General features: G+C 62.5%; 57 protein-coding genes, 1 tRNA gene and 1 pseudogene (2 of these 59 only partly in view). 24 read left to right on the plus strand and 35 right to left on the minus strand.

Translation table 11 applies throughout. The features are described from left to right. The 4 genes in view from CW360_RS02540 to CW360_RS02555 are tightly spaced (at most 56 nt apart) and all read right to left on the minus strand, a layout consistent with a single transcriptional unit that may run on beyond the window. A protein-coding gene (locus CW360_RS02540; protein ID WP_101192638.1) for a DsbA family protein crosses the window boundary here: on the minus strand, positions 1–127 show its start. The gene continues 512 nt to the left of window position 1, outside the view; the window shows 127 of its 639 coding nt (coding positions 1–127); it begins with the start codon at positions 125–127; its stop codon lies off the left edge, out of view. A 47-nt stretch (positions 128–174) separates the two neighbouring features. After that, positions 175–483 carry a BolA family protein gene (locus CW360_RS02545; RefSeq protein WP_093986929.1) on the minus strand — a complete coding sequence of 103 codons (309 nt, stop codon included), beginning with the start codon at positions 481–483 and terminating at the stop codon, positions 175–177. A 2-nt stretch (positions 484–485) separates the two neighbouring features. Further along, positions 486–989 (minus strand): DUF2059 domain-containing protein, encoded by a 504-nt coding sequence (locus tag CW360_RS02550; RefSeq protein ID WP_101192787.1) that lies wholly within the window; start codon positions 987–989, stop codon positions 486–488. A gap of 56 nt (positions 990–1,045) precedes the next feature. After that, entirely contained in the window at positions 1,046–2,014 is a 969-nt protein-coding gene (locus CW360_RS02555) for a DMT family transporter (protein ID WP_101192639.1), read from the minus strand. Between the two features lie 211 nt (positions 2,015–2,225). Between CW360_RS02555 and CW360_RS02560 the strand changes: the two genes are divergently transcribed. After that, positions 2,226–2,435, plus strand: coding sequence for a DUF6316 family protein (locus CW360_RS02560; RefSeq protein WP_093986796.1), 210 nt, complete (start codon positions 2,226–2,228; stop codon positions 2,433–2,435). A 36-nt stretch (positions 2,436–2,471) separates the two neighbouring features. Here the strand turns inward: CW360_RS02560 and rluB are convergent, their stop codons facing one another. From rluB to CW360_RS02585, 5 genes are all read right to left on the minus strand, one after another. Next, positions 2,472–3,557, minus strand: coding sequence for a 23S rRNA pseudouridine(2605) synthase RluB (gene rluB / locus CW360_RS02565; protein WP_101192640.1), 1,086 nt, complete (start codon positions 3,555–3,557; stop codon positions 2,472–2,474). A 116-nt stretch (positions 3,558–3,673) separates the two neighbouring features. Beyond that, on the minus strand, positions 3,674–4,429 hold the full coding sequence (gene scpB, locus CW360_RS02570) for an SMC-Scp complex subunit ScpB (protein WP_101192641.1): 756 nt from the start codon (positions 4,427–4,429) through the stop codon (positions 3,674–3,676). A gap of 24 nt (positions 4,430–4,453) precedes the next feature. Further along, on the minus strand, positions 4,454–5,152 hold the full coding sequence (locus CW360_RS02575; protein ID WP_165765329.1) for a segregation and condensation protein A: 699 nt from the start codon (positions 5,150–5,152) through the stop codon (positions 4,454–4,456). An 80-nt stretch (positions 5,153–5,232) separates the two neighbouring features. After that, positions 5,233–5,862 (minus strand): L-threonylcarbamoyladenylate synthase, encoded by a 630-nt coding sequence (locus CW360_RS02580; protein ID WP_101192642.1) that lies wholly within the window; start codon positions 5,860–5,862, stop codon positions 5,233–5,235. A 96-nt stretch (positions 5,863–5,958) separates the two neighbouring features. After that, positions 5,959–6,816, minus strand: a complete 858-nt coding sequence (locus CW360_RS02585) for a PHP domain-containing protein (RefSeq protein WP_101192788.1) — start codon at positions 6,814–6,816, stop codon at positions 5,959–5,961. A gap of 144 nt (positions 6,817–6,960) precedes the next feature. Between CW360_RS02585 and CW360_RS02590 the strand changes: the two genes are divergently transcribed. The 6 genes from CW360_RS02590 (at position 6,961) to CW360_RS02615 (ending at position 11,280) form a co-directional block, all read left to right on the plus strand. Then, a complete protein-coding gene (locus CW360_RS02590; RefSeq protein ID WP_093986792.1) occupies positions 6,961–7,269 on the plus strand; it encodes a YciI family protein in 309 nt (102 codons plus the stop codon). A 38-nt stretch (positions 7,270–7,307) separates the two neighbouring features. Then, positions 7,308–7,727, plus strand: a complete 420-nt coding sequence (locus tag CW360_RS02595; protein WP_101192643.1) for a translation initiation factor 2 — start codon at positions 7,308–7,310, stop codon at positions 7,725–7,727. 5 nt (positions 7,728–7,732) lie between these two features. After that, entirely contained in the window at positions 7,733–8,410 is a 678-nt protein-coding gene (locus tag CW360_RS02600; RefSeq protein ID WP_093986790.1) for a response regulator transcription factor, read from the plus strand. 113 nt (positions 8,411–8,523) lie between these two features. Further along, positions 8,524–8,967 carry a Spy/CpxP family protein refolding chaperone gene (locus CW360_RS02605; protein WP_101192644.1) on the plus strand — a complete coding sequence of 148 codons (444 nt, stop codon included), beginning with the start codon at positions 8,524–8,526 and terminating at the stop codon, positions 8,965–8,967. Positions 8,968–9,021: 54 nt separating this feature from the next. Then, on the plus strand, positions 9,022–10,329 hold the full coding sequence (locus CW360_RS02610) for a sensor histidine kinase (protein ID WP_093986788.1): 1,308 nt from the start codon (positions 9,022–9,024) through the stop codon (positions 10,327–10,329). A 204-nt stretch (positions 10,330–10,533) separates the two neighbouring features. Continuing rightward, a complete protein-coding gene (locus CW360_RS02615; protein ID WP_101192645.1) occupies positions 10,534–11,280 on the plus strand; it encodes a 4'-phosphopantetheinyl transferase family protein in 747 nt (248 codons plus the stop codon). On the opposite strand, the gene CW360_RS02620 is transcribed toward CW360_RS02615, so the two are convergent. Both CW360_RS02620 and CW360_RS02625 read right to left on the minus strand, forming a co-directional pair. Next, positions 11,231–12,850: an ATP-binding protein gene (locus CW360_RS02620; RefSeq protein WP_101192646.1), complete on the minus strand. Its 1,620-nt coding sequence runs from the start codon at positions 12,848–12,850 to the stop codon at positions 11,231–11,233. The genes CW360_RS02615 and CW360_RS02620 overlap by 50 nt on opposite strands. Next, positions 12,847–13,572, minus strand: a complete 726-nt coding sequence (locus CW360_RS02625) for a winged helix-turn-helix domain-containing protein (RefSeq protein WP_101192647.1) — start codon at positions 13,570–13,572, stop codon at positions 12,847–12,849. The genes CW360_RS02620 and CW360_RS02625 overlap by 4 nt, the downstream gene beginning before the upstream one ends. 475 nt (positions 13,573–14,047) lie before the next feature. On the opposite strand from CW360_RS02625, the gene CW360_RS02630 reads away from it, so the two are divergent. Together CW360_RS02630 and CW360_RS02635 are read left to right on the plus strand one after the other, a co-directional pair. Then, positions 14,048–16,921: a ribonucleoside-diphosphate reductase subunit alpha gene (locus CW360_RS02630; RefSeq protein ID WP_101192648.1), complete on the plus strand. Its 2,874-nt coding sequence runs from the start codon at positions 14,048–14,050 to the stop codon at positions 16,919–16,921. A 124-nt stretch (positions 16,922–17,045) separates the two neighbouring features. Beyond that, positions 17,046–18,275 carry a ribonucleotide-diphosphate reductase subunit beta gene (locus tag CW360_RS02635; protein WP_093986783.1) on the plus strand — a complete coding sequence of 410 codons (1,230 nt, stop codon included), beginning with the start codon at positions 17,046–17,048 and terminating at the stop codon, positions 18,273–18,275. A 50-nt stretch (positions 18,276–18,325) separates the two neighbouring features. On the opposite strand, the gene CW360_RS02640 is transcribed toward CW360_RS02635, so the two are convergent. Further along, positions 18,326–18,574, minus strand: coding sequence for an FmdB family zinc ribbon protein (locus tag CW360_RS02640; RefSeq protein WP_101192649.1), 249 nt, complete (start codon positions 18,572–18,574; stop codon positions 18,326–18,328). A gap of 126 nt (positions 18,575–18,700) precedes the next feature. Between CW360_RS02640 and CW360_RS02645 the strand changes: the two genes are divergently transcribed. Together CW360_RS02645 and eco are read left to right on the plus strand one after the other, a co-directional pair. Next, positions 18,701–19,396, plus strand: a complete 696-nt coding sequence (locus CW360_RS02645) for a GNAT family N-acetyltransferase (RefSeq protein ID WP_101192650.1) — start codon at positions 18,701–18,703, stop codon at positions 19,394–19,396. A 93-nt stretch (positions 19,397–19,489) separates the two neighbouring features. Continuing rightward, the gene (eco, locus tag CW360_RS02650) at positions 19,490–19,963 is read left to right on the plus strand and encodes a serine protease inhibitor ecotin (RefSeq protein ID WP_101192651.1); all 474 of its coding nucleotides are present in this window, start codon (positions 19,490–19,492) and stop codon (positions 19,961–19,963) included. A gap of 19 nt (positions 19,964–19,982) precedes the next feature. On the opposite strand, the gene CW360_RS02655 is transcribed toward eco, so the two are convergent. Beyond that, entirely contained in the window at positions 19,983–20,819 is an 837-nt protein-coding gene (locus CW360_RS02655) for a CAP domain-containing protein (protein ID WP_101192652.1), read from the minus strand. A gap of 146 nt (positions 20,820–20,965) precedes the next feature. Between CW360_RS02655 and CW360_RS02660 the strand changes: the two genes are divergently transcribed. From CW360_RS02660 to CW360_RS02680, 5 genes and pseudogenes are all read left to right on the plus strand, one after another. Beyond that, a protein-coding gene (locus tag CW360_RS02660) for an IS3 family transposase (protein ID WP_101192653.1) occupies positions 20,966–22,116 on the plus strand; the annotation gives its coding sequence in 2 pieces (ribosomal slippage) (positions 20,966–21,203 and positions 21,203–22,116; 1,152 coding nt in all). Between the two features lie 20 nt (positions 22,117–22,136). Beyond that, positions 22,137–22,409: pseudogene (locus CW360_RS02665) on the plus strand (type II toxin-antitoxin system RelE/ParE family toxin); the annotation flags it as partial. A gap of 17 nt (positions 22,410–22,426) precedes the next feature. After that, on the plus strand, positions 22,427–22,714 hold the full coding sequence (locus CW360_RS02670) for a HigA family addiction module antitoxin (RefSeq protein ID WP_003108490.1): 288 nt from the start codon (positions 22,427–22,429) through the stop codon (positions 22,712–22,714). Between the two features lie 128 nt (positions 22,715–22,842). Beyond that, positions 22,843–22,941: a DUF2274 domain-containing protein gene (locus tag CW360_RS17180; RefSeq protein ID WP_281255598.1), complete on the plus strand. Its 99-nt coding sequence runs from the start codon at positions 22,843–22,845 to the stop codon at positions 22,939–22,941. A gap of 201 nt (positions 22,942–23,142) precedes the next feature. Next, positions 23,143–24,642, plus strand: coding sequence for a Fic family protein (locus tag CW360_RS02680; protein ID WP_101192655.1), 1,500 nt, complete (start codon positions 23,143–23,145; stop codon positions 24,640–24,642). Positions 24,643–24,775: 133 nt separating this feature from the next. On the opposite strand, the gene CW360_RS17005 is transcribed toward CW360_RS02680, so the two are convergent. Continuing rightward, positions 24,776–25,981: a hypothetical protein gene (locus tag CW360_RS17005; protein WP_245874651.1), complete on the minus strand. Its 1,206-nt coding sequence runs from the start codon at positions 25,979–25,981 to the stop codon at positions 24,776–24,778. A gap of 291 nt (positions 25,982–26,272) precedes the next feature. Then, complete coding sequence (locus CW360_RS02695) at positions 26,273–26,509, minus strand: hypothetical protein (protein WP_101192657.1); 237 nt, start codon at positions 26,507–26,509, stop codon at positions 26,273–26,275. Positions 26,510–26,544: 35 nt separating this feature from the next. Between CW360_RS02695 and CW360_RS02700 the strand changes: the two genes are divergently transcribed. Next, positions 26,545–27,744 carry a tyrosine-type recombinase/integrase gene (locus tag CW360_RS02700; RefSeq protein ID WP_101192658.1) on the plus strand — a complete coding sequence of 400 codons (1,200 nt, stop codon included), beginning with the start codon at positions 26,545–26,547 and terminating at the stop codon, positions 27,742–27,744. A 74-nt stretch (positions 27,745–27,818) separates the two neighbouring features. On the opposite strand, the gene CW360_RS02705 is transcribed toward CW360_RS02700, so the two are convergent. From CW360_RS02705 to CW360_RS02750, 10 genes are all read right to left on the minus strand, one after another. Further along, positions 27,819–27,895, minus strand: a tRNA-Pro gene (locus CW360_RS02705). 67 nt (positions 27,896–27,962) lie between these two features. After that, positions 27,963–28,322: a MerR family transcriptional regulator gene (locus CW360_RS02710; protein WP_093985236.1), complete on the minus strand. Its 360-nt coding sequence runs from the start codon at positions 28,320–28,322 to the stop codon at positions 27,963–27,965. Continuing rightward, positions 28,303–28,605: an integration host factor subunit alpha gene (gene ihfA / locus CW360_RS02715; RefSeq protein WP_003282572.1), complete on the minus strand. Its 303-nt coding sequence runs from the start codon at positions 28,603–28,605 to the stop codon at positions 28,303–28,305. The genes CW360_RS02710 and ihfA overlap by 20 nt, the downstream gene beginning before the upstream one ends. Before the next feature lie 3 nt (positions 28,606–28,608). Continuing rightward, a complete protein-coding gene (gene pheT / locus CW360_RS02720; protein ID WP_101192659.1) occupies positions 28,609–30,987 on the minus strand; it encodes a phenylalanine--tRNA ligase subunit beta in 2,379 nt (792 codons plus the stop codon). Positions 30,988–31,029: 42 nt separating this feature from the next. Further along, positions 31,030–32,046, minus strand: coding sequence for a phenylalanine--tRNA ligase subunit alpha (gene pheS, locus CW360_RS02725; protein ID WP_101192660.1), 1,017 nt, complete (start codon positions 32,044–32,046; stop codon positions 31,030–31,032). Between the two features lie 96 nt (positions 32,047–32,142). Continuing rightward, positions 32,143–32,499: a 50S ribosomal protein L20 gene (gene rplT, locus CW360_RS02730; protein WP_093985239.1), complete on the minus strand. Its 357-nt coding sequence runs from the start codon at positions 32,497–32,499 to the stop codon at positions 32,143–32,145. Positions 32,500–32,527: 28 nt separating this feature from the next. Further along, positions 32,528–32,722: a 50S ribosomal protein L35 gene (rpmI, locus tag CW360_RS02735; protein WP_021701550.1), complete on the minus strand. Its 195-nt coding sequence runs from the start codon at positions 32,720–32,722 to the stop codon at positions 32,528–32,530. A gap of 60 nt (positions 32,723–32,782) precedes the next feature. Next, entirely contained in the window at positions 32,783–33,334 is a 552-nt protein-coding gene (infC, locus tag CW360_RS02740) for a translation initiation factor IF-3 (protein ID WP_170307351.1), read from the minus strand. Continuing rightward, positions 33,334–35,256, minus strand: coding sequence for a threonine--tRNA ligase (thrS, locus tag CW360_RS02745; RefSeq protein WP_101192661.1), 1,923 nt, complete (start codon positions 35,254–35,256; stop codon positions 33,334–33,336). The genes infC and thrS overlap by 1 nt, the downstream gene beginning before the upstream one ends. Before the next feature lie 210 nt (positions 35,257–35,466). Then, positions 35,467–36,486: a zinc-dependent alcohol dehydrogenase family protein gene (locus CW360_RS02750; RefSeq protein ID WP_101192662.1), complete on the minus strand. Its 1,020-nt coding sequence runs from the start codon at positions 36,484–36,486 to the stop codon at positions 35,467–35,469. Between the two features lie 172 nt (positions 36,487–36,658). On the opposite strand from CW360_RS02750, the gene CW360_RS02755 reads away from it, so the two are divergent. The 7 genes from CW360_RS02755 (at position 36,659) to CW360_RS02790 (ending at position 44,421) form a co-directional block, all read left to right on the plus strand. Continuing rightward, the gene (locus CW360_RS02755; RefSeq protein ID WP_101192663.1) at positions 36,659–37,576 is read left to right on the plus strand and encodes a LysR family transcriptional regulator; all 918 of its coding nucleotides are present in this window, start codon (positions 36,659–36,661) and stop codon (positions 37,574–37,576) included. Positions 37,577–37,702: 126 nt separating this feature from the next. After that, positions 37,703–38,944: a multidrug efflux RND transporter periplasmic adaptor subunit MexE gene (gene mexE, locus CW360_RS02760; RefSeq protein WP_101192664.1), complete on the plus strand. Its 1,242-nt coding sequence runs from the start codon at positions 37,703–37,705 to the stop codon at positions 38,942–38,944. A gap of 11 nt (positions 38,945–38,955) precedes the next feature. After that, positions 38,956–42,138 (plus strand): efflux RND transporter permease subunit, encoded by a 3,183-nt coding sequence (locus CW360_RS02765; protein ID WP_101192665.1) that lies wholly within the window; start codon positions 38,956–38,958, stop codon positions 42,136–42,138. A 431-nt stretch (positions 42,139–42,569) separates the two neighbouring features. Then, the gene (locus CW360_RS02775) at positions 42,570–43,367 is read left to right on the plus strand and encodes a hypothetical protein (protein WP_101192666.1); all 798 of its coding nucleotides are present in this window, start codon (positions 42,570–42,572) and stop codon (positions 43,365–43,367) included. Then, complete coding sequence (locus tag CW360_RS02780) at positions 43,354–43,560, plus strand: hypothetical protein (RefSeq protein ID WP_101192667.1); 207 nt, start codon at positions 43,354–43,356, stop codon at positions 43,558–43,560. The genes CW360_RS02775 and CW360_RS02780 overlap by 14 nt, the downstream gene beginning before the upstream one ends. Before the next feature lie 153 nt (positions 43,561–43,713). After that, on the plus strand, positions 43,714–43,941 hold the full coding sequence (locus CW360_RS02785; protein ID WP_101192668.1) for a hypothetical protein: 228 nt from the start codon (positions 43,714–43,716) through the stop codon (positions 43,939–43,941). A gap of 45 nt (positions 43,942–43,986) precedes the next feature. Beyond that, positions 43,987–44,421, plus strand: coding sequence for a hypothetical protein (locus CW360_RS02790; protein ID WP_101192669.1), 435 nt, complete (start codon positions 43,987–43,989; stop codon positions 44,419–44,421). Between the two features lie 179 nt (positions 44,422–44,600). Here CW360_RS02790 and CW360_RS02800 read toward each other — a convergent pair whose 3' ends face one another. The 10 genes from CW360_RS02800 to CW360_RS02845 form a co-directional block, all read right to left on the minus strand. Then, on the minus strand, positions 44,601–44,816 hold the full coding sequence (locus CW360_RS02800) for a carbon storage regulator (protein WP_101192671.1): 216 nt from the start codon (positions 44,814–44,816) through the stop codon (positions 44,601–44,603). A gap of 77 nt (positions 44,817–44,893) precedes the next feature. Further along, positions 44,894–45,418, minus strand: coding sequence for a lysis system i-spanin subunit Rz (locus tag CW360_RS02805; RefSeq protein ID WP_101192672.1), 525 nt, complete (start codon positions 45,416–45,418; stop codon positions 44,894–44,896). Continuing rightward, positions 45,415–45,927 (minus strand): hypothetical protein, encoded by a 513-nt coding sequence (locus tag CW360_RS02810; RefSeq protein WP_101192673.1) that lies wholly within the window; start codon positions 45,925–45,927, stop codon positions 45,415–45,417. Before CW360_RS02810 ends, CW360_RS02805 begins: the two co-directional genes overlap by 4 nt. A gap of 60 nt (positions 45,928–45,987) precedes the next feature. Continuing rightward, positions 45,988–46,224: a hypothetical protein gene (locus tag CW360_RS02815; protein WP_101192674.1), complete on the minus strand. Its 237-nt coding sequence runs from the start codon at positions 46,222–46,224 to the stop codon at positions 45,988–45,990. Continuing rightward, positions 46,212–47,975 (minus strand): hypothetical protein, encoded by a 1,764-nt coding sequence (locus CW360_RS02820; RefSeq protein ID WP_101192675.1) that lies wholly within the window; start codon positions 47,973–47,975, stop codon positions 46,212–46,214. The genes CW360_RS02815 and CW360_RS02820 overlap by 13 nt, the downstream gene beginning before the upstream one ends. Continuing rightward, entirely contained in the window at positions 47,975–48,451 is a 477-nt protein-coding gene (locus CW360_RS02825; protein ID WP_170307345.1) for a hypothetical protein, read from the minus strand. Before CW360_RS02825 ends, CW360_RS02820 begins: the two co-directional genes overlap by 1 nt. A gap of 281 nt (positions 48,452–48,732) precedes the next feature. Continuing rightward, complete coding sequence (locus CW360_RS02830) at positions 48,733–49,734, minus strand: hypothetical protein (RefSeq protein ID WP_101192677.1); 1,002 nt, start codon at positions 49,732–49,734, stop codon at positions 48,733–48,735. Further along, positions 49,734–53,309 carry a hypothetical protein gene (locus CW360_RS02835; RefSeq protein WP_101192678.1) on the minus strand — a complete coding sequence of 1,192 codons (3,576 nt, stop codon included), beginning with the start codon at positions 53,307–53,309 and terminating at the stop codon, positions 49,734–49,736. Before CW360_RS02835 ends, CW360_RS02830 begins: the two co-directional genes overlap by 1 nt. A 56-nt stretch (positions 53,310–53,365) precedes the next feature. Continuing rightward, positions 53,366–53,797, minus strand: coding sequence for a hypothetical protein (locus CW360_RS02840; RefSeq protein ID WP_101192679.1), 432 nt, complete (start codon positions 53,795–53,797; stop codon positions 53,366–53,368). Next, a protein-coding gene (locus CW360_RS02845) for a tape measure protein (RefSeq protein ID WP_101192680.1) crosses the window boundary here: on the minus strand, positions 53,797–56,407 show its 3' portion. The gene runs 755 nt beyond the window's last position; 2,611 of the gene's 3,366 nt are visible here — the last part of the coding sequence; the start codon falls outside the window, past its right edge; the stop codon is at positions 53,797–53,799. Before CW360_RS02845 ends, CW360_RS02840 begins: the two co-directional genes overlap by 1 nt.

The raw sequence follows: 56,407 nt of genomic DNA on the forward strand, positions 1-56,407 counted from the left end.
CGACCCGCAACTCCACCCCCACGCCAAGGGTGGCGGCCTGTTCAACCAGCGCCCCAAGTACCGGGGCAAAGCCCCAGCACCAGGAGCACAACGGGTCCATTACGTAGATAAGGCGAGCATCCGACATCGGGCAGTCATCCCCACGGATCAGCAAGAAGAAGGTGCAGGGTCCCGTCAGGCGTGCTTACTGCCACCGCTGCATTTGGGCGACAAAGGCGCCTGTTGGCCTTCGGCCTGCCATTCCTCGGCGGTGTAGGGATGAATCGCCAGGGCATGGATCTGCCCCATCAGCTCACCGAGCGCCGCGTACACCAACTGGTGACGACGCACCTTGCTCAAACCAGCAAACCGGGGGCTGACCATGATGACTTTGTAATGGGTCTCGCGGCCACGGCTGTGCATGTGACTCTCATCCAGCACCTGTAGCCATTCTGGCTGGAGCTGCGCGCTGAGTTGCGCTTCGATCTGGGCTTGCTTGTTCATCATCAGGGTTTCTTCCGCTTATCCAGTTCGCTGCCAAGCTCACTCAGCAGCTGATTGACCTTGGGAACCGCCGCTTCCAGGCGCTGCTGGGTCAGGCGCGCCGATTCAGCCGTCAGTTGCGGCATGTTCTGCAGCACTTTCTGGCCTACTGGCGATTGGTAGAAGGCCAGCAGCTGGCGCAACTCCTCCTCGCTGAAAGTATCGGTATACACAGCGATCAGGTCACCCTTGAGCTGCTCCCAGCCGATCACCCGGTCCAGCTCGGCATTGGCCTGGGCCTGGTAGCGCTCCAGAAGTGCCTGCTGCTCAGCCGGCGCGCCAGCCTCTGCAAAGCGCTGGGCGAACATTTGCTGCACCTGGGCGTACACCGGCAGGGTCAGTCGATCGGCACGCGCCAGCTTGAGAAAGCGTTCGGCATCGGCGGCATGCTGCGCAACATCGGCCTGCGCCAGGGCGCTGCAAAGGGTCAGGCCCAAGGCAACAAAACAGGTAGCAAAGGGTTTCATCAGGCGTTCCGCTGGGCGATAAAGGCCCTGCATTCTGCGCCCATCACCGCCCCGGCTCAAGTCGCCGAGAGCGCCTGGCGGCGTTGCCGTCGCCCGCGATAGCTACGCACCAGGCTCGGTGCCAGTGCGGTAGCCGCCGACCCCAGCACCACCAGCAAGGCGCCCAGGTAGGCCAACAGGTTGGCATCTTCTGCCGCCACTCGCTCCGGCCACAGCGCAGCGGCAGCGGCCACCGCAGCGAAGGTCACCAACGGCGTCACCGCCAGCGCGGCGCTGACCCGTGACGCCTCCCAGTGCGCCAGTGCTTCGGCAAAAGCGCCATAGGCCACCAGGGTATTCAGGCAGCAAGCCAGCAACAACCAGCCCTGCAGCGGGCTGAGCTGCAACGCCTGCCAGGGATGCGCCCAGGGCGTAAGCAGCGCGGCACAGGCCAGGTAGATGACCATCATGATCTGCACGGAATTCCAACGGGTCAGCAACTGCTTCTGGGCCAGTCCATAGAACGCCCACAGCAAAGCCGCCAGCAGCACCGTGAGCACACCCAGGCTGTACTGCCCCAGGCCGCCGAACAAGTCATCCAGACGCTGGTTGAAGAACAGTGCAAAGCCCAGCAACAACACCAGCAAGCCCAGCCCCTGCAGGAGACTAAAGCTTTCCTTGAATACCCACAAACTGCCCAGCAACAGCAGGATGGGAGCCACCTGGATGACCAGCTGCGTAGTGCCGGGACTGAGCATGTTCAAGCCAACCAAATAGAGCACGTAGTTGCTGGTCAACCCGGCTATGGCCAATACCACCAGCCAGCGACCGTTACGCCCCAAACGGCTGAAGGCCGGCAGCTGACGCCGCGCCGCCAACCAGGCCAGCAGTAACAACCCCGCTACCAGCAGGCGATACCAGGTCACGGTGACCGGGTCCATGACCTGCAGTACGGTTTTCAACTTGATCGGCAGGATGCCCCACAGCAGCGCGGTCAATAGTGACAGCAACAGACCATAGAGCCAGCGACCGGAGGATGTATGCATGAGGTATTCGCCTTGTCAGGCAAGCGCAGGCAGGACCTGGATCAACGCTTGCAAAGCGGCATTCTAGAGGTTGCGTGAGACTGACCACAGAGACAGTTTCAGCGCGTTGTCCGAGACAACTGTACTGGCTGACCTTTGGTCGGCTGTACGTGCGGCGATTATTCGACGGATTATTCTGAAACTGTCGAAAACCCGTCAGGAGGATTGGCAGATGTACGGCAAGCGCGCACTAGACTCCACGCCCAGCGCCCACTATCGCAGTGACCGGCTTTGCTCGGTGAATGGCGAGTATTTTTTCGCTACCCGCGAAGGCACCCTCGAAGGTCCCTTCTACACCCGGGTCGATGCCGAACGCAGCATCGCTTTCTACATACGACAAATGCAGCAGTTCGCGCAGATGCCCAACCTGCGCCTGCAATGAGCCTTCGCTCAGAGCAGGCGCAGTGAGCCGGGCCTGTTAGCGCTTGCGGCCAAACCCAGGACGTTGGCCGTCCTGGGCAGCCGGAGCACGACGACCGGCCGGACGCGGAGCAGCTGCCGGCTCGCTATCCAGCGGCGGACGTGGCGTACGTACACGCGTGGGTTTGTCAGCTTCCTGGCGTGCCGGGCGCCCGGCCTGCGGCTTGGAGGCTGCAGGACTGCGCGCCGGACGCTTGTTGTCGTCGAAATCGGCACGTGACTTGGCGCGCTTGTCCACCGGCTTGATCAGCTTGCGCTGCTGGCGTACCAGCTTTTCACGCTGCTTTTCCTTGAGCTCCGGCAGCGCTACCGGAGTCAGGCCGACTTCAGCACTAAGCACGTCCACTTCACGCTGACTCATTTCACGCCAGCGACCAACACTCAGCTCCGAAGTCAGGAACACCGGCCCGAAACGCACACGTTTGAGTCGGCTGACCACCAGCCCCTGGGATTCCCAAAGGCGGCGTACCTCACGGTTGCGTCCTTCCATGACCACGCAATGGAACCAGCGATTGAAGCCTTCGCCACCCGGTGCCTGCTGGATGTCGCTGAAGCGCGCCGGACCGTCTTCGAGCATGACCCCGGTTTTCAGACGTTCGAGCATTTCCTCGTCGACTTCACCACGCACGCGCACGGCGTATTCGCGGTCCATCTCGTAGGATGGGTGCATCAGCCGGTTGGCCAGCTCACCATCGGTGGTGAACAGCAACAGGCCCGTGGTGTTGATGTCCAGGCGGCCGATGTTGATCCAGCGGCCATGGCGCAGGCGCGGCAGGCGATCGAATACCGTAGGGCGACCTTCCGGATCGTCACGGGTGCAGACTTCGCCTTCCGGCTTGTTATAGATCAGCACGCGGCGGCTTTCTTCGCTGCCTTCATCGCGCTTGAGCAGACGACCATCGACACTGATCGCGCTATGGCGGCTGACCCGCTGGCCCAGGCTGGCCAACTGGCCATCCACCTTGACCCGTCCGGCGCTGATCCAGGCCTCGATATCGCGACGCGAACCAAGACCCATGCGGGCCAGGACCTTTTGCAGTTTTTCACCCGCCGGGCTGACGGCTGTTTCGTTGGATTCGTTCATGCTGGGCACCTCCCGGTGTATCAAAGCGTCATCCGCCGCGCCGGCAGGCTGCACGACGCGGTGGCGCATCATACGCACTTGCCCGGCGTAACGCACGTTGCCGGGACCGACGGCATTCAGACAGGCTCAGGCTGCCCCTCAAGGCTGTCACGCAGATCGTCGAAGTCGGTCTTGAGCCCCTGCTCCATCTGATCCAGTTCGACCAGCAGGCTGCGAAAACTGGTTTCCTCGGCAGGGGCCGCAGCGGGCTGCGTCGCTTCCTCATCCAGGCTGGCATCGGCCAGGGCCTGCAAGGCTGCCGGCACCTCATCCTCGTCTTGCACTGCTGGCTCACCGACAAGGTCACGCAGCACGGCCAGGGGTGGCAACTCATCAAGGTTCTTCAGGTTGAAGTGATCCAGAAAAGCCCGCGTGGTGGCGAACATGGCCGGTCGGCCGGGCACGTCACGATGTCCGACGACACGCACCCATTCACGTTCCAGCAGGGTCTTGATGATCTGACTATTGACTGCCACGCCGCGCACATCCTCGATCTCGCCACGCGTGATCGGTTGCCGATAGGCAATCAGCGCGAGGGTCTCCAGCAGTGCCCGCGAATACCGCTGTGGGCGCTCTTCCCAGAGCCGGCCTACCCAGTTGGCATACTCTGCACGCACCTGCAGTCGATAGCCGCTGGCCACTTCACGCAGCTGCATGGCGCTCTCCGCACAGCGTTTATCCAGCAGGGCCAGCGCCTTCTTGAGTTGGGCCGGGGTGGGCCGCTCGTGCTCCTCGAAGAGTTCAGCCAGCCGCTCCAGCGACAGCGGCTTGCCACTGGCCAGCAACAAGGCTTCGAGAACGGGCGCCAGGTGTTTGGGATCGGCGGGGTTCATGCAAACTCGGACCTGTAGAGGAAGTCAGTGACTGCGGGCGCGCACATGGATGGGCGCAAAAGGTTCATTCTGCACCAGTTCAAGCAAGGCTTCCTTGACTAGTTCCAGCACGGCCATGAAGGTCACCACCACACCCAGGCGCCCTTCTTCCGGGCTGAACAGGGCAACAAAGGGCAGGAAGGCGCCGCCACGCAAGCGTTCCAGCACCTCGCTCATACGCTCGCGGGTAGACAGGGTTTCCCGGGTGATCTGGTGGCTCTCGAACATATCGGCACGTCGCAGCACCTCGGCCATGGCCAGCAGCACGTCTTCCAGCGCCACCTCCGGCAGCAGCTTGCGGGCGCGCGCCTCTGGCGCGTCCAGACGTGGCACCTGCAGTTCGCGGCCCACCCGCGGTAGCTCATCAAGCCCTTCGGCAGCGGCCTTGAAGCGTTCGTACTCCTGCAAGCGGCGGATCAGCTCGGCCCGCGGGTCGTCTTCCTCATCCTCGACCTCGGCAGAGCGTGGCAGCAACATACGCGACTTGATCTCCGCCAGCATGGCCGCCATCAGCAGATATTCGGCGGCCAGCTCCAGGCGTACGCTTTTCATCAGCTCGACATAGCTCATGTACTGATGGGTGATCTCGGCCACCGGGATATCGAGAATGTCGATGTTCTGTTTGCGGATCAGGTACAGCAAAAGATCCAGCGGCCCCTCGAAAGCCTCGAGAAACACCTCCAGGGCATCCGGCGGGATATACAGATCCTGCGGTAACTCGGTCACCGCCTGACCGTACACCAGGGCCAGCTGCTCCGGTGCGCTCACGGCAGTTCCTCAAAGGGCGACGGGTCACCACAGCCCACACGCAGCACTTCGGGCTGGCCATCCGCCAGGTTGATCACCGTGGACGCCTCCAGGCCGCCGTAGCCACCGTCGATGATCAGGTCAACCTGCTTTTCCAGGCGGTCACGCATTTCGTAAGGATCGGACAGCGGCAAGCTGTCTCCCGGCATCACCAGGCTCACGCTCATCAGCGGCTCGCCCAGCTCCTCGGCCAACGCCAGCGCAATCGGATGGGCCGGTACGCGCAGGCCAATGGTGCGCCGCTTGGCATGCAGCAACATGCGCGGCACTTCACGCGTGGCGGCCAGGATGAAGGTATAGGGGCCGGGAGTGTGCGCCTTGAGCAGGCGGAAAGCCGCCGTATCGACTTTGGCAAACAGCCCCAACTGGGAAAGGTCGCTGCATACCAGGGTGAAGTTGTGCTTGTCATCCAGCTGGCGTAGCCGGCGAATGCGTTCCAACGCGGCCTTGTCGCCCATCTGGCAACCCAGCGCGTAGGAGGAGTCGGTCGGGTAGATCACCACACCGCCCTGACGAATGATTTCCACTGCCTGCTTGACCAGGCGTGGCTGGGGGTTTTCCGCATGGATCTGGAAAAACTGACTCACCGTATTGCTCCTTGTGCCGGCGCATGGCGCCGCAGGCACCACCATGCCTGACAGTGTACACAGCCCGCCACTGGCAGACCCAGCGCCTTGTGGGGTTCAGGCGACCTGCCGCAACGAGGCGAAGCGATCGCTGAGCAGCGGCAAATCATCCGGCAACGGGCGATACCAGCCGGGCTCTGACCAGGCTGTTTGCGCGTGGAAGTCGCTCCCGGCACTGGCCAGCAAACCGAACTCACGGGCCAGGATGGCCAGGCTACCCACCTGCTCAGCAGGCTGCAGGCCATTGCTGACTTCCAGGCCCTGGCCGCCGGCAGCGATGAACTCGCTGACCAGACGCCGTCGCTTGCTGCGGGTCATCTCGTAGTGCATTGGATGCGCCAGGCTCACCCAGGCGCCGGCGGCGCGCAGACAGGCAACCGCCTGTTGCAGACTGGGCCAGTGCTGTTTAACGTCCCCCAGTTTGCCAGCCCCCAACCACTTGCGAAACGCCTCGGCCCGGTCACGCACATACCCGGCCTGTACCAGAAAATCGGCAAAATGCGGGCGTGCCGGAGCATTGTCGCTATCCCCCAGCGCCTGCTGCAACGCGCGCGCACCGGCAAAGGCACCCGGCATGCCCTTCTGCGCCAGGCGCTCGCCGATCTCCTCGGCCCGCGCCCAGCGCCCGCGATGCACATCGCCAAGGGCCTGCTGCAGAGCAGGCGCCGCTTCGGCAAAGTCGTAGCCCAGCACATGAATGGTCGCCCCGCCCCAGGTACAGGACAGCTCGACCCCATTGACCAGCTGCATGCCCAGCGCTGCGGCGGCCTGACGGGCCTCAAGCAGCCCTTCCAGGGTGTCGTGATCGGTCAGCGCCAACACCCGCACACCCCGTGCGTGAGCATGCTGAACCAACGCAGTCGGGCTCAGGACACCATCGGATGCGGTACTGTGGCAGTGCAGGTCGATGTCGATTGGCATGGTATTTCCGGGCTTGCGGGCTATTGCCGTTTGCACGGCGCTTTCAACTATTATGCCGTGACAAATAGTCGCTGGCTGCGCCAATTGCCTGTTCCTGGCTTTTACTATCGCCCCAGCCCCTTTATTCAGGACCCTCTCATGTTGTACGCGATCATTGCCACCGACCACCCTGCCAGCCTCGCCAAACGCCTGGAAGCCCGCCCAGCCCACCTGCAGCGCCTGCAGGCACTGCAGGATCAGGGGCGGCTGGTACTCGCCGGGCCGCACCCGGCCATCGACAGCAACGACCCTGGCCAGGCCGGTTTCACCGGCAGCCTGGTGGTGGCCGAATTCGATTCGCTGGAGCAGGCCCAGGCCTGGGCAGCTGCCGACCCCTACCAGGCTGCCGGGGTGTACGCCGCCGTTCAGGTAAAACCTTTTAAACAGGTCTTCCCCAGCCAGGGCTAAGCCCAGGCCTGCCAACTATCCAGTCACCCGGAGCTGCCATGTCGCCAGTTCGTTCTCTGCTGTTGTGCCTGTCGTTGATCGCCCCTGTGCTACAGGCTGAGCCATTCAGCCTAGCCGCGACTGCGCCTCAGAGCAGCCTGGCTGAATCGCAGCTGCAAGAGCAGCTGGTCGCCGTTCGCCAGCAACTGCAAGTGGGCCAGGCCGAGCATGACGAACTGCAAAAAGCCCTGCAGCTAGCCCGCAATGAGCTGGATGCTGCACAGGTACAACTGCAACGCCTGCGCCAGGACAACCAACGTCTCAAGCTCAAGCTGCAAACCCTGCAAAGCCAACAACCCGCCGCACTACTCAACGAGCAGCAACGCTGGTTTGCCCTGGGCGCCGCGCTGGTACTGCTGACCTTGTTGCTCAATCGCCTGCTGCTGAGTCGTTCACGCAGCAAACACTGGCTGAACTGACTGTCATGCATGACGTATTGCTGATCGATGACGACATCGAGCTTTGTGAACTGCTCAGCCACTGGCTCACTCAGGAAGGTTTCCAGGTGCGCGCTTGCCATGATGGCCAGCAGGCCCGCGAAAACCTCGCCCTGCACAGCCCGGAAGCGGTAATCCTCGATGTCATGCTGCCTGACGGCAGTGGTCTGGAGCTGCTCAAGCAACTGCGCAGCCACTACCCTGAGCTACCCGTGCTGATGCTCTCGGCACGCGGCGAGCCACTCGACCGCATTCTCGGCCTGGAACTGGGGGCCGACGACTACCTGGCCAAGCCTTGCGACCCCCGCGAGCTGACTGCCCGCCTGCGTGCAGTGTTGCGGCGTAGCGGTGCGCCGGCCAGCCCCAGCCAGATCAGCCTGAATGATCTGGACTACAGCCCAGGACGCGGCGTGGCGTGCATCCGCGGCGAGGAGATCCCGCTGACGCTCTCCGAGGGGCGTATCCTGGAAACCCTGCTGCGCCAGCCCGGCGAACCGGTGGACAAGCAAACCCTCGCCCAGGCCGCCCTGGGTCGCCCGCTGACCCTTTACGACCGCAGCCTGGACATGCACGTCAGCAACCTGCGTCGCAAACTGGGCCAGCATGCCAACGGCCAGCCACGCATCATCGGCCTGCGTGGGCGCGGCTACTACTACGCCCCCTGAGCCCGTCCTTTACACAGCTTTTACCTTGCCCTGACCGCCACCACATACGGCCAGCCGTACACTGCAGGCATCCGGCACAGCCAAGCAGCCGGCCCACTCAAGGAGATATCCCGATGAAAAAATCCATGATTGCCGCGCTTTTCGCCCTGAGCCTGCCGCTGGCCGTACAGGCCATGCCGATGGGCGAACCGGGGCGCGCCGGCCAGTGTGAAATGGGCATGCACAAAGGCATGAAACACACCGGCCCGCACAGCCTGTTCAAGGCGCTCGACCTGAGCAAGGAGCAGCGCCAGCAGATCAACCATCTGATGCGCGAACAGATGGGCAGTGCCGCGCAAATCCACCAGCGCTACCTCGACAAACTGCCGGCCGCCGACAAGCAGGCCATGCAGGATGAACTCCAGGCCAAGCGCGATGCGCACCACAAGGCCATCCGCGACCTGCTCAAGCCTGAGCAGCAGGCCCAGTTCGACGAGCACCTCAAGGCCATGGAAGCCCGTCGCGCCGAGCGTGCCGAGTTCGAAGCCTGGAAAGCGCAAAAGAACCAGGCTGAGTAACCCTGACTGCGCCCGGCACCCGCCGGGCGCAGCATGTATTCCGCGAGGTAATCCATGGGCAGCATGTTCTGGCGCATTTTCGCCAGTTTCTGGCTGGCAATCGTTCTGGTTGCCGGCTTTTCCGTGCTGCTCGGCCGCGCCCTGAATCAGGATGCCCTGATCCTCGCCACCCATCCGGCACTCAAACAGCTCCCGGAGCGCTGGGTAGCCTATTACGAAGCGGGTGACTTCCCAGCGGCCAGGCGCCTGCTGGAACAACGCAAACGTCACCAGCAACTGGACGTCCAGGTACTCAACGAAGAGGGCCAGCCGCTCAGCGAAGGCACGCTGTTTTCCCGCGCGGCCGCCTTCGAGGCACGTGCCAAGCCACACCGTCTCCCCTGGCGGCGCCTCACCGAACAATACGAAAGCCCTACTGGCAGCGCTTACCTGTTCATCTATCGGATTCCCCATTCCAGCCTGCATGAGTGGCAACGCGGCAGCCTGCTCCTGCCGCTGGGTGCGCTGTTGGCGGCGTTGTTGGTCCTGACGCTGCTTAGCCTGCGCCTGACCCTGTCCATCACCCGCCCGCTGCAGAGCTTGCGGGGCGCCGTGCATGACCTCGGGCGCACCGCCTATCAGCAACAAAGCCTGGCCCGGCTGGCGACCCGGCGTGACGAGTTCGGCTTGCTCGCCGAGGACTTCAACCAGATGGGCCAGCGCCTGCAGGGCCTGATCGCCAGCCAGCGCCAACTGCTGCGCGATGTATCCCATGAGCTGCGCTCACCCCTGGCCCGCCTGAAGATTGCCCTGGCCCTTGCCGAGCGAGCCGACGAAGCACAGCGCCGCGCGTTGTGGCCGCGCCTCGACCAGGAGTGCAATCGCCTGGAAGCACTGATCAGCGAGATTCTTACCCTGGCCCGCCTGGATGCCGAGCCTGGCGGCAAGCAGGCCGTCGACCTGCCGGCCCTGCTACACAAGCTGGCCGATGACGCCCGCCTGCAGTGGCCCGAGCAACACCTTGAGCTGCATTTGCAGGCACTGCAGGTACAGGGTTGGCCGGACATGCTCGAACGAGCCATCGACAACCTGCTGCGCAATGCACTGCGCTTCAACCCACCCCAGCAGCCGGTGGAAATCCACCTGCTGCGCCAGGGCAACTGCTGTCGCCTGGATATCCGCGACCATGGTCCCGGAGTGGCCGCAGAGCACCTGGCACGTCTCGGCGAGCCGTTCTTCCGCGCCCCTGGACAAAGCAGTACGGGCCACGGACTGGGCCTGGCCATCGCCCGGCGAGCAGCGGAACGCCTAGGCGGCAGCCTGGTGCTGAGCAACCATGCACAAGGCGGATTGCTGGCCAGCCTGCTGCTGCCCCTCGAATAGGCCAAAAAAAACGGGAATCCATCGTTGGATTCCCGCAATGCAAAGCGGCCGCAGCCGCTTCAACCTCACCTGCGTTTGCTAAAAACGCCCATCCAGCATGGCAAACCCACCCGGGTATGTCCGTTGCGCTTTGTTGACCGATTGCAAAGAAATGTAAGTAGCCACGCACTGGCCGATACGCGCTCGACAGGTGACAATCCACCGATGTCTCTGCCCTATCCTTCCCATTGCCTGCCCTGCCCTCTGCCCTGGCACCTGCCGACCGAACTGGGCAGCCTGGCGCTGCAGGCCTGCCGCTATCCGCCGGTCCTGCCACTGCAGGACTTCGCCGACTGCGCAATCCACCTACCCACGCGCCTGGCGCAGGCGTCCAGCAAGCGCCAGGCGGAATACCTGGCGGGACGCTGTTGCGCACGCGCGGCACTCGCCGCACTGGGCTGCCCGGGCTGGGATGCCCCGCAACAGGCCAGCGGCGCTCCCGCCTGGCCAACCGGCAGGATTGCCAGCATCAGCCATGGCCAGGGCTGGGCACTGGCCGTGGCGGCCCGGCAAACACACTGGCAAGCCATTGGTCTTGATGTGGAGCGCTGCCTATCGACACAGCGCAGCGAGCGCCTGCTGCGCCAACTGCTTACCCCGGCGGAAATCAGCCGTCTGCCCGCACACCCCGAACACCGCGCCAGGCAGGTCACATTGAGTTTTTCCGCCAAGGAAAGTCTGTACAAGGCCCTGCACCCGCTGTGCGGCGTGTCGTTCTTCTTTCAGGACGCCGAGCTCGTGGCGGCAGCTGATGGTCAATTGCGCCTGCGCCTGCTGCGCGACCTGCACGACGACTGGCTGCACGGGCGGGAGCTGCAAGGTTATTACTGGACGCTGGAGGACAGCCTGGTCACCCTGGTGGTCAGTCCGGCGCCTGTTCAGACGCCTGGCAACGTGGCCAGATCAGGCTGAAACGCGCTCCGCCCAACCCCTGGCTGGCGCCCACCAGGGCGCGCCCAGCGTGCCAGTAGATGATTCGCCGGACAATCGACAGGCCCAGGCCGTGGCCACCGGAGGCCCGCGTGCGGCTGTCATCCAGGCGAATGAACGGGGTGAACAGGCGCTGCCAGTCGCTTTCCGGCACACCCGGACCGTCATCCTCCACATCGATACGGCAGCGCCGTGGGCCAATCTGATAGCTCACCTGCACGCAGGTTTCCGCATGGCGCATGGCATTGCTGACCAGATTCTGCAGGGCGCGGCGCAGATAACGCGGCTCCGCCTCGACCCAGGCACCCTGCTCTGGATCGTCGCCACAGGTGCCGACCTGCAAGTGGACACTGGCACGCAGTGGTGCCAACTCATCAAGCACCTGTTCGATCAGCTCGCGCAGGTTCAAACGACTGAAATGCAACGCCGGGGTACCCTGCTCCAGGCGCGCATAGACCAGCATCTCGTCAACCAGCTTGTCCAGCTCCTGAATATCACCGTCCATGCCATCCAGATAGCTGCGTCGCTGTTGATCATTGCTGGCGTCGGCAATCATCTCCAGGCCGAAACGCAAGCGCGCTACAGGCGTACGTAGCTCATGGGAAACCGCACGCACCAGCTCGCGCTGGATGGACAGCAGGCGCTGTAGCTGCTCGGCCATGCCGTTGAAGGCACCGGCCAGGCGACCCACCGCATCGCTGTCATCCGCAGCAACCCGCGCCTCCAGGCGGCCACTGGCAATCTGCGCGGCTGCCGCCGCCAGTCCCTGCAGACGACGCTCCAGCTGGCGCACCAGCAGGTAGGTGATCACCCCGATCAGGGTCAGGCCAATCGCACCAATCAGCAACAACAGATGGGTGGGATAGGGATTCATCTGATAGATCGGCCCGGCTTCCAATACCCAGGGCGTCTCGACGATACCCGCCAGCACGCGCATGCCATCGGCGCCCTTGTTGAGGGTCATCACCGTGTCACCTTCATCGATGCGCCGGCGCTGATCATCATCTACATCCAGGTCGGCCAACTCGACCAGGCGCAGCTCGTAGCCAAAGCCCTTGTCATCATGCAACTGGCGCAGGCGTTGCGGCTGCTCCTCGGCAGGATGCCGGCGCAATTCATCGATCAGCAGATACAGGGTGGCCCGTGCCAGCTGTTCGCTGATCTGCTGCACATCGGCACTCAGCACCAGGCGCTCATCAGTCGGCAACAGGCTGTGGATCAACACACCATGCGCGCCGGTGGGCTCCACCAGCACGCGCCCTCTCTGCAGCTGCTTACGCTGGCTGTTATCGAGGGTCAGCCGATCAATACGTTCCAATTGCAGGGGCACACCCAACAGACGCGACCAAAGCGCCAGGGCACGCCGCCGCTCCACCGGGGTCAGCTCACGCAGGTTGTCGGCCATCAGGCGAAAGGTGCCGTTGGCGAGGTTTTCCCGGTAATTGTCGACGCGCACCTGGTTGACCAGCTGCAAGGTGGCAAAGCCCAGCAGCGCAACCAACACCAGTACCGCCAGCAGCCCCCCGTAAACACGCAGGAAGATCGAGTTCATTGCGCCTCGGCCACGAACAGATAGCCTTTGCTGCGCACGGTCTTGATCAGTCGCGGGTGCATGGGGTCATCGCCGATCTTCGGACGGATGCGCGAGATACGCACATCGATGGAGCGATCCTGGCCGTCGTACTCGATACCGCGCAGGGCGTTGAAGATTTCCTCGCGCGACAGGATGCGCCCGGCATTGGCCGCCAGCAGCCAGAGCAGATCGAACTCGGCACTGGTCAGCTCGATACTCTGCCCGGCCAGCCAAGCCTCCCGCATGCCCTGGTCGATCTGCAGCGCACCGAACTGCAGGCGGCGCTGCGGCTCGCCAGACACGTCGAGACTGGAACCCTGCTGCTCGCTACGCCGCAACAGGGCACGAATGCGCGCCAGCAGCACGCGCGGGCGTACCGGCTTGCACACATAGTCATCGGCGCCCAGCTCCAGGCCCAGCACCTGGTCAAGGTCATCGGTTCGCGCGGTCAGCATGAGAATCGCCCCCGTATAGGCCGGGCGCAGCTTGCGGCAGATGCTCAGGCCATCCTCGCCAGGCAGCATGAGATCCAGCACCACCAGATCAGGCTGCTCCGCAAGAATGCGCTGCACCGCGCGCGCGCCATCGCCCTCGATGGCCACGTCCAGGCCATTGCCCTGCAGGTAATCGCGGGTCAACTCGGCGAGGCGCAGGTCATCCTCGACAATCAGGATACGACCGGCCTGTACTGCATGGGTCATGCCTTGCTTCCTCTAGGAGCGGGATGCGGCATTGTAACAACGCCACACAACGACAGGTGCGGCTCCTGCACAGGAGTTTTTTCGCCATCCTTGCGGCCCTTGCCACAAGCCGCAGCAGCCCTGCGCTCGCGCCATCCATCCCCACGCCACGCACAACAAATCCACACCTTATCCACAGATATTTTTATCAGTTCATGACTTGCATCATTGCCGTGCCAACACTATCTTGTGCCTCGCAAAGCAAAACTCACTAGATATTGTGTTCAGCACTCAGCAAGTCGCTTGACGACAGTGCACGCATCCGCACCTGTCAGGCACCTTGCAGACATGCACCGCATGGCTTGCCGGGCCATGCGCAGGCCACGGAAGGCTCAGGCAACGCCTCCCCCTTTCGTCCTGTTCACCGCACCAGGCATGTCCTGCGTCGGCAAGCGGCCCTTTGCCCACTGCTCTTACCTTGCCCATGGAGAACCCCATGCACACTGACAACCAGCAGCCTTCCGGCAGCGCCACGGCCCCCTTTGCCGACCTGCCCGCCAGCGACGAGCTGCGCGTCAATGCCCCCGGCCAACTGCGCGTGATCAAGCGCAATGGCAGCGTGGTGCCATACACCGACGACAAGATCAGCGTGGCCATCAGCAAGGCATTCCTCGCCGTGGAAGGCGGTACTGCCGCCGCCTCCTCGCGTATCCACGACACCGTGGCACGCCTGACCGCACAGGTCACCGCCACCTTCCGGCGTCGCCTGCCCTCCGGTGGCACCCTGCATATCGAAGATATCCAGGACCAGGTGGAACTGGCCCTGATGCGCGCCGGCGAGCACAAGGTTGCCCGCGACTACGTTCTGTACCGTGAAGCCCATGCACAGGCCCGCAAGAGCCGCCAGGCCAACATCAGCCAGGCACACCCAAGCATTCGGGTCAGCCATCCCGATGGCAGCCAGAGCCCCCTGGATCTGGGCCGCCTGCGCACCATCATCAGCGAAGCCTGCGAAGGCCTCAGCGAAGTGGATGCCGGGCTGATTGAGCGTGAGAGCCTGAAGAACCTCTACGACGGTGTCGCCGAAAAAGACGTCAATACCGCCCTGGTCATGACCGCGCGAACCCTGGTCGAGCGTGAGCCCAACTACAGCTATGTCACAGCACGTCTGCTGCTCGATACCCTGCGCGGCGAAGCACTGAGCTTCCTCGGCATTGCCGGCAGCGCCACCCATCACGAAATGGCCAGCCGCTACGCAGAAGCCCTGCCAGCCTATATCGTCAAGGGGGTGGAGCTGGAACTGCTTGATCCTCGCCTGGCCAGCTTCGACCTGCAGCGACTGGCCAAGGCACTCGACCACCAGCGTGATCAGCAGTTCGCCTACCTCGGCCTGCAGACCCTTTACGATCGCTACTTCCTGCACAAGGATGACGTGCGCTTCGAGCTGCCGCAGATCTTCTTCATGCGCGTCGCCATGGGCCTGGCTATCGAGGAGCCGCAGAAGGAAGAGCGCGCCATCGAGTTCTACAACCTGCTCTCCTCGTTCGACTACATGGCCTCCACGCCGACCCTGTTCAACGCCGGCACCCTGCGTCCGCAGCTCTCCAGCTGCTACCTGACCACCGTGCCGGACGACCTGGGCGGCATCTACAGCGCCCTGCGCGACAACGCCCTGCTGAGCAAATTCGCCGGCGGCCTAGGCAACGACTGGACCCCGGTGCGCGCCCTGGGCGCCTACATCAAGGGCACCAACGGCAAGAGCCAGGGCGTGGTGCCCTTCCTCAAGGTGGTCAACGACACCGCGGTGGCGGTCAACCAGGGCGGCAAGCGCAAGGGCGCGGTCTGCGCCTACCTGGAGACCTGGCACCTGGATATCGAAGAATTCCTCGAACTGCGCAAGAACACCGGTGACGACCGTCGTCGTACCCACGACATGAACACCGCCAACTGGATTCCCGACCTGTTCATGAAGCGCGTGTTCGACGACGGCCCCTGGACCCTGTTCAGCCCCTCCGATGTGCCCGATTTGCACGACCTGACCGGCAAGGCCTTCGAAGAGCGCTACGAGTACTACGAAGCCATGGCCGGCTACGGCAAGCTCAAGCTGCACAAGACCATCGCCGCCAAGGACCTGTGGCGCAAGATGCTCTCGATGCTGTTCGAGACAGGCCACCCGTGGATCACCTTCAAGGACCCGTGCAACCTGCGCAGCCCGCAACAGCACGTCGGCGTGGTGCACAGCTCCAACCTGTGCACCGAGATCACCCTGAACACCTCGCCCGACGAGATTGCCGTGTGCAACCTGGGCTCGGTGAACCTGCCGCAGCACATCGTCGACGGCAAGCTAGACCTGGAGAAACTGCGCCGCACCGTCAGCACGGCCGTGCGCATGCTGGATAACGTCATCGACATCAACTACTACTCGGTACCCCAGGCACGCAACTCCAACCTCAAGCACCGTCCGGTCGGCCTCGGCCTGATGGGCTTCCAGGATGCCCTGTACCTGCAGCAACTGGCCTACGGCTCGCAGGCTGCCGTGGAGTTCGCCGACCGCTCGATGGAAGCCATCAGCTACTTCGCCATCCAGGCCTCCTGCGAGCTGGCCGAGGAGCGCGGCAGCTATGCAACCTTCGAGGGCTCCTTGTGGAGCCAGGGCATCCTGCCGCTGGACTCGCAGCAGATCCTCATCGAGCAACGCGGCCAGAAATACATCGAGGTCGACCTCTCCGAGTCGCTGGACTGGGCACCGTTGCGCGAGCGCGTGAAAAAAGGCATCCGCAACTCCAACATCATGGCCATCGCGCCGACCGCGACCATCTCCAACATCGTCGGCGTCTCGCAGTCGATCGAGCCGACCTATCAGAACCTCTATGTGAAGTCGAACCTCTCTGGCGAGTTCACCGTGATCAACCCCTACCTGGTACGTGATCTCAAGGCACGCGGCCTCTGGGATGCGGTCATGGTCAACGACCTCAAGTACTACGACGGCTCCCTGCAGCAGATCGAGCGCATTCCTCAGGATCTCAAGGAACGCTACGCCACCGCCTTCGAAGTCGAACCGCGCTGGATAGTCGACGCCGCCAGCCGCCGCCAGAAGTGGCTAGACCAGGCACAGTCGCTGAACCTGTATATCGCCGGTGCATCAGGCAAGAAGCTAGACGTCACCTATCGCATGGCCTGGTACCGGGGCCTGAAGACCACCTACTACCTCCGCGCCCTGGCGGCGACCAGTACCGAGAAGTCGACCATTACCACCGGCGCGCTCAATGCCGTATCCAGCGGTGGCGAAGCATCGCTACAGGCCGCCGGGCCGGCACCGGTGCCCAAGGCCTGCAGCATTGACAACCCGGACTGCGAAGCCTGCCAGTGAGGCAAGCGGCAGCCTGCGTTGTCCGCGGAGATAACGCAGGCCCCAACACATTGCGCTGTTGTGCAGCCACGCAACAGCAACCAACAGCCGACCGGCCCGCCGGTCCCCACAAGGAGCTACTCACATGCTGAGCTGGGACGAATTCACCAAACCCGAAGACCAGGCCGCCCCCTTGCAAGCCGCCCTGCCGGTCAATACGCCAGACAGCCACAGCGATGCCAGCGTCAGCCAGGCCCGTGCCGTCAGTGCCGATGACTCAGCCGCCGTGGCTCGCGCCAAAGCTGCGCTCAATGAACTGGATATCCAGGAAGGCCTGGATGACCTGGAAGGCGCCGGTGCGCGCGTACGCGTCGACGAAAAACGCATGATTAACTGTCGCGCCGACCTCAACCAGCTGGTGCCCTTCAAATATGACTGGGCCTGGCAAAAATACCTGGACGGTTGCGCTAACCACTGGATGCCGCAGGAGGTCAATATGACCGCCGACATCGCCCTGTGGAAAAGTGCCGACGGCCTCTCCGAAGATGAGCGGCGCATCGTCAAACGTAACCTTGGCTTCTTCTCCACCGCCGACAGCCTGGTGGCCAACAACCTGGTGCTGGCCGTCTACCGCCTGATCACCAACCCCGAATGCCGCCAGTACATCCTCCGCCAGGCCTTCGAGGAAGCGATCCACACCCACGCCTACCAGTACTGCATCGAGTCACTGGGCATGGACGAGGGCGAGATCTTCAACATGTACCACGAGATCCCCAGCGTCGCGAAAAAGGCCAGCTGGGGCCTCAAGTACACCCGCTCGATCTCCGACCCCACCTTCCAGACGGGCACCCCGGAAACCGATCGACAGTTCCTCAAGAACCTGATCGCCTACTACTGCGTACTAGAAGGCATCTTCTTCTACTGCGGCTTCACCCAGATCCTCTCGATGGGCCGCCGCAACAAGATGACCGGCACCGCCGAACAGTTCCAGTACATCCTGCGTGATGAGTCCATGCACCTGAATTTCGGCATCGACATGATCAACCAGATCAAGATCGAGAACCCGCACCTGTGGGATGCCGCCATGAAGGACGAAGCGACGCAGATGATCCTGCAGGGCACCCAGCTGGAAATCGAATACGCACGCGACACCATGCCGCGCGGCGTGCTGGGCATGAACGCCGCGATGATGGAGGACTACCTCAAATTCATCGCCAATCGCCGCCTGACCCAGATCGGCCTGAAGGAAGAGTACCCAGGCACCACCAATCCCTTCCCGTGGATGAGCGAGATCATGGATCTAAAGAAAGAGAAGAACTTCTTCGAAACCCGCGTGATCGAGTATCAGACCGGGGGCGCGCTGAGCTGGGACTGATCAGGCCTGCACCGGCAATGCGCTTCCCCCCTGTCGGAAGCGCATTGCGCCTAACGGCAATTGCCCGCGCAGCCGTTGCGGGCACAGGCAGGTGCTTCGGGATTTTTCAGCACCCGGCTGTTGACCACACCCGCCGCACTCAATAGACGGGTTACCGGCGTCTCATCGGCAATCGCCGGATCAGCCGGCAAGCCACCCGCACTCCGCAACTCGCCCCAGGTACGCGGCTGCAACGACATGCCATGCCGTACTTCATAGACCTGGCCATTGGCCTCACAGCGATAGTCATAGGTTGGCATGCATAGAACTCCTCTAGGTACAGACTGTGATCGAGGCATTTTAGTCGGCGTGATGTGTACTGCGCAGCCCTGTATCGCGAACGATTAAACTACCCTCACCCGCCTTAGCCGAAACGACCCGTCCCGATGTTCACCTTACTGCACCTTAATACGCCGCCTGCGGAGTCGCTGAAGAGCCAGTTGCTGCAGATGGTCGTGGACTATTTCAGCGACCTCAGCCCACTCCCTTTGCAACCCAGCAACCCGCTTTATGCACTGTACCAGTACGTTCTGGGGTACGAAGTACACCTATACCTGCAAGGCATGGGTAGCGATGCCAACGCCAGCGCTCGTCTGCTGCTCGCCCTGGCAGATGAGGACCCTCTGCACGTGCTGGGCTTTGCGCTGTATCTACCCTGCATCGGCAATCCCCAGGCGGCCACCCTGCTTTACCTGGCCGTCAACAGCGCACAACGTCGCCAGGGCATCGGACGCGCCTTGCTGAAGCAGTTGCGCCTGCTCCATCCCCATCTTGCGCTGGCCTGCGTACCTAACCAGGTTGCCATGTTCCGCCAGCTAGGCTTTCAGGTACTGGGCGCACGCGGGCCTCAAGTGTTGATGAACAGTCAGGCACAAGCTGCCGATGGCTGGGTGGCCGTGCAAGACTTGCAGCCCATCTTCCAGTCGCGTGAAGTACGGCAGATTCATGCCTACCTGCTCAAACAACATGGCAGCCAGGCCATGCGACAGGCTGAGCGGCAACGTGACCGCCTGCTCGACCAACTGACTCGCCAAGCCCTGACCATGGCAGAACACCCCGGCAATCCTCCCATCATGCACTGATCAGGGAACCGCGCGGATCTTTGCACGGTCACATGACACACCTCGCTCACCTAAACGGATACGCCGTGTCAACTCGCTGACCAAGGATACGCCATGCTCAATCGACCACAGCTTCTACTTATTATGGCGTGCAGCCTGCCACTGAGCGCCTGCGCAACGACAGCCGAGACACTTGGCGCCTATCCGAGCACCCTCCCCGGGCTACAGCGCCATGTCATTGAACTGCCCGCCAAAGACCCCGAAAGCGATTACCAAGTAGAGCTGATCGCCGGCAAAACCCTACAGGTCGACTGTAATCAGCAGCGTCTGAGCGGCCAGTGGCAGCAACAGACGGTACAGGGCTGGGGTTATGACTACTATGTGCTGCAGAACGTAGGCCCAGGCATCAGCACACTAATGGCCTGCCCCGAGCAGGAACCACGTGAAGCCTTCGTACAAGTCGCTGGCGAGCCCCTGATGCTGCGCTACAACAGCAAGCTACCGCTGGTCATCTTTGCCCCGCACGATGTCGAGATACGCTACCGACTCTGGTCTGCCGGCCCCACTTGGCCGGCTGCCAGCCAGTAAGCACCCGCTCTACACAGCACTAGGGCGCAGCAAAGAGCGCGGTCCAATAGATACCCGCCGCGCTTTTCGGATCGACCGCATACGCAATGCCAGCCTCGCGGAAACGCGCATTCATCAGGTTGGCGCAATGTGCCGGGCTGTCCAGCCAGGCTTGCAGCACGCGCTGCGGGCTATCCAGGGCAGCCGCCAGGTTTTCACCCACCAGACTGGCACTGTAACCAGCCAACTCCACGCGATCGCCGGGAATACTGCCATCCTCACCACGATGCGCAAAGAAGTTGCGATTGGCCATGGCCCGGCTATGTCCTTCAGCCACCCCTGCCAGCACGGCACTCCAGCGCAGCGCTGGGGCGGCGGCAAACGCTTGCCCGCCACACTGGCGTGCCTGGCTGCGTGCGCTATTGAGCAGCACCAGCAGTGCCTCCCCTTCAGCACGAGGTGCATCCAGCCGGCTAGCCAATAGAGGGCGAGCCAAGACAATACGCCACTCCCGCCCCTCACGACTCAAAGCAAAATCGACAAATTCCGGACTAAGTAGCAGCGAGCAAAAACTGTCACGCAGTGCCTGCATGGCGCCCTGCACATCGCGCGGCCCAGAGAGGCTGATCGCCTGCACACTGGCCATTGGATAGCCTTTGGCTGCCACTTCAGCCTGCAAGTCCCCTGCAGGCTGCAACCCCAAACGCAAACGCTGCTCAGCGAACAACGGCGGCAACGCCTCAAACACCTGCTGCGCACACAGGCGAGGCTCACTGCGGTAGCTATTGACGGCAGCCAACAGCGCCGCCTCATCCGCATCTTGAGCAGAAGCCGCGCTGCACACTCCAAGCATTAGCAAACCAACAAGCCAGCGCATGTCGACACCCCACTCGGCAAAGTTACAAGACTGATTATCGATGGCGCTGTTCAGCGTGCATAGGGTGAATCACCAACCATTAAGTGAATCGCCCCTAGTTTCGTAGACACCTCCAAGCCTCATAATGAGGCCCATCAGGAGGTGCCATGAGCAACCAGCGTTACCCCGAAGAATTCAAGATCGAAGCGGTCAAGCACATCACTGAGCGCGGCTTGCGTGTTGCCGATGTGGCAGAGCGTCTAGGTGTGTCCGCGCATAGCCTGTACGCCTGGGTAAAGCGCTACAGCAAGCCCCAGGCACAGCGGAAGCAGGTAGATGATCAGCAAGCCGAACTGCGTCGTTTGCGCGCTGAACTCAAGCGAGTGACCGAAGAGCGAGACATCCTAAAAAAGGCCGCCGCGTACTTTGCCAAGGAGTCCGGCTGAAGTACGCCGTCATCAGTAAGCTGTCGGTGGAGTACTCGGTACGGCGTCTCTGTCAGATCCTCCAAGTACACCCCAGCGGTTACTACGCCTGGCTGGCCGAGCCGAAATCTGCACGCGCCAAGGAGAATCAGCGCCTGCTCGGGCTGATCAAGCATGCCTGGCTGGAAAGCGGCGGAGTCTACGGCTACCGCAAGATCCACGACGACCTGCGTGAGCTGGGCGAGTCCTGCGGTAAGCACCGCGTGGCTCGCCTGATGCGGACAGAGGGCCTGCGCTCGCAGACCGGTTATCGTCGGCGCCCCGGTTATTACGGAGGTAAGCCGACAGTGGCCTCGCCTAACCGACTGGAGCGGCAGTTCAAAGTCAGTGAGCCGAACAAGGTCTGGGTCACCGACATCACCTACATCCGCACCTATGAGGGCTGGCTGTACTTAGCGGTGGTACTGGATCTGTTTTCTCGCCAGGTGATCGGCTGGTCAATGAAGCCACGGATGTGCAGCGACCTGGCCATCGATGCGTTGCTGATGGCGGTCTGGAGACGCAAGCCCAAGCAGGAAGTAATGATTCATTCCGACCAGGGCAGCCAGTTCAGCAGCTCAGACTGGCAGAGCTTCCTCAAGGCCAACAACCTGATCAGCAGTATGAGTCGACGCGGCAACTGCCACGACAACGCGGTGGCGGAAAGCTTTTTCCAGTTGCTGAAGCGGGAACGTATCCGACGAAAAACCTACGGCACCCGCGAAGAAGCCCGCAGTGATGTGTTCGATTACATCGAGATGTTTTATAACCCCAAACGCCGGCACAGCAGCGCTATGCAGCTATCGCCAGTGGCGTTTGAAAAACGCTATTTCCAGAGCTTGGAGAGTGTCTAGGAAAGCCGGGGCGATTCAGAGTAAGCTTCCGGCACAAAGGTCTACGCATTTTCTTTGAATCTGGCTTAACCAAAGGCATCCGGGCCGACCACGCAAAGCGCCTGGGCCGAATGCTGAGTTTTATGGATAGAGCCAATGAACCCGCCGACCTAGACATCCCCGGTTGGCGGCTACATCCCCTAAAAGGGGAACTGGAAGAGTTCTGGTCACTCACCGTCAATGGAAACTGGCGAGTGATCTTTCGATTCGTGGGTAGCGACATCGAGCTCGTCGACTACCTTGACTACCACTGAACAGGAGGGGGTTATCCATGACCATGTTCAACCCACCGCATCCTGGTGAAACCCTGCTTGAGGACGTGCTCCCCGAACTGGGCATCAGCATTGCCGAGCTTGCCCGCCGCCTTGGTTTTGCGCGGGAATCCCTGTCTCGCATCTTGCACGGCCATGCGCCGGTCAGTCCGGACTTGGCTGTTCGCCTAGAGTTGGCCGGCATCGGCAAAGCTCGCACCTGGCTCGGAGTACAAGCCGACTACGACCTTTGGCAAGCCAGGCATCGCGAACAGCCGCACATCGAACGATTTGCTGCGATTGCTTAGTTCCGTAGCCTGAGCCTTGGCGCCCTCGTGGTAGCGGAACAGGTTGTCAGTGCCACTGGTAAGAATCCTCCCACAGGCACCTTCAGGCGTTGCAACCTGCAGCACGGCAGCCATCAGTCGAATACTCCATGGATTTCGTCCAGAGTGGGCTGACGCTCGTTCCGTACATGCTGGAGGCGTTCATGGCGAGGGATCGGGTGTTCAGGAGACTTGGTAAAACGAGCTGACAACCGAATCGGTTTACCCTGGCTGGCCGCCCGTTAAGCCCTGATAACAAACGTGAGCGAGGTCCTTCGCCCCCAAAGGCACTCGGACGAAATCGGCCTGAATAAATTAAGAAAAAATCAGTAGAATTGAAAAAAATTAAGATTTTCTTGTCTCACTCAAGAAAATCTGGGGGCCAGGGCCAAGCTAAAGGAATTTTTGACATGCACCTAGTCGGTTACGCTTGGCTACGCGAAGCCATGCAACTGTCCGCATTCCCCTTGCATCTGCCAGCGATTGTGCAGCCTGTCACTCGCTTGAAGAAGATAGGCCAGACCTTGGCTGTACCATCTGCCATCGCACCGGCTGCTGATGACTTGCTGGGCCATGTCCTCTTCGCGCTGAAGCATGAGGGGGTCAATCTTGCCATTCTGGCTCAGGCTCTGCCCAAGATACCAGTCGCAGCCCTGGAGAATGCCCTGCAGGAGGCGCCCAACGGCATCTACATTCGCAAGGCGTGCTATCTGAGAGAAGCATTCACCGGCGAGGAGGTTCCTCAGCATGCTCCGGTTCGGGGGGCTTTCGTGCCGCTCTTCGATCCCAAGCGCTACGTGACCTGCCCGGGAACTAGAAACTCCCGGTGGCGGGTGGAATTCAACGGCCTTGGCGACGTGGGTTACTGCGCCACCGTGGAAAGAACCGCCAGGCTGATCGAACTTCAGGAGCACGACATACTTGGCCGGGCGAAAGCCTTCATGGAGTCCCTGCCTCCGGTCATGATGGATCGGGCGATCAACTGGGCCTATTTGCATGAGACCAAGGATTCGTTCGCTATAGAACGCGAAGCGCCGAACGAGGACAAGTCTCGGCGATTCATTCACCTGCTACGCCAGGCACACGAACGCCAGCCGCTGACCGAGGAGTATCTGGTGGCGCTGCAGAACGCCACGGTATCGAACCCTTATGATCTAGCTGCGGCATTCAGGCATGAACAAAACCACCTCGCAGGAGCCCTTCAAGGGGCTGCCGGGGTGACTTACGTTCCTCCACCACCAGAGCTGTGCCGCGAACTGATGAAGCACCTCATGCAGTTTGCGAATGAGGCCCCCACCCAGATCGACCCGCTGGTAGCAGCTGGAATCATTTCCTTTGGTTTTGTATTTCTCCACCCCTTTATGGATGGAAACGGACGCCTATCCCGATTCCTGATCCACCAGGCACTTTGCCGCGCAGGCGCCTTGGAGAACGGCCTGCTACTGCCAGTGTCGGTGGCAATGAAACGTGAGGAGCGCCTGTATCTGGAGGCCCTGCAGGGATTCTCCCGCCCAGCCCGGGATTTCTGGGATGTGCAGTGGATCGACTTTGGCAAGTTGGCTTTCGACTTCCGGGGAGATGCAGCGATCTACCGCTACTGGGACGCAACTGCCTGCGTCATCTTCACCATGGAAATGGCTCAGCACGCCCTGGAGGTCGAACTCCGCGAAGAAGCCGCTTTTCTGGAGTGCTACGACGCCGTCTACAGGGCTGTGGATGAACGATTCGACATCCGCGGCAGCGACTTGGCGAATCTGGTGATGATGTGCCTAACCAATGATGGCTTTGTTTCGAAGCACCGTCGTAAGCAATACCAGTACACGGTACCCACTGAAGTCTTCGACTACATAGAACAGACTGCCCAGCAGGTTCTTAGCGAGCAACACGCGGCTCGAGAAACACGTCAATAGCCGCATCTTTTTATCGTTTAGGCGAGCTGAAAAAACCAATGCATTCAGAGCAGGCAACAGGTTTAAGAAACATAAAGAATGCTAACCATCAGTGAGCATTCTTTATGTTTCTTAAACCCAGACAGAATCAGTTTCAGCGCTCCCGCGGCCCCTTCCATTCCAGCAACGCCTGAAGCGGATCCAGCTCACCAACAAGCTCACGCGCTTGGGCGAGCTTATCCATAGCAATGCATCGCGCGGCTTCGGGCAGATTCGAAACGGAGCTCTCCGCATCACTGAAAAAGGCCTGGATCCGCTTTATGTCATCCCACTGCTTGATGGCACTCAACAAATCAGCTCTCGCCTGCTCCCTTGCCTCGTTTTGACGTCGAATCCGTTCTCTCTCCTCGAGCCGGCGTAACTGCTCCCTCCACTCCTGCTGCCGAATCCTGGCCTGCTCCTCGGCCTCTTCTACCAATCGGGCAATTACAGGCGCGGCGTCCGTGAGTTGCTGGACGATCTCATCCAGCTGGCCACGCAGCTGGCTTTGCTTGACCTCCTTCCAACTTTGAGACCAATCCGCACCTGGGTAGGGAGAGAAAGCCCTTATGCATAGACGGCCGGTCGCGAAGTCCATTCGGGTCGTCCAGTTCCAGGTTGAACTCAAGCGGCGTAGTTGCTGCGCCGAGATCTTCGAGGTAGGGATGTACTCACCATCGATATTCCGAGCCTCCGATTCCTCTGTCATCTCAAACAGCGTCAGCCCGATGGCAACCGTCCCGACGAAAACCACTGTGGGCTTGGAGGGTGACCACAACGCCGGATACCGGTGCCTTGGTTTCTTGGGTGGGTGCTCATGCTCATCAAACGAGGCACGGGCATAGGTGCGGTCACTCGGAGCAAACATCACGCGATGGCCGGCAGCCTCCAACTTGAGAAACAGCTGATTAGCAAGCTTGAGGGCAGGCTCAAGTTGCGATTTGGTCACCACAACATCTACCAGGCGCTGCTTCCCGGGCTTGAGGAAGCCCTGGTCGATGACGCGCCCCTGCTCAAAGACTTCATGCGCCCCCACAACAACAGGGTGCTGCCTTGATCGTGATATCCGGAGCTGTTCAGGCCTGATTTTACGCGGCACCGGTGCCTTCGGAGCCGGTTGAGAAACAGCACCAAGAGCATCTCCCCTGCGCCAGACCTGAAGATCACCAGGCCCAGCCTCAGGCAGCGGTGGCTGAGGACTTGGTATTCCATTCTCCAGCTTTACCCAGTGTCCACGCGGCGGCCGCGGGACATTCATGCGGGCACACACGCGCGCCAAGAAGCTGGAAGAAACACGGTGGTGATCCGCGATCTTGGTCATGGGACGCCGCCACACCTCTGCGTACATCTCCTCACGACTGACTGGGCCACCAGGGCTGGAACCAGGTTGCTGGGCTACCTCTTCGGAAGACACGTATCAATCCTCAAGCCTGATATCGCCGACCAGCCAACGGCTGGCCATACGCCACGATCCATCAGGTCAAACCGAACCAAAACGGTTGTTGTACCAAACCCTCCCCAGCCCCCTCCACCACGTTGTTCGCCCGGCGAGCAACGGACAGCATCTGCAGAACGGATCAGGGTCGATAAGGAGGCGATATTCATGCCCGCATCATCTGAACAGATAGCCGCACGCTTGATCAGCTGCCCACCCCGAATCTTGCGAGCCAGTGCGGCCCCCACCTACCTCGGCATGTGCCGCACAGAATTCAACAAAACCGTCCGGCCTTACGTGCGGGAATTCCGCATTGGCGTGCAAGGCATCGGCTTTGATCGCGAAGAGCTGGATGCCTGGGCAGACGCCTACATCGACCGGGCCATCATTGAAAAGGAAGGTGCCAAGGGACATGATCACTCCCGCAGCGAGCGCCAAGGAGAAAAACCATGGCGCGAAAAACCATTAGCGGCCTCTACCAAAGGAACGGGACCTGGCACATCGACAAGGTCTTCAGAGGTCAGCGAATTCAGGAAAGCACTGGATCAAGCGATAGGAAGGAGGCAGAGCAATACCTGATACACAAGCTGGAAAAGCTCCGGGAACAGAAGATCTACGGCATCCGTACGATCAGAACCTGGCGGGAAGCCGCTACGCGTTACCTGACCGAGTACAGGGATCAGCCGTCGATAGGCCTCACAGCCATCTATCTGGAGCAGTTGGACCCGTATATTGGCGACCAGCCTCTGACTCATGTCGACGACGAGACCTTGGCCCCCTACATAAGGGATCGACTCAAGAGCAGCAGAACCAGCGATGGCAAGTTGAAGCCTGGCGTCTCACACCGCACGGTGAACATCGCCTTGGAGCGCGTCATACGCATCCTGAACCTGTGCGCCCGAAAATGGCGTGATGAGCAGAAGCGTCCCTGGCTCGACGTTGTGCCGATGGTCACCAAGCTGGAAGAGAAGAAGACGAGGCGACTCCCCTACCCTATGTCCTGGGAAGAGCAGTCGACTCTCTTCGCCGAACTGCCTGATCATTTGCGCCGCATGGCCCTGTACAAGGTCAACAGCGGCTCACGCGAACAGGAGGTTGTGAAGCTTCGCTGGGATTGGGAGATACCGATTCCTGAGCTCAACACCAGCGTATTTCTCATACCGGCGGATTTTGGTGGCCGACATGAGAGCTCCGGGGTCAAGAACGGCGACGAGCGGCTCGTGGTGCTCAACAGCGTAGCCAAGTCGGTGATCGAGGGGCAGCGCGGGCTTGATCCGGTCTGGGTATTTCCTTACGGACAACCCGATCGAAACGGCAAGGCCACTCCAGTTCACCGGATGAACGATTCGGCATGGAAGAAAGCCAGGGTCAGAGCAGCGAAGAAGTTCCAGGAGCGTTTTCTGCGTCCTGCTCCACCTGGATTTGCTTCGATCCGCGTTCACGATCTGAAGCACACCTTCGGTCGAAGACTTCGGGCAGCGGGTGTGACGGAGGAAGACAGGAAGGCTCTGCTGGGCCACAAGAGCGGCAGCATCACCAGTCACTATTCAACCGCCGAGCTGGGCAAACTGATCGATGAAGCCAACAGGATTTCGGCTACCGACTCGCGTGGGCCGGCCCTGACAATTTTGAGGAGGATGGCAGGATGAAAAAAAGTCCCGCAAAAGTCCCTGATACAAAAAAGCCTGGTCATCACTGACCAGGCTCTAATGTAGGGATTTTTTGGTCGGGACGGAGTGATTCGAACACTCGACCCCTTGCACCCCATGCAAGTGCGCTACCGGGCTGCGCTACGCCCCGACTGTGCTTCGTTCTTGCTGAAGCGAGGCGAACTATACATTAAGCTGCTGAAAAGTGGAAGATTTTTTCAGGCTTTACGAAGCACGTTAAGCAAGTCTTCCAGTTCTACTATCATCTGACGCAGCATCTGTTTGTACTGCGTGGTGTCATCCTTCGCCTCATCTCCCGACAGTCGCTGGCGAGCGCCGCCGATGGTAAAGCCTTGATCGTATAACAGCGCACGAATCTGGCGAATCATCAGCACGTCCTGGCGCTGATAGTAACGCCTGTTACCACGGCGCTTGACCGGATTGAGCTGAGGAAACTCCTGCTCCCAATAACGCAGAACGTGGGGTTTTACGGCACAAAGTTCGCTGACTTCACCAATCGTGAAGTAACGTTTGCCGGGTATGGGCGGCAGCTCGTCGTTATGACTTGGTTCCAGCATACGCCTCAACTCTGGCTTTCAATTTTTGCCCTGGACGAAAGGTGACCACACGGCGAGCCGTTATCGGGATTTCTTCACCGGTCTTGGGATTTCGACCTGGCCGCTGACGCTTGTCGCGCAGGTCAAAATTGCCGAAACCGGACAATTTGACCTGCTCGTTATGCTCCAGGGCCTGGCGGATTTCCTCAAAGAACAGTTCTACCAGTTCCTTGGCTTCCCGCTTATTCAGGCCAAGCTCTTCATAAAGACGTTCAGCCATTTCAGCTTTCGTCAGAGCCCCCATACGCTACTTCCTTAACGTGGCGTTGAACCTTTGTTCGAGCGAGGTGAGGATATTTTGCGTTGTAGTGTTCACCTCATCGTCGTTAAGAGTGCGCGATGGATGCTGCCAGGTCAAGCCAACGGCAAGGCTTTTTCTTTGTGGATCAATACCTTTACCGTGATAGACGTCAAACAGTCTGAGGTCGGTCAGACAATCGCCTGCGGCTTCACGGATTACCGTTAACACAGCATCGGCCGGGATATCCTTGTCTACCAGCAGCGCCAGATCACGCCGCACTTCCGGGAAACGCGACAATTCGCGGAAGGCCGGCATGCGACCTTCGATGACCTGGCTTAGCAGCAGCTCAAAAAGAAAGACCGGCTGTTCGATATCCAGACGACGTGCCAGCTCCGGGTGCAAGGCCCCCAGATAGCCCACCAGCTGTCCTTCACGCTCAATACGCGCGGTCTGCCCAGGATGCAACGCCGGATGCTCACCCGGTACGAAACGGAAAGCACCCGCCGCGCCCGCACTACCCAGCAATGCTTCGACGTCAGCCTTGGCATCGAAGAAATCAACCGTTTCCTTACCGTGCGCCCAGGCTTCCGGCAGGCGCGCTCCAGTAATCGCACCTGCCAGCATGGCCTCTTGCTTCAGCTCGCCGAGTTGACCGACAAAGCGCAGACCGCTCTCGAACAGGCGAACGCGGTTTTGCTGGCGATTGAGGTTGTGTTGCACCACCTTGATCAGCCCTGGCCACAGCGAAACACGCATGGCAGCCATGTCCGCCGAGATGGGGTTAGCCAGCTGCAGCGGCACCACGCCCGGATTGAAGAGTTCGAACAACTTCGGATCGATGAAGCTGTAGGTGATGGCTTCCTGATAGCCGCGTGCCACCAGCAAGCGGCGCAACACTGGCAGTTCGGCGCGAGCTTCAGCCTTGCTTTGCGGAGCCAGGCGGGCTTGCGGATAGCGCACGGGCAGGCGGTTGTAGCCATAAAGCCGACCAAGCTCTTCGATCAGATCTACTTCAAGGCTGATGTCAAAGCGGTGACTCGGCACGCTGACCAGCCACTGAGCGGCGTCTTGTGCGACCACCCCGAGGCCCAACGCAGTAAGCAGGCGCTCGACCTCGGTGCCGTCCATCTCCATGCCGAGCATCTGGCTGATGCGGTCGGCACGCAGGGTGATCGGCGCGACATTCGGCAGATCGGCAGCGCTGGTCACTTCGATGATCGGACCGGCCTCACCACCAACGATTTCCAGCAGCAGCGCAGTGGCACGTTCCATCGCCTGGCGCGCCAGCTGCGAGTCCACACCACGCTCAAAGCGGTGCGATGAATCGGTATGCAGACCGTAGGAACGAGCCTTACCGGCTACTGCGATGGTGTCGAAGAAAGCGCTTTCCAGGAACAGGTCACGGGTTTTGTCACTCACGCCACTGTGTTCACCACCCATCACGCCTGCAATGGCCAAGGCACGCTGATGATCGGCGATCACCAACGTATCGGCGCGCAAGCTGACTTCCTGGCCGTCCAGCAGAACCAGCTTCTCGCCCTCCTCCGCCATACGCACACGGATGCCGCCATTGATCTCGGCGAGGTCGAAGGCGTGCATCGGCTGGCCGAGCTCGAGCATCACGTAGTTGGTGATGTCAACGGCCGCATCGATGCTGCGGATATCGGATCGACGCAGGCGCTCAACCATCCACAACGGAGTAGGCCTGGACAGGTCGACGTTACGAATGATGCGCCCAAGGTAGCGTGGGCAGGCTTTAGGGGCCAGCACGTCGACGGAACGGACTTCATCATGGACGGGCGCAACGGGCGCAACGGGCACCGCTGTGACCTGCGCGCCGTAGATGGCACCGACTTCGCGGGCCAAGCCGGCCAGCGACAGGCAGTCGCCACGGTTGGGAGTCAGGCCAATCTCGATGCTGGCATCGTCCAGCCCCAGGTAGCTGCGGATATCCTGACCGACTGGGGCGTCCGCCGCCAGCTCCATCAGGCCGCTGTTGTCGTCGCTGATCTGCAACTCCGAGGCCGAGCAGAGCATGCCCTGCGATTCGACACCGCGCAGCTTGGCCTTCTTGATCTTGAAGTCACCCGGCAATTCGGCGCCGATCATCGCGAAGGGAATCTTGATACCGGCACGCGCATTGGGCGCACCGCACACCACCTGAAAGGTCTCGCCACCATTGCTGACCTGGCACACGCGCAGCTTATCGGCGTCCGGGTGCTGTTCGGCACTGAGGATCTCGCCTACCACTACGCCGCTGAACTGGCCGGCAACCGGGATCACCGCGTCCACTTCCAGGCCGACCATGGACAGGCGGGCTACCAGTTCGTCACGCGACACCGAGGGATTTACCCAGCTGCGCAACCATTGTTCACTGAATTTCATCTTGTCTGTTCTCCTTCAACGATTCGGTAACAAGCAGGCGGCCTAGCGGAATTGCGCCAGGAATCGCAGGTCGTTATCGAAGAACAGGCGCAGGTCGTTCACGCCGTAACGCAGCATGGCCAGGCGCTCAACACCCATGCCGAAGGCAAAGCCGGAGTACTTCTCCGGATCAATGCCGCTCATGCGCAACACGTTCGGATGCACCATGCCGCAGCCCATGACTTCCAGCCAGCCGGTCTGTTTGCAGACCCGGCAGCCATGGCCAGAACACATCACGCACTGCATGTCGACCTCGGCCGACGGCTCCGTGAAAGGGAAGAACGAGGGGCGGAAGCGCACGCCCAGCGGTTTCTCGAAGAACACCCGGAGAAACTCCTCGATGGTGCCCTTGAGATCGGCAAAGCTAATGTCCTGATCGATCAGCAGGCCTTCTACCTGATGGAACATCGGCGAATGGGTGATATCGGAGTCGCAGCGATAGACACGCCCCGGGCAGACAATGCGGATCGGCGGTTGCTGGCTTTCCATGGTGCGTACCTGCACGGGCGAGGTATGGGTACGCAGCAGCATGTTGGCATTGAAATAAAAGGTATCGTGCATCGCCCGCGCCGGATGATGGCCGGGAATATTGAGTGCTTCGAAGTTATGGTAGTCGTCCTCGACTTCCGGCCCCTCTGCGACGCTGTAACCAATGCGCGTGAAAAACTGCTCGACACGCTCCAGCGTGCGCGTAACAGGGTGCAGACCACCCGACACCTGGCCGCGGCCCGGCAGGGTCACGTCGATCTTCTCGGCAGCCAGCTTGGCAGTCAGCGCAGCCTGCTCAAGGGAATCCTTGCGACTGTTAAGAGCATCCTGCACCTGGCTTTTTGCCGCATTGATCAGTGCACCAGCCTGCGGGCGCTCTTCAGCCGACAGTTTGCCAAGCGTCTGCATCAGGACTGTCAGCTCGCCTTTCTTGCCCAGGTATTGAACCCGGAGCTGTTCCAGGGCATTCACATCTTCGCTGTGTTGCACGGCCTCAAGCGCTTGCGCGACCAGTGCATCGAGGTTTTCCATCGAGGGGACTCCAGATACGAAATAGGGGAAGAGCCCAAGGCTCTTCCCCTATTGATGACGTTGTGCACCGGGCAAGCCCGGTGATTGTCGTAGGGATCAAGCCAGAGCGGCTTTGGCCTTTTCGACAATCGCAGCAAACGCCGCTTTTTCGTTCACTGCCAGATCAGCCAGAACCTTACGATCGATTTCCACGGTCGCCTTCTTCAGGCCGGCAATCAGGCGGCTGTAGGACAGACCGTTCTGACGAGCACCGGCGTTGATACGAGCGATCCACAGAGCACGGAACTGACGCTTGCGCTGACGACGGTCACGGTAGGCGTATTGGCCGGCCTTGATCACCGCCTGCTTGGCAACGCGGAACACGCGGGAGCGCGCGCCGTAGTAGCCCTTGGCGAGTTTCAGAATTTTCTTGTGACGAGCACGGGCAATAACGCCACGCTTAACACGAGCCATGAGTAACTTCCTCTAAAATCTTGACCGATTAACGAACGCGCAGCATGCGCTCGACTTTTGCCTTGTCCGACGGATGCATCAGCTCGCTACCGCGCAGTTGACGCTTACGCTTGGTGGACATCTTGGTCAGGATGTGGCTCTTGAAGGCGTGCTTGTGCTTGTAGCCCGCAGCAGTCTTCAGGAAGCGCTTTGCAGCGCCGCTCTTGGTTTTCATCTTTGGCATGTTTAGTACTCCGCATTCATTAACAACTGATAACCATCAGGCCTGCCAGTGCCCGGGAGGTTATTTACGCTTCTTGGGAGCGATGACCATCATCAGCTGGCGTCCTTCCAGCTTAGGATGCTGTTCAACGGTACCGAGTTCAGCGAGGTCAGCTTCGACCCGCTTCAACAGTTCCATGCCCAGTTCCTGGTGAGCCATCTCACGGCCGCGGAATCGCAGAGATACCTTGGCCTTGTCCCCATCTTCAAGGAAACGTACCAGGTTGCGTAGTTTTACCTGGTAATCCCCTTCTTCCGTCCCTGGACGAAACTTGATTTCTTTAATCTGTTGCTGGTGCTGGTTCTTCTTGGCAATGGCAGCTTGCTTCTTCTTCTCGAAGAGATGCTTGCCATAGTCCATGATCCGGCATACCGGCGGCACGGCGTCGGCAGAAATTTCAACCAGGTCAAGCTTGGCTTCGTCGGCAGCGCGCAGCGCTTCGTCGATGGATACGACGCCAATCTGTTGACCATCGGCACCAATCAGTCGAACTTCACGCGCCGTGATATTTTCATTGATCGGCGCCTTGGGTGCAGCTCTTCTGTCCTGTCTCATTTCACGCTTAATAATGATTACTCCGAATCTTGGCGACCACGCCGGGAAACCGCTTGCTGCAATTGCGCCATGAAGGTTTCCAACGGCATGCTGCCGAGGTCTACACCTTCACGGGTACGCACAGCAACGGATCGTGTCTCAACTTCCCGATCTCCAATAACCAGAAGATAGGGAACCTTGAGCAAAGTGTGCTCGCGGATTTTAAAGCCGATTTTTTCGTTTCTCAAGTCAGCTTTGGCACGGAACCCGCTTCCGTTGAGAGTTTTCTCGACTTCCAGAGCAAATTCCGCCTGTTTGTCGGTGATATTCATGACCACCGCCTGGGTGGGCGCCAGCCAGGCAGGGAATGCACCGGCGTAATGCTCGATGAGCATACCGATGAAACGCTCAAAGGAACCGAGGATGGCGCGGTGCAGCATCACCGGACGCTGGCGGCTGTTATCTTCAGCGACAAAACTGGCATCCAGACGCTCAGGCAGGTTCGGATCGTACTGCAGGGTGCCGCACTGCCAGTTGCGCCCCAGGCAGTCACGCAGGGTGAACTCGATCTTCGGACCGTAGAAGGCACCCTCGCCCGGCTGGTATTCCCAGGCCAGGCCGGACTCGTTGAGCGCCTCGGCCAGCGCACCTTCAGCACGATCCCACAACTCGTCGGAACCCACGCGCTTGGCCGGTCGGGTAGACAGCTTCATAGCGATGTCGGTAAAGCCGAAATCACCATAGACCTTGAGGGTCAGCTTGATGAAATCCGCCGCTTCCTTCTTCACCTGCTCTTCGGTGCAGAAGATGTGCGCATCGTCCTGGGTGAAGCCACGCACGCGCATGATGCCGTGCAGCGCGCCGGACGGTTCGTTACGGTGGCAGGCACCAAACTCAGCCATGCGCAGCGGCAGGTCGCGGTAGGACTTCAGGCCCTGATTGAAGATCTGCACGTGGCACGGGCAGTTCATCGGCTTGACCGCGTAGTCGCGGTTCTCCGAGGAGGTGGTGAACATGTTCTCGGCGTAATTCGACCAGTGGCCGGACTTTTCCCAAAGGATGCGGTCGACCACCTGCGGCGTGCGCACCTCGACGTAGCCATTCTCGCGCTGCACCTGACGCATGTACTGCTCAAGATTCTGGTACAGGGTCCAGCCGGCCGGATGCCAGAAGACCATGCCCGGCGCTTCTTCCTGGGTATGGAACAGGTCGAGCTGCTTGCCGATGCGCCGATGGTCGCGTTTCTCGGCTTCCTCGATACGCTGGATATAGGCCGCCAGCTGCTTCTTGTCGGCCCAGGCGGTGCCATAAATGCGCTGCAACTGCTCGTTCTTCGAGTCGCCACGCCAGTAGGCACCAGAGATGCGGGTCAACTTGAAGGCTTTGAGGAAGCGGGTATTCGGCACGTGCGGGCCACGGCACATGTCGACGTATTCTTCATGGAAATACAGGCCCATCTGCGTCTCGCCGGGCATGTCCTCGATCAGGCGCAGCTTGTAGTCCTCGCCACGCGCCTTGAACAGTTCGATCACCTCGGCCCGCGGGGTCATCTTCTTGATGACGTCGTAGTCCTTGTCGATCAGCTCGGCCATGCGTTTCTCGATGGCAGCCAGATCGTCGGGGGTGAAGGGCGTGTCGGTGGCGATATCGTAGTAGAAGCCTTCCTCGATCACCGGGCCGATGACCATCCGCGCACTGGGGTACAGCTGCTTGACCGCATGGCCGACCAGGTGCGCACAGGAGTGACGAATGATCTCCACGCCCTCCTCGTCCTTGGCTGTCAGTATCTGCAGCGTGGCGTCCTCGCTGATCAGGTCGCAGGCATCGACCTGGCGACCGTTGACCTTGCCGGCGATGGTCGCCTTGGCCAGGCCGGCACCGATGGACTGGGCAACTTCGAGAACGCTGACCGGCTTGTCGAATGTACGCTGACTGCCGTCGGGAAGAGTAATGATGGGCATGGCGCCTCCTCTCCTAGTGGTGACCCCTACCAAAGGTCACATGGGTTGGGATGAGCCAGGAAGCGATTCAGCCGCACACCTGTCCAACCATGACAGGAGCCCTAGGGCCAGGCAGTACCAAACCAGAGTCACTGGAAAATATAGAAAGCCGCAGACAGCCATTCAGCCGCCGCGCGATAAAGCCGGCGATCCTAGCACAGCCCCTCATTTTCATGCCAGGCGCATCACCACCCGTCCGCCGGCTGGACAGGTCTCCATGAAGCGGCAGGCCTCAATGAAATCCTCGAAATCGAATACCCGCGCAACGCTGGGCCTCAGCAAACCCTGCTCGGTCAGCTGATTGATACAAGCCAGGGCTCGCCGCACCGCCGCCTCATCCCTCGGCAAGCCCAGCTCGGGCTGACCGGTAAAGTCCAGCACGCAGTGGCGAAAGAATTTCAGGTGTTTCTTGAAGGCCGCACAAGCCGGGAAACTGGCGTCGTTACCGCCGTAAACACCGTACAGAATCAGCTTGCCGCGAATGGCCGCGACATCACCCAGCAATTTCATCTGCGGGCCAGCACACTGGTCAAGGACCACCTCGACACCTTCCCCAGCGGTATAGCGCTCGACCTCCATCACCAGATCCTGCTGTTCGGTGTCGATGACCTTGGCCGCCCCCAGGCTGTGCAAGTAGCCAGCAAAACACCCCTCACGCGTCGCGGCGATCACCTCTGCACCGAGTGCTACGGCCATTTGCACCGCCTGAGGAGCCAGACAATGCGCCGCCTCAGTAATCAGCACGCGCTGTCCAGGCTGCAGCCCAGCCAGTTCGACCAAGGCAAAGTACGCGAGCATGTAGGAGGCATAGTGCACAGACGCCTCCTCAGGGCTGAGTAGCGCAGGGTAGCGAGTCAGTGCACTGGCCGGACGCAGCACCCAATCGCCCCAGGCGGGATACTGGTTTGGACTAAACGTGGGAAAACTGGCCACCGCCATGCCCGGAGACAGCTCACTGACCCCTTCACCAACGGCCTCGACCACACCCGCCATCTCTACGCCAATGCCGCAAGGTAGCTTTGCCACCTGATCCGGCACCAGGTTCTGTCGCCAGAGCATGTCATACCAGCCCACCCCGAGCGCCTGATTACGCACTAGCACTTCCCCCGGCCCAGGCTGCGGCGTATTCATGTGTTCAAGGCGCAGCACGCTGGCATCACCGAACTGGTGGAAGCGGATCATGCGGGACATTGCCAACCTCGTCATGTTGTGCGGAGTTTTCAACTCTATCTGCCCGGCCCACTGACCACCAGCAGCCCGCATTGATAATCACCATGTCTGTCGATGATTAGGACCTCCCGGCAGGCTTGACGACGTCCATGCCAGGCCGCACCTTTCGTTCTCTGCCTAGGGAAAACCCGTCATGAACCGCAACGACCTGCGTCGCGTCGACCTGAACATGCTGATCGTCTTCGAGACCCTCATGCATGAGCGCAGTGTCACTCGTGCTGCCGAAAAGCTGTTTCTGGGGCAACCAGCCATCAGTGCCGCACTAGGACGGCTGCGCAACCTGTTCAACGACCCCCTGTTCGTGCGCAGCGGACGCAGCATGGAACCCACGGCACGGGCGCGGGAAATCTTCGCGCTGTTGACACCCGCCCTCGATTCGATCTCCAGCGCCGTAAGCCGGGCAACCGACTTCAACCCTGCTACCAGCCAGGCAGTATTTCGCCTGGGCTTGTCCGACGATGTTGAGTTCGCCCTACTACCGCCCTTGCTACGCCGACTACGCGCGGAAGCACCCGGCGTTACCCTGGTGGTACGTCGCGCCAACTATCTGTTGATGCCGGGTTTGCTCGCTTCCGGTGAGATCAGCGTAGGCGTCAGCTACACCGAGGAATTGCCCGCCAATGCCAAACGCAAAGTACTACGTCGCAGCGTGCCCCGTCTGCTGAGAGCCGACAGCATACCTGGCAACCTGTCGCTGGATGACTACTGCCACCGCCCCCATGCCCTGGTCTCCTTCGCTGGCGATCTCAGTGGTTTTATCGATGAAGAACTACATAAGCTGGGGCGCAAACGTCGCGTAGTTCTCGCCGTACCCCAGTTCAGCGGCCTGGGAGCGTTGCTGGCCGGCACCGACCTGCTGGCCAGCATTCCCGACTACACGGCCAGCGTTCTACAGGCCGGCGGCGGCCTGCGCGTGGAAAACCTGCCACTGCCTGCCCCCAGCTTCGAGCTGCATATGGTCTGGCCCGGCGTACAAGACACCGACCCGGCGGAGCGCTGGCTACGCTCGCGCATCCAGATGTTCTGTGCCGATCCCGACAGTCTTGGCTGAACGCCTGCCTGCGATCAGTCGACAACATCATTCAGACTGATAAACACCTTCGCTACATTCGATTCGTCGTCCTACAGCTCTCCACGCAGACCCCGCCCCCCAGCCCCTTGCCCTGCGGAGTCCTTCATGCAACCTGTCCTCCATCCTGTTCATCACTGGCTAGCTGTGTTACTCGGCAGTTTGTTATTGAGCGGATGTGGCGAGGCGCCACCGACTCCTTCAGCAGCTAGCGCAGCCCAGGTCAGCGTGGCCGAGGTGATCGAACAGCCGATCAATGAATGGGACGAGTTCACCGGACGCCTGGAGGCGCCCGAGTCGGTCGAGGTGCGCCCACGCGTCTCCGGCTACATCGACAAGGTGGCCTTCGACGAAGGCAGCCTGGTGAAGAAAGGCGACCTGCTGTTCCAGATTGACCCGCGCCCGTTTCAAGCCGAGGTCAAGCGCCTGCAGGCGCAGCTGCAACAGGCCCGCGCCAGCCAGACCCGTGCTGCCAACGAGGCCCGCCGTGGCGAGCGCCTGCGCCAGAGCAACGCCATCTCCGCTGAACTGGCCGACGCCCGCGCCAGCGCCGCCACCGAGGCCCAGGCCGCGGTCGCCGCGACCCAGGCCGAGCTGGACAACGCCCTGCTCAACCTCAGCTTCACCCGCATCACCTCGCCGATCGACGGCCGCGTCAGCCGCGCCGAGATCACCGAGGGCAACCTGGTCGGCGCCGGCCAGTCGCTGCTGACCACCGTGGTTTCCACCGACAAGGTCTACGCCTACTTCGACGCCGACGAGCGCGTATTCCTCAAGTACGTCGAGCTGGCCCGCCGGGCCGGCAGCGACGCCCGCGGCGCCAGCCCGGTGTATCTCGGCCTGTCCAGCGAAACCGGCCACCCGCATGAGGGCCAGCTGGACTTCCTCGACAACCAGGTCAATCCGCGCACCGGCACCATCCGCGGCCGCGCCGTGTTCGACAACCGTGACGGACGCTTCACCCCCGGCCTCTATGCGCGCCTCAAGCTGGTCGGCAGCGGCACCTACCCGGCCGCGCTGATCAAGGACGAAGCGGTCGGTACCGACCTGGGCAAGAAATTCGTCCTGGTCCTCGACAAGGACAACGCCGTGCAGTACCGCGCCATCGAGCTGGGCCCGAAGCTGGAGGGCCTGCGTATCGTGCGCCAGGGCCTGGCCAGGGGCGAGAAGATCGTGGTCAACGGCCTGCAGCGTGCCATGCCCGGCGCCATCGTCGACCCGCAGGCCGTGCCGATGGCCGACGAAGCCACCCTCGCCCAGCTGGCGCGTCTGCGCCAGGCCGTGGATGGCCGCGACGCGCCACGCGTGGCCGAACAGCACGCCAAGTCCAGCAACGCACCGCGCGGCTGAGGTAGAACGCCATGAACTTCTCCCAGTTCTTCATCAAGCGGCCGATCTTCGCCGCCGTGCTGTCCCTGCTGGTGCTGATCGCCGGTGCGATTTCGCTGTTCCAGCTGCCGATCAGCGAGTACCCGGAAGTGGTGCCGCCCACCGTGGTGGTACGCGCCAACTTCCCTGGCGCCAACCCCAAGGTGATCGGCGAGACCGTCGCCTCGCCGCTGGAGCAGGCCATCACCGGCGTGGAGGGCATGCTCTACATGTCGTCGCAGTCCACCGCCGACGGCAAGCTGACCCTGACCATCACCTTCGCCCTCGGCACCGATCTGGACAACGCCCAGGTGCAGGTGCAGAACCGCGTGACCCGCACCATGCCGACCCTGCCCACCGAGGTGCAGCGCCTCGGCGTGACCGTGGACAAGGCCTCCCCCGACCTGACCATGGTGGTGCACCTGACCTCGCCGGATCAGCGCTACGACATGCTCTACCTGTCCAACTACGCCGCGCTCAACGTCAAGGACGAGCTGGCGCGTCTGGACGGCGTGGGTGACGTGCAGCTGTTCGGTATGGGCAACTACTCGCTGCGCGTGTGGCTCGACCCGAACAAGGTGGCCTCACGCAACCTCACCGCCACCGATGTAGTCAACGCCATTCGCGAGCAGAACCGCCAGGTCGCCGCCGGCGCCCTCGGCGCGCCGCCCTCGGATGCCGGCAACAGCTTCCAGCTGTCGATCAACACCCAGGGCCGTCTGGTCAGCGAGGAAGAGTTCGAGAACATCATCATCCGTGCCGGTGACGATGGCGAGATCACTCGCCTCAAGGACATCGCCCGCGTCGAGCTGGGTTCCAACCAGTACGCCTTGCGTTCGCTGCTGAACAACCAGCCGGCCGTGGCCATCCCGGTATTCCAGCGCCCCGGCTCGAATGCCATCGAGATCTCCGACGCCGTGCGTGCACGCATGGCCGAACTGAAGCAGAGCTTCCCGCAGGGCGTGGACTACGAGATCGTCTACGACCCGACCATCTTCGTCCGCGGTTCCATCGAGGCGGTGGTGCACACCCTGCTCGAGGCCGTCGTGTTGGTGGTGCTGGTGGTGGTGCTGTTCCTGCAGACCTGGCGCGCCTCGATCATCCCGCTGGCCGCCGTACCGGTATCCCTGATCGGTACCTTCGCGGTGATGCACCTGTTCGGCTTCTCGCTCAACGCCCTGTCGCTGTTCGGCCTGGTGCTGGCCATCGGCATCGTGGTGGACGACGCCATCGTGGTGGTGGAGAACGTCGAGAGGAACATCGGCCTCGGCAAGTCGCCGGTGGAAGCCACCCGCCAGGCCATGAAGGAAGTGACCGGGCCGATCGTCGCCACTGCACTCGTGCTGTGCGCCGTGTTCGTGCCAACCGCATTCATCTCCGGCCTTACCGGGCAGTTCTACCAGCAGTTCGCCCTGACCATCGCCATCTCCACGGTGATCTCGGCCTTCAACTCGCTGACCCTGTCGCCGGCCCTGGCCGCCGTGCTGCTGAAGGATCACCACGCGCCGAAGGACCGTTTCTCCAGGGTGCTGGACAAGCTGTTCGGCGGCTGGCTGTTCAACCCGTTCAACCGCTTCTTCGACCGCGCCAGCCATGGCTATGTCGGCACCGTGAAGCGTGTGCTGCGTGGCAGCTCCATCGCCCTGCTGGTCTATGGCGGCCTGCTGGTACTCGGCTACCTGGGCTTCTCCGGCACGCCGACCGGCTTCGTGCCGCAGCAGGACAAACAGTATCTGGTCGCCTTCGCCCAGCTGCCGGACGCCGCCACCCTCGACCGTACCGAGGATGTGATCAAACGCATGTCGGAAATCGCCAGCAAGCACCCGGGCGTGGAGAACACCGTGGCCTTCCCGGGCCTGTCGATCAACGGCTTCACCAACAGCCCGAACAGCGGCATCGTGTTCACCCCGCTCCGGCCGTTCGACGAGCGCAAGGACCCGAGCCTCTCGGCCAATGCCATCGCCGCCGAGCTGAATGCCCAGTTCGCCGAGATCCAGGACGCCTACATCGCCATCTTCCCGCCGCCGCCCGTGCAGGGTCTCGGCACCATCGGCGGCTTCCGCCTGCAGGTAGAGGATCGCGGCAGCCTGGGTTACAAGGAACTGTACCAGCAGACCCAGAACATCCTGGCCAAAGCCCGTGCACTGCCGGAACTGGACCCGATGTCGCTGTTCACCAGCTACCAGGTCAACGTGCCGCAGATCGACGCCAACATCGACCGCGAGAAGGCCAAGACCCACGGTGTGGCCATCAGCGACATCTTCGACACCCTGCAGGTGTACCTGGGCTCGCTGTACGCCAACGACTTCAACCGCTTTGGCCGTACCTACCAGGTCAACGTCCAGGCCGAGCAGCAGTTCCGCCTGGAGCCGGAGCAGATCGGCCAGCTCAAGGTGCGCAACAACCGTGGCGAGATGATCCCGCTGTCCACCTTCGTCAAGGTCGACAGTGCCTCGGGCCCGGACCGGGTGATGCACTACAACGGCTTCCTCACCGCCGAGATCAACGGCGCGGCGGCCCCCGGCTACAGCTCCGGCCAGGCAGAGGCGGCGATCGCCAAGCTGCTCGATGAGGAACTGCCCAACGGCATGACCTACGAATGGACCGAGCTGACCTACCAGCAGATCCTCGCCGGCAACACCGCGATCTTCATCTTCCCGCTTTGCGTGCTGCTGGCCTTCCTGGTGCTGGCCGCCCAGTACGAGAGCTGGAGCCTGCCGCTGGCGGTGATCCTGATCGTGCCGACCGTGCTGTTCTCCGCCATCGTCGGGGTGATCCTGACTGGCGGCGACAACAACGTGTTCACCCAGATCGGCTTGATCGTGCTGGTGGGCCTGGCGTGCAAGAACGCCATCCTCATCGTCGAGTTCGCCAAGGAGAAACAGGAAGAAGGCCTCGACCACATGACCGCCGTGCTGGAAGCCTGCCGCCTGCGTCTGCGCCCGATCCTGATGACTTCCATCGCCTTCATCATGGGCGTGGTGCCGCTGGTGCTGTCGTCCGGCGCCGGTGCCGAGATGCGCCATGCCATGGGCGTGGCGGTGTTCAGCGGGATGATCGGTGTGACCTTCTTCGGCCTGCTGCTGACCCCGGTGTTCTACGTGCTGATTCGCGCCTTTGTGGAGAAACGCGAGGCGCGCAGAGCCGAGCAGATTGCTCACCAAGGACGGACATGAAGCCTTGATGGACGCCGCAGCCACTGCCATGCAACACGCCACCCTGCGCGCCCGTCACACGCGGCGCGCAGCTGCACATACACTCAGCAAAGCGTAACGCCCACAGCAGATGAGGTTTTTCCAGGCCATGCAAAGCAAAAAGGGCGACCCTTATGGGTCGCCCTTCTAAGCCCCGCGCTAGACGGGTTTTGTTTGGTAGGCACAATTGGACTCGAACCAACGACCCCCACCATGTCAAGGTGCCGGCCAGCCAAACGCAAGCAACTGATTTACAAGGGAATCCGCACGTTTTTTGGTACTTCAAAAACAAGCGGGCGCACTAGAAAAATCAACAACTTGCAACTGTATTTTCTTACAGTGACCGCACAGGTAAAGCGCCCTGCTTCCCGGTGACGACTGTCGCCACCTCATAAAACCGACAGGAGCACAACATGCTCACAGCCCCGCAACTCGCGTGGACGGCTGCAGGCTGCCCGCGTCCCAATGAAAAGTACAAGCTCAGCCCATCCATCGGAATCTGCTCGACCTGCGGCACAGCCATAGACGGCGAGGCCGTGGCGATCAGCGAGATCGACAGCAAGGCGTTCTCTAATCACTCCGAGTCGTTCCGCTTCGGAGGCACTCACACCTGCCTAGGCTGTGCATGGATGTATGGCATGGGCAAGGGCAAGCCAGGCAACTACATCGCCGTCCCTGCCCGATTCGAGCAGGCAGTAATCAGCCTGGAGTCGGTTGTCGAGGATAAGCGGCCATGGCTGACGATCATCCGTGAGATCGCCGACCTGCCGCCGGACACGCCGGTCAGTGCGGTGCTGACCACGGACGTGAAGATACGCCTATGGGCGCGCGCGCGCCTCGCTACGGTCGGGCGCTTCGGTCTCTATGTCCACTGCCCAGACTACGACATCAGCCAGCATATCGACTGCGACCTTCGCGACCTACTGAAGATCATCGACACGATGCTGCCAATCCTTCGGGCTGGATTCGCCAAGGCCAGCATCTGGTACGGCTTGTACCGAGACCATGCCCGGATGACCAAGAACATGGACTGCGCCCCCGAGTGGGAATCGCAGCTCCAGAAAGTGCGCGGTAACCCCGCGTTTCTGCCAGCGCTCTTGATGGCTGGCATCACCAAAGAGGAGAAAACCAATGACGCAAAGCGCAGCACAGCTGCTGCCCATCGCTCACTGGCAGCCTGCCGACGTCTGGGCATACATGCTGACCCATGACCTGCCCAGGCTTCGCATCTACGATCTGGCCGACGACCCGGAGCGCGCCCGCTCAGAGGTGGCCTTTGCCACCATCGGCACCAGCGCCGATGCGATTCGACGGCATGGCGCCTGGCAACAGTGGGCGCGCTGCTACCCGCAGTTATGGGCTGCCTGGGTTGCCGAGTGGCCCGACATCCGGCAGCTCGCCTGACGCGATCACCCGCCCCTGGCATGAACACCAAACCCGACGAGCGGTCGTTCTCGGCGTTGCGTTACACGTTTAAGCGTGTATATTAAGACCCATGGAAGGCGCAGCGCCAACCACCGCCCCGGCGGAACCGGGATTCCTGATAGGAGCAACATCATGGAAATGCAAATCAACTCTCGCAAGCTGGGCCGCACCATCACCTTCTCTCGCCCTGGCGCCAGCTACATCTTTGCCGACCTGAACGGGAAGTCGGGCACCTTGGGCTGCCAGATTTGCAGCGGCGGCGGCACCATGGGATCCACACTCTCATATGACGGCGATGATCAAGCGCAGTTCGAGGCCATCTGCCGCCGCTGGTATCGCGCGCACGTTCGCGGCGAGTGACCGTCAAAGCCCGGCTCTGCCCGGGCTTCCTCGTTGGGCTGAACCATGACCGACTCCCTGATCCACCTGCGCATTCCGGCGGCCACCAAAGGCCTCTGGGTTCGCGCATCGCGCGCCGCCGGCCAGCGGCTGACCGACTACATCACCACCGCCGTGGAGACCTATATGCAGCAACAGAGCGCCAGAATAGCCATACCGGATGACATGGATTTCAGCGAGTTGCGACTGGCGCGCGACGCTGACGGCGCGGTGAGTTTCGACTGGGCGGTGATCGAGCGCATCTGCCGCGCCAGCAATCTGCCCGTCGAGCTGTTGCGCGAGGGCCCAGAGGACAACGTCGCAGGCCTGCTGATCGGCTGGTACTGCGCCCACCGCGAGCGTGGCGGCAACACCGACCCGGTGGCCGAGGATTTACTCGCCGAGGTGCAGGCCGAGGATGCTGCCGGCCAGACGTACAGCCACGCGCCAGGGCGCGCCTGATGACGGCGGAACAGTTTTCCGCCCTGGCTGAGCTGCTACGCCTGCGCGGCGGCGCGAGCCAAGAAGCGGCACGGCTGGTGCTGGTGGAGCAGCTAACGCCCGCAGAGGCAGCCAGAGCAGCAGGATGCTCGCCTCAGGCAGTCAGCAACGTGCTGGCCAGCTGCCGCCGAGGCCTAGAGTTAGCACACGCAGCTGTCGGTCACTAACTCACCCCGCATGATGGTCACCGCCGGCGGCGCATCGATGGCGATGCGGGCGGCGTGGCCGGTGCTGTCGATCAGGGTGATGGAGATGCCGTCGCGCAGTTGGCGTAGCAGACGCTCGGGGTCTGTGCCGGGTGCGATGGTGAGGTGCACAGTCTCGCCAGGGCGGCGGCTGAGTACGAGATAGCCCATGGGTAAACCTCCGTGGTTGTGGGTTGCCTGAGCGTAGGTGATGGGCCCCACAGTGCAGCTGCGGGGCGTGCGATGGGTCACGGTTTTGCGGTGGCAGTACGAACCCAGTCCTGCAGGGCGGTGAGGCGAGCGCGGCACTGGTCGGCGCGGCCGGTTACTCGGACAACACCTGCTGCAGTTGCTGGGTGTAGGTCTGCTCGGGCTCCGGCTCCATCATCCAGGCGGGCGGGGTCGGCATTGCCGGGCATTCCACCGGCACAAGCTGGAGCGGCGAGGCGGACTGACAGCCGGCGGTGAGCGCCAGCCAGATCAGCAGACAGGCGGTCGATCGTTTGTTGCGCATGGGTTAGCTCCTGGTAGTGCTGGTTGTCGACGGCGGACAGCGCCTGGGTGAGACGCTGCTGGGCGGCCTGTTGTGTGGCCAGCTGGGTGGCAGCTGCGCGGCTGATTTCTGCGAGGGTGTCTGCATGCACCCGCTCGGCGACCGCGAGGCGCGCCTGCCAGCGCAGGCCGTTGAGCCATGCACCGGCACAGGCAGCCGCCAGCAGCGCGCCAGCCACCAGCACCCCCACCGCCGCCAGGCGGTATCGATCAGGGATCATGGCAGCACCTCACGCAGGGCGGCGGCGTAGTTGCGGCCCCATTTGGCGCGCAGCTCGGCGCGCTGGGCCGGGGTGCCTCGGGTGTAGGCACCAGGGCGCCAGGTGCGCAGGTAGAGCTGCCAGCCGCCCTCTACGTCCTGCAGGGCAGGCAGTGGCGGGCGGTCTGTCCACATGAGCAGGCGGGCCAGCGCGGCATCGAGCGCGTCATCCTCGCCGGCCAGCGCCTCCTGCACGGCAGCTGGCGTTGGGTTTACACCCCGGGCGCGGCACACCTGGGCGGCCAGGTCGCGGGTTTGTACGTGGCTCAGTACGCCAGCGGTACCGCCGCCCTGCTCGAACTGCCACAGCCCCCGGGCGGGGCCGCGGATCTGCCGTTGATGGATCAGCAGCGACTCCTGCAGGCCGATCGCCAGCAGCAGCACCTCAGCCTGCTGGCCCGACATGCGGGCAGGCAGCAGCGCAAGAGCCGGCCGGATGGCCTGCTCCCGGATTCGGGATAGCGTTGTCATGGTTTCTCCAGGCAATAAAAAACCCGCACAGGGCGGGCTGGTTGAGTGGGTTTGGACGGGCTACACGTCTACGTCGTAATGCGCCAGCGCCGGGGCCGGGCCGGTGATGACGCCGTCGGCGATGTAGGCGCGGGTGCCCACGGGTACATCGGTGCCACGCACGCTCACCTGGGTGCCGGTGCGCAGGGCGACACGCGACAGGCCGGTGGTGCTGTCGATGGCCACCACCTCGGCCACGGTGCGTACCCCGCCGGGCAGCAGGCCGATGAAGCGGCGCCAGGGATTTACGGTTGCCATGTGTGGTTACGCTCCAGTTTGATCTGCTGCCGCACATCGGCGGCGCCGGTACCCGAGGAGCTGATTTCAACGCCCAGGCACAGCCCCACCCACGGGCCTGTCTCCTCCGGCACCCGGCAGAGCTGCCCGGGCAGGATGAGGCCGACGCCGTGATCATCGTGGTGCGGGAACAGCGGCATGGTCATGCCGACCAGTTCGATATTCCCGCCCCGGCTCAGTTCGTGCGTGCCCCGCGCCTGGTTGGCGGCCTGGCCGGTGAGCCAGTCGTCATATACATCCGGCGCCGGGTTGTCGCCTGCTGTGCCAGCACGGCGCACCAGCATGCTCACGCCATGCGCGGTACCGCTGGTGTAGCAGGCATTCCAGGCGGGCTGCGGCGTCCACTCGCCAGACAGCTCGGTCATCATCACTGGCGGGATGATGCGGCTGATCGGTGCGTCCACCTGGCTCCATTCCCAAGGCGGTACCGGATAGCGCGGCAGCACCTCGAGGGCATCTGCATCCGGCGCAGGCCGCACAATGGCCCCCACCGTTTCGGCGAGCCGGGCGATCACCTGCATGGCGGTCTGCCCCTGGTAGCTGAGGGCACCCGCCGGGAATGTCCAGTCGGTGGCCTGCCAGTCCAGGGTAAACCCGGTGTACAGCAACTGCTCCGTCGCGGCCTGGGCGGCATTGATGGGCGCGGCGTTGAGCGCCGTGCGTGCCGGCGCATAGGGTGCCGCCAGCAACTGGCTGCGGGTGGATGCCGTGATGGTGTAGGCCTCGGTCGGGAAACGCAGCTGGCGACTGTAGCGCTCGACCACCAGCACCCACCGCCAGCCGTTGATATCCAGCTCGACCTCGCGCCCGCCGCTGGCATCCGGGCGCACCAGCTCGAGGGCGGCGCGGGTAAAAATTTCGGCACTGAATGACCAGCTGTAGCTGTCGGCATCCAGCGCCACCCGCAGGTTTTTGGCCTCGATAGGCGTGCGCGACGGCAGCACCACCAGGGTCACGGTGTTGGCGATCATGTAGGCATCCAGTATTTCGGGGTCAGGGGGTGGCGGCGGCAGGGGTTTAACCGGCCCGGGGTAGTCCGGGTAGGCGATACCTGTCAGCGCACCATCGAGTGCACGCGCCCGACCCCAGGGCACAGCCATGCCCAGGTTGAGGGTGCGCGCCGGCCGCCAGCGCGCCGCCACGTCGCTATCAACCGGCTGGATGCGCGCCACGGGCGGGGTGTAGCGGAAATCAAAAAACACCTCCGGCGAGGTCGGCGGGAAATACGGCCGCCCAGCAAACTCGAACATCAGCGGGCCACTGCCCGGCACATACAGCCCCGCGCTGATGACGCTGGCCGCGTTGCGGCGCGGGCCGGTTTCGTCACTGCGCCGGGTGCGCAGGGTGTGGTTGCTATCCCGTGCCGGGGGTGCCGGGTTGTAGATCAGCAGCAGACGTACATCCACCGGGCGCAGGCTGGCGTCCCAACGGCCCTGCAGGCTGAGGTCTACCGCCCGGCTGGCGGCCCACAGGGCAGCCGTCGCCCCATCCAGCCGCGCCAGGGCGGTGGCCCAGGGCACGCCGGTGGCGGCATCCTGCGCCTGGCTGGCCGCCCAGCGGGCACGCAGCGCCTGCTCGGCCGCTTGGGCGGTACGCCAGCTGGCCTGCCGTTGTACATCGCAGGACTGGGTAGCCCGCCAGCTGGCTATCACGGGCGGTGGCCCAGCCGGGCGGGCGGCAGACCAGCCTGCCGCTACCTCTGCAGTCAGCATCACAGCACCTCGACAGGGACAGGCCCGTGGGCCAGCGGCTGGTAATAACGCACGGCCACGGCTCGCGCCGTGCCGAGCTGGCGGGGAGCGTTGTCACCCTCGGCGGGCCACCACACGGGTTCGCTCGCCGGCAGCGTGCCCGCCTCAGTGACCTGGTAGAGCCAGCCGGCAAACTGGCTGGGGCGGATACGCTGGCCGACGACCACCGGCAGCCCAGGCTGGTAGGCAACCCCCCAGTCATCAACCGCAACAGCATATACACTGGCAGACGGGGCTACTCGCAGGTCCAGTACGGCGACACCGCCCGCATCGCTCTGCCCGGCACCCACTACCTGCCAGACCCCCTCCGTAGAACGGCCCAGTGCTACCAACGGGCGCTCGGCGGGCTGCTGACTCAGACGCACCTGAGCCTGCAGCTCCGCCGGCTGGCCAGCACCGCCACCACCCGTGCCATCGTTCAGATCCAGCTCGAGCACGATATCGCCCACTATCTCTGGGTAGCTCGCGGCAGCGCGGCGCGGCGGGGTGAGATCGGTTGCCAGCAAAATGCACGGCCCTGCTACAGAGGTGGCTAGAAAATGCTGTGCCATCTGGTGTGGAGTTTCAAAAACCGCCAACAGCACCAACTGAGGCGAAAGCAACAGCGCCGTTTTTTTCGGAGCCGTAACCTCACCCTCCCGCGTCATGCTCACCGTAATGCTAATACCAGGCAGCGCCGGGAGCAGCACCTCTCTAGCTCTGGTCGTGATCATTATTATTACCAGTCAGTAGGATTGAGAGATACGAATGCGCCCAGATCGGGCTCGGCGGCGTAGAGCGATATCAACTGAGTGCCATCCGGCAGCGAGATGGGCTGTAGCCGCTGATTCAGGTTTGGCGAGGAAATTCCCAGAGCCGTTAAAATCAGGCTCAAGCGACAGTCAGTCAGCGCAGGATCAAACACAATTCCGCGCAGAACGCCGGCATGAGCATCCAGCTGACTCCCGGCCGAGCCGCTCAATCCCGCACCACGGCAAGCGATAGCGGCCCTGATTAACCGCAGGCGCCCAGGCTCCACTCGCTGGCGTAACGTACGGCTAACGGATGCGCACTGAGGGGCTAACGCCATACGGTATCCAGGCGCAGGCCCCTGATCGATCACGCCGGTAAACGGATTGCGCAGCACTGTTCCGGGCGCGGTGATGTTCGGGCGCGCCATATGCGGCCACCCCGATAGACTGGTATCGCCACCCAGCGCGCAAAACCCAGACCCACCGAACGCCGGATAAAATCTGCCAAAATGCAGGGCGTACGCGCCGCCGGTGTTTGCATCCAGATTGAGGTCTAGCGCGTACATAGTTACCGTGACTGTTTTCGCATCCGCCACTACCAACCACGCCTTATTTGCATATGTTGTGCGGAACGTCTCTCCGTAATAAAACTGCCGTTCGCTGACTGCCGAACCATCTACCCATGGTCCTGAGCGCCGATTTGCACCTACCAAGAGGGCGGCTGAGGCATCGCTAACACTCTCCAGCAAATAAATCGCCGCCGTCGAGACGCCGCTTTGCACAAAATTTATTATGCCTTCGCCATTACTTAGCGAAAAACCACCCGGCACATCATGCACCAGCTCCCAGCCGGCAGATTGCTGACTGCCATACCCCGTCACCAGGCAGCTGAGCAAAACCAGCCGCAGGTTGTCGTAAAACGTCTGATTGCTAGTTGACGGCAACGCTGGCGCCCCCGTGTCCAGGCTGGAATAGACGCGAATTGTCATCAGTCTGCATCTCCCCTGACCTGCAGGCGGAACTGGTCATCGTCGACCGTGCCCTGCCCGCTGATCACTGTACGAATGATCCACATCGGCCCCAGGGCCGAGTCGGTGTTGAAGCGCACCGCATTGCCCGCCGCCCAGCCAGCGCCCCAGCCCTGCCAGCGCAGGGTGAAATAGGGCTGCCCGGTGAGCGGGTTGATGGGTGCGCAGTCGCTGCTGGTGTTGCCGGTGCTGATTACCCCCAGCCGTTCCTCGACCACGTTGAACGCGGTGGCCGAGGTGAACACCAGCGCCCAGCGCCCGGCGATGCCGCCGGCATTGGTGATAACCGGCGGGTACGCCAGCGAGTTGTACTGCGCCGTGGTGGTGTTGCCTGCCGGAGTGTCGCCCCAGTTAGGCGCGCCCTGGCTCCATGTTTGCTGGGTAAACCAGGTGTGCACCCGCGCCTGCAGGTCACCCCAGGCCAGTGCGCTGGATACCTGCGCCCCGGCTGGCATATCCCAGGGCAGCGGTGCGCTGATGCCGAGCTGGCCGGTGATCTGCACCTCGGTACACAGGGTCATGTGCTCCACGCGGTCACGGATGATCAGCGGCAGGCTGAGCGGGTTGCCCTGCTCATCCTGCAGCACCAGCGGGTTGCCCCAGGTGACGGTACCGGCAGCGCGATCGGCACTGTAGGAGGCCGCCCGCAACACGGTACCGGCAGCATCCACCACGCGGATATCCGCCTGCCCCTGGCGGGCCAGGCTCACGACCGCCCCCGGGTCGGGGCTGGCCACCGGGGTTTCAGCGGTGTGGTGGATCACCAGCACATCGCCCTCCCGGTATACCGGCACCCGGCCATCAGCCGGCAGACGCACGGGGTCCAGCCCCAGCAGCCCGGCATCCAGCGGCAACCGCGTTTGCACCACGCCGTTGTAACGCAGCAGCAGCGGGATGACTGGCACGTCGCTGGCCCCGCTGGTGTCATCCGGGTCAGCCGTGAACAGCACGCGCACAATGCCCGTAGCGGCATCCACGCTGCCGTGGATGATGCCGCCGTTGAGGTCGCCATTGAGGTTGCTGGTCGCGGTGACCACCGCGCCGGTATCCAGCCGCACGGCGGTAACCTGCACGCTAGCCGGGCGCAGCGGTGCGCCGGGGGTGCGCCAGGTGGCGGCCGTTACGGCAAACCCGCTGCCGGCTGTCAGGCAGGCCAGCACGTTTACCGCGCCGGTTGCGCCACCGGGGTAGCTGGTGAGCGTCACCGTGCCGGCCGCATAGTCCACGCTGCCCACGGCCACGCCGCCATTGGTAGCGCTGGCGATGTCGCGATAGAGCATGCCGCCCCGGTCGCAGTACACCCCACCGGCCCAACTGAACAACAGGCTGCCGGGCACAATGGCCTCGGCCACCGCCGGCAGCAGGTTGATGGTGAGCGGCGGCTGCGCCTGGCTGGCGGTTTGCGGCAGGGTGCTCACCGCTGCCGATTGCGCAGCCACAGTGAGCGCCCCGCCAAACTGCTCACGCAGCTGCACGGTGGTGCTCACCAGTACCGGCTGCGAGCTGCTGCCATACGGCCCGGGGATGGAGCGGTTGCTGTAGGTGTACTCCACGTAGTCATACAGGCGCGCCACCTGCAGGGTGCACTCGCCGGTGCTGTAGTTGATGCTGCCCAGGCGGCCGCCCTGCCAGCCGCCGCTGCCGTTGTCGCTGGCCACGTTGCTGATATCTCGCGTGCCGTCATACACCGGCAGCACGTTGCCCGACTGGATCACCTGCCAGTTGATAGCCGGCGCGGCCTGGCGCTGGGTGGTCACCCACTGCACCTGTAGCGAGCCCGGTTTATGCGGCGCGCCAGGCACCGTGAACTGAGCCATGCCGCTGCCATCGCTGGTGACACTCAACGAGGCACCCGCCACCGCGCCGGACTGCCAACTGTAGGCAATGCCCGCTGTGGGGGTGGTGGCCAGCAGCATGATCAGCTCGCCGCTGGCGTAGGCCACCGTGCCGCTGCCGCCGCTACCGCTCAGCACGCCCTGGCCGTTGTCGGTCAGGGTATGGGTGGTGCTGCCGGCCTGGTAGGTGATCTCCAGCGAGCCGGGCAGCACGCCCGCACCCAGCACATGGCGCACCTCGAGCAGCGGGGTCACGCTGGCCCCGGTGCGTTGGGTGATGGCCGCATCGGCACTGCTCACGTAGCTGTAGATCAGCGAGCTGTTCACATCCGGCAGCGCGTTGAGGGTCACCGATACCGAGCCCGTGGCAAACGATATGGTACCGGCGCCCTCACCCACCAGCAGGCCATCGCCGTGGTCGCGCAGCTCATACCAGCGGCCCAGGGCCATGTAGCTGACACTGAGGGTGCCGGGGCGCGGAATGGCGGCGGCCAGGTTGAGCGTGTACACGTAGCCGCGGTTGCCCAGGCGCACCTCTACCTCGCCGGTAATGGTATCGCCGGTGGCGACCGCACCCGGCTGATAGGTGGCCGTGGCACTGCCCGTCCAGCTGGTGCCGGTGCGGGTCAGGGTGATCTCGCCGGTTTGGTAGTCCACCCGCCCGGCAGTGGCCCAGTTGGTACCGGAGGCATAACGCAGGCCGCCTGTACGGTCATCGGTATAGGTGCCGCCATTGGCCACCAGGGTCAGGCTGCCCGGCGCACAGCCGGTACCGAGGAACGTGCGGGATTCCCCGGCCAGCGCACCCGCGCCCACGGTGAGCGGCACCGTGCGGGCCGGCCCGGCGGGAATGGCCACCGCCCGCTGGTAACCGCCCAGCAGATCCACCAGCGCGGACTCCCGCGTGGTGCTGGGTACCAGCTGGCTGTATACCGACTGCACACGCAGCGACAGCGCGCCCTGGCTGACAGCCTCGGCCAGCGGGTTGATGCCGTAATAGCGCGCGGCATCGGCCACCTGGGTGCTCAGCACCTGGGCTTTGGGCTGGCCGTTGATGGCGGTGCCGGTGGTACCGGAGGGCGTAGGCTGGCCACCGGGGAACGCATACAGCAGCGGCCCGGCCAGTTTCATGTCCAGCCGGCGGCGGGTGAACGGCATGAAGTTGCCGCCGCCGTAGTCGAAAATGAACTGCTCAAGGCGCCGCTCGACCTCGGTCACGCGCACGTATTGGGTGCCATTGACGCCCACCAGCTGGAACACGTCGCCCACCTCGGGTTCGCGCTGCTCCTCGCGTTGCACGCCCACGATGGCGCGCTGCCCGGCCAGCTGGGTACCCAGCAGTTCAAACGGCGCACCGCTGGCGGCTGCCACGTAGCTTTCGATGGCATCGCGCGCATGGCGGCGCTCATCGGTATGGCTGCCCGTGGCAAACAGCAGCACCGACACACGCGGGTCGGCCGGGGCGTCGGTGATGATGGCGTGGGCACCCAGGTACGGCTCGGCGGTTTCCGTCACCGGCCCACCGTAGGCTTTGCGCAGGCCAATGCGGCCGGTGGTGCGATCCAGGCGGCTGATATCCGGGAACAGGTTGTTGGACTGCCCGTCGATTACCGCCTCGCCCGTGGCGCGGCCGCCGCCATCGTCCTCGTCGGTGAGGCGCTGGGATTTGAGCAGTTTGATGTCCGTTGCACTGATGGGCATGCCAGTCTCCAGGCGTAAAAAAACCCGCACGGGGCGGGTTGTGAGATTCGATGGGGTTACGGGCCTGGCGCCGGCGGGGGCGGCGGCACCGTGATCAGCCGCAGGGTCAGCTCATAGAGCCAGTCCGGGCCGGGGTTTACCGTGCGAAACAGCGGCGTGGCCTGAACGGGGGCACCTGCAGCGCGGTTCCAGGTCACGTAGTGCTGGCCCCCCGTGGGCAGGGTGAGCAGCATCACAATGCCCAGCTGGTCGCGCAGTGCCTCCAGCAGTCGCACGGTGGCCAGGGTGAACCAGGCACCGCCGTTGCTGCTAAGGGTGATCGGACGGCCGTAGTGCTTCTGTCCCTCCTGAATGATCAGCGCCCCGGTGAGGCTGCGATCCTGCGTCTGCGCCACCGGGTCCCAGTCCCACTCATCCACCCATTCCAACTGGTCGCCGCCCAGCTCGGGGTCGGCGGCCAGGCCTACGCTATCGAGCGTCAGCGGCATTACAGGCTCCTCAGCCCGGCACTCTCGAGGATGCCGAGCAGCTTGGTTTCATCGTCTGTCGAGCGCACAGCCACATCCACCGGAGCCCGGCCGGGCACCTCGAGGCGGATTACCTTGCTGGGCGCCTCGGCCTGCGTCGTAGCCGGCTTGGCTTCCTTGGCCTTGGTCTGCTCTTCCTGCCGCGCACGCTGGGCCTCGGACTGGCGCTTGGCCTCGCTTTCACTTTCGATCTGGCGCAACAGGCCCAGCGCCCGGCTGGCGTTGGCCACCGCCTGAGAATCGCCACCGGCCTGGGCCTCGGCCAGCTGGGCCTGCAGCTCTCGGCGACGGCCGGCAAACCGGCGGCGCTCGATGTCATCCTGCCGCCCCTGCAGGCCGTCCAGTTCATCCTGCAGGCCGGACAGCGTGCTGCGCGTGCTCTCGGCCATCTGCTGCATGCGCTGCTGCGCCGAGGCAATGGCCGACTCCAGCGCGCTGAGGTCGGAGTCATCCAGCAGGCCCATAGCGACCTTGGCATTGCGCGCCTGCTCGATAAACGAGCGAGCGCTCATGCCGCCCCGCTCATAGCTGCGCAACAGGCTCTGCAGGCTGGCCTTCTGGCTGAGGAACGCCTGCTGGGTCTGCAGGCTGGCTTGCTGGGTTTCCAGCATCCAGCGGCCAAACGGCCCGGACAACGGGCTGGACAAAGCCTTCTGCACTTCGCCCAGCTGCTGGCTGACCCGACCCAGCGAGGCGCTGGTAGCCTCCAGGCTGCTGGTGTCGATGCTCGGGCTGGCCGAGCTGATACCCCGCAGCCGGTCATAGGCCTCCAGCGCCGCCGCACTCATCGCGGCCAGCGGCTCGCGAGCCCGGGTCATCACACCGCCGAAGAAGCTCTCCATGTCGGACATGTCGCGCTTGGCATCATCGCCGTCCTTGCGGCGGCGCACCATCGCTTCGCCGCTGGCCTTGCGCTCCGCTTCCATGCGCTTGCCGCTTTCGCGGCGCAGCTGCTCGCTGGTGACGATAGCTTCCTCGTCGGCCTTGTTCTTGTCCTGCTGAGCCTTGGCGCCCTGCTCGACTGCGCCCTTGAGTTCCTTCTGCCGGTCACTGGTTTTCTTCAGCTCCTCGTTGTACTGGGCAGCAGTGATCGCGCCATCCTGGTACAGCGTCCGCAGGGCGGCGCGGATGGCGTTGATGTCGACATCGGTTTTGGCATTGCTGATGGCCGCCTGTACCGAGGCCAGGTCACCCAGGGCATCGTCGAGGTCGGAGACCAGCCCGGCCGCTCCGCCGGCTGCGCTGCCCAGTTCCTTGAACCGGCCATTCAGTACCCCGGTGGCCTGCTGGTACTCCTCAATGCTCAGCCGGCCCTCGCTGAATGCACGCAGGGTGGCACGGCGCAGGGCTTCCAGTTGTTCGACCGTCGAGGCCGAGTTGATCAACTGCAGGGCATCAGCCATGCCCTCAATAGCGCGCTGCCCCGTAGCCGCCGCAGCAATCGCTTGCGCGGCAAAGCGTTCATTCAGCTCGGAGACTTTGTCAGCAGTGGCCTGCGCGGCATCCGCTTTGGCCTTTTCGGCGGCTTGCGCAGCCTCTTGCTGCACCTTGGCGTTTTTAACTGCAGATTGGGTGGTGGTATCCCAGGCACCAGACACCGCCGACGCCATGTCCTTAGCGTCCTGCTTGATCTGCCCAAGCAGCTTTTCTTGGAACTCACTGATTACGGCATCAGTGCCCTTCAACGCCGCGCGGACTTTATCGCCACCAAAAGCATCAGGGATAGCTTCGGCCACCACGCGCATGCTTTTGACTGCAGCCGTTACAAATACCGAGAACGCCCCCAACGAAACCGAAAGGAACATAGTCGCCGCATTGGCCGCCAAGCGAAACGGCGTAGCCAACAACGTAACAGCCCGAGTTGCTGTGTCGATTTTGCCGGTGAAGTCGCTTAACCAGGCTGCGCTGTCATCAATCAGTCTGTTGAAATCGACGCCAGCCAGGCTTTTTATGAACGCCCCAACCCGCTCAGCACCCTGCGTAAACGCATCGCTCAACCCCTGCGCCAAGCGATCCAGCCGACCATCCCGGTCCATCTGCTCGATGTACTCAGCCACGCCGGCAAGCTGCTGCTTGGCGTAATCCAGCGCGCCGCTCTTGGCAATTCGCCCGAGGAAATCGGTCCAGGTGTCCGACAGGTTGCTCATCAGGCCGGTGAGCGTGCCCATGTTTTCAGCGGCAGCACCCTGGGCACTGGCGCCAATTTCCTTGGTCAGTGCCGCGATCACATCACGACCGAGCCGCCCCTTGCTGGCCAGCTCCTGCAGCTGAGCGGCGTTCTTGCCGGTGACTTTTTCCAGCAGGCTCCAAACCGGCACGCCCCGCTCGACGAGCTGCAAAATCTCCTCGGTCTGCAGTTTCTGCTTGGCATAGGCCTGGCCAAGGGCCGAGGCAATACCCTGCAGGCGCTCCATGCCCCCGCCGAGCTGTTCGTTTTTATCAACCAGCGCCTGCAGTGTGCCGTCCATGGGGTCTAGCCCGTAGGACTTGAGCAGCGCAAAAGCCTCTGTAACGTCTGTCAGGCCCAGCGGGGTGTTTTTAGCAAAGTCGCGGATCCACGCTGTCGCCTGC

It is taken from the genome of Pseudomonas fluvialis (genome assembly GCF_002835605.1).
Taxonomy (GTDB): Bacteria; Pseudomonadota; Gammaproteobacteria; order Pseudomonadales; family Pseudomonadaceae; genus Aquipseudomonas; species Aquipseudomonas fluvialis.

Bases quoted from the DNA above. Each gene is read 5' to 3' on its own strand.
- CW360_RS02545 (WP_093986929.1), bottom strand. From the start codon at position 483: ATGAACAAGCAAGCCCAGATCGAAGCGCAACTCAGCGCGCAGCTCCAG.
- CW360_RS02550 (WP_101192787.1), bottom strand. From the start codon at position 989: ATGAAACCCTTTGCTACCTGTTTTGTTGCCTTGGGCCTGACCCTTTGC.
- CW360_RS02555 (WP_101192639.1), bottom strand. From the start codon at position 2,014: ATGCATACATCCTCCGGTCGCTGGCTCTATGGTCTGTTGCTGTCACTA.
- CW360_RS02560 (WP_093986796.1), top strand. From the start codon at position 2,226: ATGTACGGCAAGCGCGCACTAGACTCCACGCCCAGCGCCCACTATCGC.
- rluB (WP_101192640.1), bottom strand. From the start codon at position 3,557: ATGAACGAATCCAACGAAACAGCCGTCAGCCCGGCGGGTGAAAAACTG.
- scpB (WP_101192641.1), bottom strand. From the start codon at position 4,429: ATGAACCCCGCCGATCCCAAACACCTGGCGCCCGTTCTCGAAGCCTTG.
- CW360_RS02590 (WP_093986792.1), top strand. From the start codon at position 6,961: ATGTTGTACGCGATCATTGCCACCGACCACCCTGCCAGCCTCGCCAAA.
- CW360_RS02595 (WP_101192643.1), top strand. From the start codon at position 7,308: ATGTCGCCAGTTCGTTCTCTGCTGTTGTGCCTGTCGTTGATCGCCCCT.
- CW360_RS02600 (WP_093986790.1), top strand. From the start codon at position 7,733: ATGCATGACGTATTGCTGATCGATGACGACATCGAGCTTTGTGAACTG.
- CW360_RS02605 (WP_101192644.1), top strand. From the start codon at position 8,524: ATGAAAAAATCCATGATTGCCGCGCTTTTCGCCCTGAGCCTGCCGCTG.
- CW360_RS02610 (WP_093986788.1), top strand. From the start codon at position 9,022: ATGGGCAGCATGTTCTGGCGCATTTTCGCCAGTTTCTGGCTGGCAATC.
- CW360_RS02615 (WP_101192645.1), top strand. From the start codon at position 10,534: ATGTCTCTGCCCTATCCTTCCCATTGCCTGCCCTGCCCTCTGCCCTGG.
- CW360_RS02620 (WP_101192646.1), bottom strand. From the start codon at position 12,850: ATGAACTCGATCTTCCTGCGTGTTTACGGGGGGCTGCTGGCGGTACTG.
- CW360_RS02625 (WP_101192647.1), bottom strand. From the start codon at position 13,572: ATGACCCATGCAGTACAGGCCGGTCGTATCCTGATTGTCGAGGATGAC.
- CW360_RS02630 (WP_101192648.1), top strand. From the start codon at position 14,048: ATGCACACTGACAACCAGCAGCCTTCCGGCAGCGCCACGGCCCCCTTT.
- CW360_RS02635 (WP_093986783.1), top strand. From the start codon at position 17,046: ATGCTGAGCTGGGACGAATTCACCAAACCCGAAGACCAGGCCGCCCCC.
- CW360_RS02640 (WP_101192649.1), bottom strand. From the start codon at position 18,574: ATGCCAACCTATGACTATCGCTGTGAGGCCAATGGCCAGGTCTATGAA.
- CW360_RS02645 (WP_101192650.1), top strand. From the start codon at position 18,701: ATGTTCACCTTACTGCACCTTAATACGCCGCCTGCGGAGTCGCTGAAG.
- eco (WP_101192651.1), top strand. From the start codon at position 19,490: ATGCTCAATCGACCACAGCTTCTACTTATTATGGCGTGCAGCCTGCCA.
- CW360_RS02655 (WP_101192652.1), bottom strand. From the start codon at position 20,819: ATGCGCTGGCTTGTTGGTTTGCTAATGCTTGGAGTGTGCAGCGCGGCT.
- CW360_RS02670 (WP_003108490.1), top strand. From the start codon at position 22,427: ATGACCATGTTCAACCCACCGCATCCTGGTGAAACCCTGCTTGAGGAC.
- CW360_RS17180 (WP_281255598.1), top strand. From the start codon at position 22,843: ATGGATTTCGTCCAGAGTGGGCTGACGCTCGTTCCGTACATGCTGGAG.
- CW360_RS02680 (WP_101192655.1), top strand. From the start codon at position 23,143: ATGCACCTAGTCGGTTACGCTTGGCTACGCGAAGCCATGCAACTGTCC.
- CW360_RS17005 (WP_245874651.1), bottom strand. From the start codon at position 25,981: ATGACCAAGATCGCGGATCACCACCGTGTTTCTTCCAGCTTCTTGGCG.
- CW360_RS02695 (WP_101192657.1), bottom strand. From the start codon at position 26,509: ATGTCCCTTGGCACCTTCCTTTTCAATGATGGCCCGGTCGATGTAGGC.
- CW360_RS02700 (WP_101192658.1), top strand. From the start codon at position 26,545: ATGGCGCGAAAAACCATTAGCGGCCTCTACCAAAGGAACGGGACCTGG.
- CW360_RS02710 (WP_093985236.1), bottom strand. From the start codon at position 28,322: ATGCTGGAACCAAGTCATAACGACGAGCTGCCGCCCATACCCGGCAAA.
- ihfA (WP_003282572.1), bottom strand. From the start codon at position 28,605: ATGGGGGCTCTGACGAAAGCTGAAATGGCTGAACGTCTTTATGAAGAG.
- pheT (WP_101192659.1), bottom strand. From the start codon at position 30,987: ATGAAATTCAGTGAACAATGGTTGCGCAGCTGGGTAAATCCCTCGGTG.
- pheS (WP_101192660.1), bottom strand. From the start codon at position 32,046: ATGGAAAACCTCGATGCACTGGTCGCGCAAGCGCTTGAGGCCGTGCAA.
- rplT (WP_093985239.1), bottom strand. From the start codon at position 32,499: ATGGCTCGTGTTAAGCGTGGCGTTATTGCCCGTGCTCGTCACAAGAAA.
- rpmI (WP_021701550.1), bottom strand. From the start codon at position 32,722: ATGCCAAAGATGAAAACCAAGAGCGGCGCTGCAAAGCGCTTCCTGAAG.
- thrS (WP_101192661.1), bottom strand. From the start codon at position 35,256: ATGCCCATCATTACTCTTCCCGACGGCAGTCAGCGTACATTCGACAAG.
- CW360_RS02750 (WP_101192662.1), bottom strand. From the start codon at position 36,486: ATGTCCCGCATGATCCGCTTCCACCAGTTCGGTGATGCCAGCGTGCTG.
- CW360_RS02755 (WP_101192663.1), top strand. From the start codon at position 36,659: ATGAACCGCAACGACCTGCGTCGCGTCGACCTGAACATGCTGATCGTC.
- mexE (WP_101192664.1), top strand. From the start codon at position 37,703: ATGCAACCTGTCCTCCATCCTGTTCATCACTGGCTAGCTGTGTTACTC.
- CW360_RS02765 (WP_101192665.1), top strand. From the start codon at position 38,956: ATGAACTTCTCCCAGTTCTTCATCAAGCGGCCGATCTTCGCCGCCGTG.
- CW360_RS02775 (WP_101192666.1), top strand. From the start codon at position 42,570: ATGCTCACAGCCCCGCAACTCGCGTGGACGGCTGCAGGCTGCCCGCGT.
- CW360_RS02780 (WP_101192667.1), top strand. From the start codon at position 43,354: ATGCTGACCCATGACCTGCCCAGGCTTCGCATCTACGATCTGGCCGAC.
- CW360_RS02785 (WP_101192668.1), top strand. From the start codon at position 43,714: ATGGAAATGCAAATCAACTCTCGCAAGCTGGGCCGCACCATCACCTTC.
- CW360_RS02790 (WP_101192669.1), top strand. From the start codon at position 43,987: ATGACCGACTCCCTGATCCACCTGCGCATTCCGGCGGCCACCAAAGGC.
- CW360_RS02800 (WP_101192671.1), bottom strand. From the start codon at position 44,816: ATGGGCTATCTCGTACTCAGCCGCCGCCCTGGCGAGACTGTGCACCTC.
- CW360_RS02805 (WP_101192672.1), bottom strand. From the start codon at position 45,418: ATGATCCCTGATCGATACCGCCTGGCGGCGGTGGGGGTGCTGGTGGCT.
- CW360_RS02810 (WP_101192673.1), bottom strand. From the start codon at position 45,927: ATGACAACGCTATCCCGAATCCGGGAGCAGGCCATCCGGCCGGCTCTT.
- CW360_RS02815 (WP_101192674.1), bottom strand. From the start codon at position 46,224: ATGGCAACCGTAAATCCCTGGCGCCGCTTCATCGGCCTGCTGCCCGGC.
- CW360_RS02820 (WP_101192675.1), bottom strand. From the start codon at position 47,975: ATGCTGACTGCAGAGGTAGCGGCAGGCTGGTCTGCCGCCCGCCCGGCT.
- CW360_RS02830 (WP_101192677.1), bottom strand. From the start codon at position 49,734: ATGACAATTCGCGTCTATTCCAGCCTGGACACGGGGGCGCCAGCGTTG.
- CW360_RS02835 (WP_101192678.1), bottom strand. From the start codon at position 53,309: ATGCCCATCAGTGCAACGGACATCAAACTGCTCAAATCCCAGCGCCTC.
- CW360_RS02840 (WP_101192679.1), bottom strand. From the start codon at position 53,797: ATGCCGCTGACGCTCGATAGCGTAGGCCTGGCCGCCGACCCCGAGCTG.